General features: G+C 70.3%; 57 protein-coding genes (2 of these 57 only partly in view). 20 read left to right on the forward strand and 37 right to left on the reverse strand.

Annotation, left to right across the window (positions count from 1 at the left end; translation table 11 throughout):
- The 3 genes in view from JMJ55_RS11095 to JMJ55_RS11105 are tightly spaced (each overlapping or abutting the next) and all read left to right on the forward strand, a layout consistent with a single transcriptional unit that may run on beyond the window.
- Positions 1 to 708 carry the 3' portion of an ABC transporter ATP-binding protein gene (locus JMJ55_RS11095; RefSeq protein ID WP_202825618.1) on the forward strand. 372 nt of this gene lie to the left of the window's left edge, so the window shows 708 of its 1,080 coding nt (coding positions 373–1,080); its start codon lies off the left edge, out of view; its stop codon occupies positions 706 to 708.
- Positions 701 to 1,585: an ABC transporter permease gene (locus JMJ55_RS11100; RefSeq protein ID WP_202825619.1), complete on the forward strand. Its 885-nt coding sequence runs from the start codon at positions 701 to 703 to the stop codon at positions 1,583 to 1,585. Before JMJ55_RS11095 ends, JMJ55_RS11100 begins: the two co-directional genes overlap by 8 nt.
- Positions 1,582 to 2,364, forward strand: coding sequence for an ABC transporter permease (locus tag JMJ55_RS11105; protein ID WP_202825620.1), 783 nt, complete (start codon positions 1,582 to 1,584; stop codon positions 2,362 to 2,364). The genes JMJ55_RS11100 and JMJ55_RS11105 overlap by 4 nt, the downstream gene beginning before the upstream one ends.
- Here JMJ55_RS11105 and coaA read toward each other — a convergent pair.
- On the reverse strand, positions 2,350 to 3,303 hold the full coding sequence (gene coaA, locus JMJ55_RS11110) for a type I pantothenate kinase (protein WP_236033637.1): 954 nt from the start codon (positions 3,301 to 3,303) through the stop codon (positions 2,350 to 2,352). The two genes, JMJ55_RS11105 and coaA, sit on opposite strands and share 15 nt — an antisense overlap.
- A 13-nt stretch (positions 3,304 to 3,316) precedes the next feature.
- Positions 3,317 to 4,174, reverse strand: a complete 858-nt coding sequence (gluQRS, locus tag JMJ55_RS11115; protein ID WP_202825622.1) for a tRNA glutamyl-Q(34) synthetase GluQRS — start codon at positions 4,172 to 4,174, stop codon at positions 3,317 to 3,319.
- A 101-nt stretch (positions 4,175 to 4,275) separates the two neighbouring features.
- On the opposite strand from gluQRS, the gene JMJ55_RS11120 reads away from it, so the two are divergent.
- Together JMJ55_RS11120 and JMJ55_RS11125 are read left to right on the forward strand one after the other, a co-directional pair.
- The gene (locus JMJ55_RS11120; RefSeq protein WP_202825623.1) at positions 4,276 to 4,938 is read left to right on the forward strand and encodes an alpha/beta hydrolase; all 663 of its coding nucleotides are present in this window, start codon (positions 4,276 to 4,278) and stop codon (positions 4,936 to 4,938) included.
- 218 nt (positions 4,939 to 5,156) lie between these two features.
- On the forward strand, positions 5,157 to 5,714 hold the full coding sequence (locus tag JMJ55_RS11125) for an HNH endonuclease (RefSeq protein WP_202825624.1): 558 nt from the start codon (positions 5,157 to 5,159) through the stop codon (positions 5,712 to 5,714).
- A 3-nt stretch (positions 5,715 to 5,717) separates the two neighbouring features.
- Here JMJ55_RS11125 and JMJ55_RS11130 read toward each other — a convergent pair whose 3' ends face one another.
- The 4 genes from JMJ55_RS11130 to JMJ55_RS11145 all read right to left on the reverse strand — a co-directional run bounded on the left by JMJ55_RS11130 (position 5,718) and on the right by JMJ55_RS11145 (position 9,740).
- On the reverse strand, positions 5,718 to 8,177 hold the full coding sequence (locus JMJ55_RS11130; RefSeq protein ID WP_202825625.1) for a putative bifunctional diguanylate cyclase/phosphodiesterase: 2,460 nt from the start codon (positions 8,175 to 8,177) through the stop codon (positions 5,718 to 5,720).
- 107 nt (positions 8,178 to 8,284) lie between these two features.
- Complete coding sequence (locus tag JMJ55_RS11135; protein WP_202825626.1) at positions 8,285 to 8,755, reverse strand: YybH family protein; 471 nt, start codon at positions 8,753 to 8,755, stop codon at positions 8,285 to 8,287.
- The gene (locus tag JMJ55_RS11140) at positions 8,755 to 9,276 is read right to left on the reverse strand and encodes a demethoxyubiquinone hydroxylase family protein (protein ID WP_202825627.1); all 522 of its coding nucleotides are present in this window, start codon (positions 9,274 to 9,276) and stop codon (positions 8,755 to 8,757) included. Before JMJ55_RS11140 ends, JMJ55_RS11135 begins: the two co-directional genes overlap by 1 nt.
- Positions 9,273 to 9,740, reverse strand: coding sequence for a disulfide bond formation protein B (locus tag JMJ55_RS11145; protein ID WP_236033638.1), 468 nt, complete (start codon positions 9,738 to 9,740; stop codon positions 9,273 to 9,275). The genes JMJ55_RS11140 and JMJ55_RS11145 overlap by 4 nt, the downstream gene beginning before the upstream one ends.
- A 97-nt stretch (positions 9,741 to 9,837) precedes the next feature.
- Here JMJ55_RS11145 and JMJ55_RS11150 point away from each other — a divergent pair, with 97 nt between their 5' ends.
- A complete protein-coding gene (locus tag JMJ55_RS11150; RefSeq protein ID WP_202825629.1) occupies positions 9,838 to 10,470 on the forward strand; it encodes a glutathione S-transferase family protein in 633 nt (210 codons plus the stop codon).
- 2 nt (positions 10,471 to 10,472) lie between these two features.
- Positions 10,473 to 11,108 carry a glutathione S-transferase family protein gene (locus JMJ55_RS11155; RefSeq protein ID WP_202825630.1) on the forward strand — a complete coding sequence of 212 codons (636 nt, stop codon included), beginning with the start codon at positions 10,473 to 10,475 and terminating at the stop codon, positions 11,106 to 11,108.
- Positions 11,109 to 11,117: 9 nt separating this feature from the next.
- On the opposite strand, the gene JMJ55_RS11160 is transcribed toward JMJ55_RS11155, so the two are convergent.
- The 6 genes from JMJ55_RS11160 to pobA form a co-directional block, all read right to left on the reverse strand.
- Positions 11,118 to 12,452, reverse strand: coding sequence for an alpha,alpha-trehalose-phosphate synthase (UDP-forming) (locus tag JMJ55_RS11160; RefSeq protein WP_202825631.1), 1,335 nt, complete (start codon positions 12,450 to 12,452; stop codon positions 11,118 to 11,120).
- Positions 12,449 to 13,192: a trehalose-phosphatase gene (gene otsB / locus JMJ55_RS11165; protein ID WP_202825632.1), complete on the reverse strand. Its 744-nt coding sequence runs from the start codon at positions 13,190 to 13,192 to the stop codon at positions 12,449 to 12,451. Before otsB ends, JMJ55_RS11160 begins: the two co-directional genes overlap by 4 nt.
- Positions 13,193 to 13,250: 58 nt before the next feature.
- Entirely contained in the window at positions 13,251 to 13,457 is a 207-nt protein-coding gene (locus tag JMJ55_RS11170; RefSeq protein ID WP_202825633.1) for a hypothetical protein, read from the reverse strand.
- Positions 13,458 to 13,525: 68 nt separating this feature from the next.
- A complete protein-coding gene (locus JMJ55_RS11175) occupies positions 13,526 to 14,320 on the reverse strand; it encodes an enoyl-CoA hydratase/isomerase family protein (RefSeq protein ID WP_202825634.1) in 795 nt (264 codons plus the stop codon).
- Between the two features lie 6 nt (positions 14,321 to 14,326).
- Positions 14,327 to 15,241, reverse strand: a complete 915-nt coding sequence (gene cysK, locus JMJ55_RS11180; RefSeq protein WP_202825635.1) for a cysteine synthase A — start codon at positions 15,239 to 15,241, stop codon at positions 14,327 to 14,329.
- A 23-nt stretch (positions 15,242 to 15,264) separates the two neighbouring features.
- Positions 15,265 to 16,440 (reverse strand): 4-hydroxybenzoate 3-monooxygenase, encoded by a 1,176-nt coding sequence (gene pobA, locus JMJ55_RS11185; RefSeq protein ID WP_202825636.1) that lies wholly within the window; start codon positions 16,438 to 16,440, stop codon positions 15,265 to 15,267.
- A gap of 87 nt (positions 16,441 to 16,527) precedes the next feature.
- Here pobA and JMJ55_RS11190 point away from each other — a divergent pair, with 87 nt between their 5' ends.
- Positions 16,528 to 17,238, forward strand: a complete 711-nt coding sequence (locus JMJ55_RS11190; RefSeq protein ID WP_202825637.1) for a DsbA family oxidoreductase — start codon at positions 16,528 to 16,530, stop codon at positions 17,236 to 17,238.
- Positions 17,239 to 17,244: 6 nt separating this feature from the next.
- Here JMJ55_RS11190 and JMJ55_RS11195 read toward each other — a convergent pair whose 3' ends face one another.
- Both JMJ55_RS11195 and JMJ55_RS11200 read right to left on the reverse strand, forming a co-directional pair.
- Positions 17,245 to 17,595, reverse strand: coding sequence for a helix-turn-helix domain-containing protein (locus JMJ55_RS11195; protein ID WP_202825638.1), 351 nt, complete (start codon positions 17,593 to 17,595; stop codon positions 17,245 to 17,247).
- Positions 17,596 to 17,718: 123 nt separating this feature from the next.
- Positions 17,719 to 18,459, reverse strand: a complete 741-nt coding sequence (locus tag JMJ55_RS11200; protein ID WP_202825639.1) for an SDR family oxidoreductase — start codon at positions 18,457 to 18,459, stop codon at positions 17,719 to 17,721.
- Positions 18,460 to 18,565: 106 nt separating this feature from the next.
- On the opposite strand from JMJ55_RS11200, the gene parA reads away from it, so the two are divergent.
- The 10 genes from parA to metC all read left to right on the forward strand — a co-directional run bounded on the left by parA (position 18,566) and on the right by metC (position 25,503).
- A complete protein-coding gene (parA, locus tag JMJ55_RS11205) occupies positions 18,566 to 19,201 on the forward strand; it encodes a ParA family partition ATPase (protein ID WP_202825640.1) in 636 nt (211 codons plus the stop codon).
- 3 nt (positions 19,202 to 19,204) lie between these two features.
- Positions 19,205 to 19,666 carry a CopD family protein gene (locus JMJ55_RS11210; RefSeq protein WP_202825641.1) on the forward strand — a complete coding sequence of 154 codons (462 nt, stop codon included), beginning with the start codon at positions 19,205 to 19,207 and terminating at the stop codon, positions 19,664 to 19,666.
- The gene (locus JMJ55_RS11215) at positions 19,663 to 20,109 is read left to right on the forward strand and encodes a GNAT family N-acetyltransferase (RefSeq protein WP_202825642.1); all 447 of its coding nucleotides are present in this window, start codon (positions 19,663 to 19,665) and stop codon (positions 20,107 to 20,109) included. Before JMJ55_RS11210 ends, JMJ55_RS11215 begins: the two co-directional genes overlap by 4 nt.
- Positions 20,106 to 20,537, forward strand: a complete 432-nt coding sequence (locus JMJ55_RS11220; protein ID WP_202825643.1) for a GNAT family N-acetyltransferase — start codon at positions 20,106 to 20,108, stop codon at positions 20,535 to 20,537. Before JMJ55_RS11215 ends, JMJ55_RS11220 begins: the two co-directional genes overlap by 4 nt.
- 113 nt (positions 20,538 to 20,650) lie before the next feature.
- Positions 20,651 to 21,037, forward strand: coding sequence for a hypothetical protein (locus JMJ55_RS11225; protein ID WP_202825644.1), 387 nt, complete (start codon positions 20,651 to 20,653; stop codon positions 21,035 to 21,037).
- A gap of 5 nt (positions 21,038 to 21,042) precedes the next feature.
- Complete coding sequence (locus tag JMJ55_RS11230) at positions 21,043 to 22,035, forward strand: coiled-coil domain-containing protein (RefSeq protein WP_202825645.1); 993 nt, start codon at positions 21,043 to 21,045, stop codon at positions 22,033 to 22,035.
- Between the two features lie 52 nt (positions 22,036 to 22,087).
- Positions 22,088 to 22,726 (forward strand): NUDIX domain-containing protein, encoded by a 639-nt coding sequence (locus tag JMJ55_RS11235; RefSeq protein ID WP_202825646.1) that lies wholly within the window; start codon positions 22,088 to 22,090, stop codon positions 22,724 to 22,726.
- Complete coding sequence (locus JMJ55_RS11240) at positions 22,726 to 23,448, forward strand: alanyl-tRNA editing protein (RefSeq protein WP_202825647.1); 723 nt, start codon at positions 22,726 to 22,728, stop codon at positions 23,446 to 23,448. Before JMJ55_RS11235 ends, JMJ55_RS11240 begins: the two co-directional genes overlap by 1 nt.
- Positions 23,449 to 23,455: 7 nt before the next feature.
- A complete protein-coding gene (locus JMJ55_RS11245) occupies positions 23,456 to 24,301 on the forward strand; it encodes a sulfurtransferase (RefSeq protein ID WP_202825648.1) in 846 nt (281 codons plus the stop codon).
- On the forward strand, positions 24,301 to 25,503 hold the full coding sequence (metC, locus tag JMJ55_RS11250; RefSeq protein ID WP_202825649.1) for a cystathionine beta-lyase: 1,203 nt from the start codon (positions 24,301 to 24,303) through the stop codon (positions 25,501 to 25,503). Before JMJ55_RS11245 ends, metC begins: the two co-directional genes overlap by 1 nt.
- Here metC and JMJ55_RS11255 read toward each other — a convergent pair.
- Positions 25,492 to 26,394 carry a LysR family transcriptional regulator gene (locus JMJ55_RS11255; RefSeq protein WP_202825650.1) on the reverse strand — a complete coding sequence of 301 codons (903 nt, stop codon included), beginning with the start codon at positions 26,392 to 26,394 and terminating at the stop codon, positions 25,492 to 25,494. The genes metC and JMJ55_RS11255 overlap by 12 nt on opposite strands.
- An 81-nt stretch (positions 26,395 to 26,475) precedes the next feature.
- Between JMJ55_RS11255 and JMJ55_RS11260 the strand changes: the two genes are divergently transcribed.
- Positions 26,476 to 27,699 (forward strand): MFS transporter, encoded by a 1,224-nt coding sequence (locus tag JMJ55_RS11260; protein WP_202825651.1) that lies wholly within the window; start codon positions 26,476 to 26,478, stop codon positions 27,697 to 27,699.
- A gap of 74 nt (positions 27,700 to 27,773) precedes the next feature.
- Here the strand turns inward: JMJ55_RS11260 and JMJ55_RS11265 are convergent, their stop codons facing one another.
- The 3 genes from JMJ55_RS11265 to JMJ55_RS11275 form a co-directional block, all read right to left on the reverse strand.
- Positions 27,774 to 28,487 carry a cold-shock protein gene (locus tag JMJ55_RS11265; RefSeq protein WP_202825652.1) on the reverse strand — a complete coding sequence of 238 codons (714 nt, stop codon included), beginning with the start codon at positions 28,485 to 28,487 and terminating at the stop codon, positions 27,774 to 27,776.
- Positions 28,488 to 28,584: 97 nt separating this feature from the next.
- Entirely contained in the window at positions 28,585 to 29,844 is a 1,260-nt protein-coding gene (locus tag JMJ55_RS11270) for an NAD(P)/FAD-dependent oxidoreductase (protein WP_202825653.1), read from the reverse strand.
- Positions 29,841 to 30,245, reverse strand: a complete 405-nt coding sequence (locus JMJ55_RS11275; RefSeq protein ID WP_202825654.1) for an AtzH-like domain-containing protein — start codon at positions 30,243 to 30,245, stop codon at positions 29,841 to 29,843. The genes JMJ55_RS11270 and JMJ55_RS11275 overlap by 4 nt, the downstream gene beginning before the upstream one ends.
- A 111-nt stretch (positions 30,246 to 30,356) precedes the next feature.
- On the opposite strand from JMJ55_RS11275, the gene JMJ55_RS11280 reads away from it, so the two are divergent.
- Positions 30,357 to 31,634 (forward strand): family 1 glycosylhydrolase, encoded by a 1,278-nt coding sequence (locus tag JMJ55_RS11280; RefSeq protein WP_202825655.1) that lies wholly within the window; start codon positions 30,357 to 30,359, stop codon positions 31,632 to 31,634.
- Between the two features lie 19 nt (positions 31,635 to 31,653).
- Here the strand turns inward: JMJ55_RS11280 and JMJ55_RS11285 are convergent, their stop codons facing one another.
- From JMJ55_RS11285 to JMJ55_RS11375, 19 genes are all read right to left on the reverse strand, one after another.
- Positions 31,654 to 32,622: a Bug family tripartite tricarboxylate transporter substrate binding protein gene (locus JMJ55_RS11285; protein WP_202825656.1), complete on the reverse strand. Its 969-nt coding sequence runs from the start codon at positions 32,620 to 32,622 to the stop codon at positions 31,654 to 31,656.
- A 5-nt stretch (positions 32,623 to 32,627) separates the two neighbouring features.
- Positions 32,628 to 33,422, reverse strand: coding sequence for an FAD binding domain-containing protein (locus JMJ55_RS11290; RefSeq protein WP_202825657.1), 795 nt, complete (start codon positions 33,420 to 33,422; stop codon positions 32,628 to 32,630).
- Between the two features lie 15 nt (positions 33,423 to 33,437).
- A complete protein-coding gene (locus JMJ55_RS11295; protein WP_202825658.1) occupies positions 33,438 to 35,825 on the reverse strand; it encodes a xanthine dehydrogenase family protein molybdopterin-binding subunit in 2,388 nt (795 codons plus the stop codon).
- A 91-nt stretch (positions 35,826 to 35,916) separates the two neighbouring features.
- A complete protein-coding gene (locus JMJ55_RS11300) occupies positions 35,917 to 36,423 on the reverse strand; it encodes a (2Fe-2S)-binding protein (protein ID WP_202825659.1) in 507 nt (168 codons plus the stop codon).
- 89 nt (positions 36,424 to 36,512) lie between these two features.
- Entirely contained in the window at positions 36,513 to 36,842 is a 330-nt protein-coding gene (locus JMJ55_RS11305; RefSeq protein WP_202825660.1) for a hypothetical protein, read from the reverse strand.
- Positions 36,843 to 36,860: 18 nt separating this feature from the next.
- A complete protein-coding gene (locus JMJ55_RS11310) occupies positions 36,861 to 37,901 on the reverse strand; it encodes an ABC transporter ATP-binding protein (RefSeq protein WP_202825661.1) in 1,041 nt (346 codons plus the stop codon).
- Entirely contained in the window at positions 37,898 to 38,896 is a 999-nt protein-coding gene (locus JMJ55_RS11315; RefSeq protein WP_202825662.1) for an ABC transporter ATP-binding protein, read from the reverse strand. The genes JMJ55_RS11310 and JMJ55_RS11315 overlap by 4 nt, the downstream gene beginning before the upstream one ends.
- A gap of 3 nt (positions 38,897 to 38,899) precedes the next feature.
- The gene (locus JMJ55_RS11320; RefSeq protein WP_202825663.1) at positions 38,900 to 39,820 is read right to left on the reverse strand and encodes an ABC transporter permease; all 921 of its coding nucleotides are present in this window, start codon (positions 39,818 to 39,820) and stop codon (positions 38,900 to 38,902) included.
- The gene (locus JMJ55_RS11325) at positions 39,820 to 40,761 is read right to left on the reverse strand and encodes an ABC transporter permease (RefSeq protein ID WP_202825664.1); all 942 of its coding nucleotides are present in this window, start codon (positions 40,759 to 40,761) and stop codon (positions 39,820 to 39,822) included. The genes JMJ55_RS11320 and JMJ55_RS11325 overlap by 1 nt, the downstream gene beginning before the upstream one ends.
- Before the next feature lie 77 nt (positions 40,762 to 40,838).
- Entirely contained in the window at positions 40,839 to 42,440 is a 1,602-nt protein-coding gene (locus tag JMJ55_RS11330) for an ABC transporter substrate-binding protein (protein WP_202825665.1), read from the reverse strand.
- 177 nt (positions 42,441 to 42,617) lie between these two features.
- Positions 42,618 to 44,198 (reverse strand): ABC transporter substrate-binding protein, encoded by a 1,581-nt coding sequence (locus JMJ55_RS11335; protein ID WP_202825666.1) that lies wholly within the window; start codon positions 44,196 to 44,198, stop codon positions 42,618 to 42,620.
- Between the two features lie 63 nt (positions 44,199 to 44,261).
- The gene (locus tag JMJ55_RS11340; RefSeq protein WP_202825667.1) at positions 44,262 to 45,830 is read right to left on the reverse strand and encodes an ABC transporter substrate-binding protein; all 1,569 of its coding nucleotides are present in this window, start codon (positions 45,828 to 45,830) and stop codon (positions 44,262 to 44,264) included.
- Positions 45,831 to 45,834: 4 nt separating this feature from the next.
- Complete coding sequence (locus JMJ55_RS11345; protein WP_202825668.1) at positions 45,835 to 47,412, reverse strand: ABC transporter substrate-binding protein; 1,578 nt, start codon at positions 47,410 to 47,412, stop codon at positions 45,835 to 45,837.
- A complete protein-coding gene (locus JMJ55_RS11350; protein WP_202825669.1) occupies positions 47,409 to 48,998 on the reverse strand; it encodes an ABC transporter substrate-binding protein in 1,590 nt (529 codons plus the stop codon). Before JMJ55_RS11350 ends, JMJ55_RS11345 begins: the two co-directional genes overlap by 4 nt.
- 4 nt (positions 48,999 to 49,002) lie before the next feature.
- Positions 49,003 to 50,580 carry an ABC transporter substrate-binding protein gene (locus JMJ55_RS11355; RefSeq protein WP_202825670.1) on the reverse strand — a complete coding sequence of 526 codons (1,578 nt, stop codon included), beginning with the start codon at positions 50,578 to 50,580 and terminating at the stop codon, positions 49,003 to 49,005.
- Between the two features lie 100 nt (positions 50,581 to 50,680).
- Complete coding sequence (locus JMJ55_RS11360; protein WP_202825671.1) at positions 50,681 to 52,288, reverse strand: ABC transporter substrate-binding protein; 1,608 nt, start codon at positions 52,286 to 52,288, stop codon at positions 50,681 to 50,683.
- A 71-nt stretch (positions 52,289 to 52,359) separates the two neighbouring features.
- Positions 52,360 to 53,646, reverse strand: a complete 1,287-nt coding sequence (locus tag JMJ55_RS11365) for a TRAP transporter large permease (protein WP_202825672.1) — start codon at positions 53,644 to 53,646, stop codon at positions 52,360 to 52,362.
- Positions 53,643 to 54,113, reverse strand: coding sequence for a TRAP transporter small permease (locus JMJ55_RS11370; protein ID WP_202825673.1), 471 nt, complete (start codon positions 54,111 to 54,113; stop codon positions 53,643 to 53,645). Before JMJ55_RS11370 ends, JMJ55_RS11365 begins: the two co-directional genes overlap by 4 nt.
- A protein-coding gene (locus JMJ55_RS11375; RefSeq protein ID WP_202825674.1) for a DctP family TRAP transporter solute-binding subunit crosses the window boundary here: on the reverse strand, positions 54,110 to 54,216 show its final stretch. 868 nt of this gene lie beyond the right edge of the window; the window shows 107 of its 975 coding nt (coding positions 869–975); its start codon lies beyond the right edge, outside the window; its stop codon occupies positions 54,110 to 54,112. Before JMJ55_RS11375 ends, JMJ55_RS11370 begins: the two co-directional genes overlap by 4 nt.

Consider the following 54,216-nt stretch of genomic DNA (forward strand, 5'->3'; position numbering starts at 1 on the left):
CTGCCCGGCTATGGCGCGCGGCAGCCGCGGCAGCTCTCGGGCGGCCAGCAGCAGCGCGTGGCGCTGGCCCGCGCCATCGTCTTCAAGCCCCGCCTGCTGCTGATGGATGAACCGCTCGGCGCCCTCGACAAGCAGCTGCGCGAAAGCCTGCAATTGGAGATGCGCCGCCTGCATGCCGATCTCGGCATCACCTTCATCTACGTCACCCATGACCAGGAGGAGGCGCTGACCATGTCGGACCGGATCGCGGTCATGAACGAGGGTCGCGTCGCCCAGATCGGCGCGCCGGAGGAGCTCTACGACCGGCCGGAGAACCGCTTCGTCGCCTCCTTCATCGGCGAGAGCAATTTCCTCCCCGCCACCGTGCGTGGGCGGGAGGATGGCGTGCTGGTCGCGGAATGCGCCGGCACCCTGGTCCGCGCCACCTGCGCCGGCACGCCGGCCACGGGCGAGGCCGTGACGCTGGCGACGCGGCCGGAGCGGCTGCGCTTCGTCGATGGCGCCTGGCCCGCCCCGCCGCCTGCCAACCGCATGCCGGTCACGGTGACCGAGGCGGTCTTCGTCGGCGAGCGCTGCCGCTACCTGCTGCGCGCCGAGGACGGGACGGCGCTGGTGCTGAAGGAACCCTCCAGCGCCGCGACCCGCCGGCGCGAGGCGGGGGAGCGGGCGGAGGTCGCCTGGTCCGTCGCGGATACGATCCTTGTCTGAGGCCGTCGCCCCTGCCCTGCTCGCCGCTCCACGCGCGCCGGGGCTGAACTGGCGTCGCGCAGTGCCGCTGCTGCTGGTGGCGCCGCTGCTGGCCTTCATGCTGGCGCTCTATGCCGCACCGGTGCTGGCGATGCTCTCGCGCAGCCTGCTGGAGCCGGCGCCGACGCTCGCGCATTACATCGAGCTGGCAGGCGACGAGGTTTTCCTCAAGGTTTTCACCAACACGCTCTCGACGACGGTCACGGTGACGCTCGGGACGCTGCTGCTGGGCTATCCGATCGCCCTCGGCATGGCACGGGCGCGGCGGTTGTTGCCGCTGATCCTGGTCATCGTGCTGCTGCCCTTCTGGACCAGCGTGCTGGTGCGATCCTATGCCTGGATGGTGCTGCTCGGCCGGCATGGGCTGGTGAATGAGGTGCTGCTGGCGCTCGGCCTGCTCGACCGGCCCATGCGCCTGCTGAACACGCCGCTGGCGACGCAGATCGCCATGGTCCATATCCTGCTGCCCTACATGATCCTGCCGATCGCCAATGCGCTGCGGCAGATCGATCCCTCGCTGGCGCGGGCGGCGGCGGGGCTCGGCGCCGGGCCCTTCGGCGTGTTCCGGCAGGTGACCTTGCCGCTGTCCATGCCGGGGGTGATGGCAGGCGTGCTGCTCGTCTTCGTGCTCTCGCTCGGCTTCTACATCACCCCGGCCCTGGTCGGTGGGCCGCGCGACATGACGCTCTCGATGCTGATCGCGCAGCGGGTGGAACAGCTCGACTGGGCCTATGCGGCGACGCTTTCGGCGGTGCTGCTGGCCACGGCCTTGGCCATCATCGCCCTGTTCCAGCGGGTCTTCGGCGTCGGCACCGCCTTCCGGATGAGCGCGCGATGAGGCTGCTCGGCGGCGGCCTGCTCACGCTGTTGCTGGCCTTCCTCGGCCTGCCGATCCTGCTGGTCGGCATCGTCTCCTTCTCCTCGGCGACCTATCTCACCTTCCCGCCGCCGGAATTCGGGCTGCGCTGGTATCGCGCCTATCTCGGGGCGCGGGACTGGCTGGATGCGACCTGGCTCAGCCTCGCGGTCGCCGCCGCGGTGGTGGTGGTCTCGACCCTGCTCGGGACGCTGGCGGCGATCGGGCTGGCGCGGCTGCCGCGGGGGCTGCGCGTCGCGGCCACGGGGCTGATCCTCTCGCCGCTGATCGTGCCGGGGATCGTCGTCGCCATCGGCGTCTACTATGCCTATTCGCGCTACGGGCTGGTCGGCTCGCCGCTGGGCCTGGTCCTGGCGCATAGCTGCCTCGCCGTGCCCTTCGTCGTGACCAGCGTCAGCGCCAGCTTCGCCGGGCTCGACCCGCGCCTGGAACAGGCGGCGCTCAGCCTCGGCGCCACGCCCTTCGGCACCTTCCGGCAGGTGACGCTGCCGCTGATCCGCCCCGGGGTGCTGGTCGGCGCGTTGTTTGCCTTCATCACCTCCTTCGATGAGCTGATCGTCTCGCTCTTTCTCTCCGGCCAGGGTGCGGTGACGCTGCCGCGGCGGATGTGGGACGACCTGCGCTATGCCATCGACCCGACCATCGCTGCCGTTTCGACCCTCACCGTGGTGCTGACCGCCCTGCTGATGGGGGCGGCGCATTGGCTGAAGCGGCGCGGCGAGCGGCTACATACGCCTTAGCCAGACCTGCTCGATCGCGTGGTCATGCCCCTTGCGCAGCACCAGCCGGGCGCGGTGGCGGGTCGGGCGGATATTCTCCAGCAGGTTGGGCAGGTTGATGCTGCGCCAGATGCCGCGCGCCACCTCCTTTGCCTCCGCCAGGGGCAGGTCGCGGTAGTGGTGGAAGTAGCTGTCCGGATTGGGGAAGGCGATCTTCTGCAGCAGCAGGAAGCGCTCGATATACCAGGCCTCGATCTCGCTCACCGCGGCATCGAGATAGACCGAGAAGTCGAAGAAGTCGGAAGCCACGACCGGCACGCCCGGCGCGTGCTGGAGGACGTTCAGCCCCTCGAAGATCACGATGTCGGGGCGGCGCAGCACCTGCTGCTCGCCCGGGATGATGTCGTATTTCAGGTGCGAATAGACCGGCGCCGCCACCTCCGCTTCGCCCGCCTTCAGCGCGTTGAGGAAGGCCAGCATGCGCTTCAGGTCGTAGCTCTCGGGGAAGCCCTTGCGCTTCATCAGCCCGCGTTCCTCCAGCACCCGGGTCGGGTGGAGGAAGCCGTCGGTGGTGATGAGCTCGACCCGCGGATGGTCCGGCCAGCGGGCCAGGATGGCGCGCAGCACGCGGGCGAGCGTGCTTTTCCCGACCGCCACACTGCCGGCGACGCCGATGATATAGGGCGGCGGTGCCGCCTGATGGCCGAGGAAGGCGTCCTGCGCCATGGCCAGCCGCCGCGCCGCCCGGATCTGCAGGTTCAGCAGGCGCGACAGGGGCAGGTAGATCTCCTGCACCTCCGAGAGCGAGACGGTCTCGTTCAGCCCGCGCAGCGCGGCGATATCGGCCCGCGTCAGCGAGAGCGGCGTGTTGGCGCGCAGCGCCGCCCAGGCGGCGCGGTCGAAGACCCGATAGGCGGGCTCGGCAAGGGGCGGGTCTTCGGGCGGCGGCCTGGCATCCATGGCGTCCATCGTCTCATGCACCTGCGAAACCGCCAAAACCGGCCATCGCCCGCACAGCTTCCGGCCGCAACCCCGCCTCGCGCAGCGAGCGGAGGCTGGGGGCCCCGTCCCGCTTGGCCAAACGCCGGCCGGCGGCATCCGTCAGCAGCGGGTGATGGGCATAGCGCGGCTCCGGCCAATCCAACAGGGCCTGTAACAACCGGTGCAGATGGGTGGCGGGCTTCAGGTCCAGGCCGCGGGTGACGAGGGTGACGCCCTGGAGCGCATCGTCATGGGTGACGCAGAGATGATAGCTTGCCGGCACCTCCTTCCGCGCCAGCACCGCATCGCCGAATTGCGCCGGATCGCAGCGGAGCCGCCCCTCCCCCACCTCCTCAAACGAGAGGTCGCGGGGCGCCACGGCCAGCGCCGCCGCCATGTCGAGCCGGAGGGCATAGGGCGTCCCGGCGGCGATTCGGGCCGCGCGCTCGGCGGGCGGGAGGCGGCGGCAGGTGCCGGGATAGAGCGGTCCGTCCGGCCCGTGCGGCGCCTGGCCGGCGGCCGCGACCTCGCGGGCGATCTCGGCCCGGGTGCAGAAGCAGGGATAGAGCAGGCCGCGCGCCGCCAGCCGGTCCAGCGCCGCGCGATACTCCGGCAGATGCGCCGATTGCGACCGGACCGGGCCATCCCATGTCAATCCGAGCCAGGCGAGATCGTCGGGGATGGCAGCGGCGAATTCCGGGCGGCAGCGGGTGGTGTCGATGTCCTCGATCCGCAACAGGAACTGCCCGCCGGCCCGGCGCGCTGCGATCCAGGCGGTCAGCGCCGCATGGGCATGGCCGAGATGCAGCAGCCCGGTCGGGCTCGGCGCGAAGCGGGTGACAACGGGCATGGCCCCGCCGGGGTTAGAGCAAACGCCGGTGAGGCGGAACCGCCCGATCGGCGTAATTTGGTCGCCCCGATGAATGGGGCGGCGAGAGGGGAGCAAGCCGCATGGCAGGATTGGACGGACCCCGATTCGGCGCCGCACCCGGCGCCGCTCGGCAGCTGGTGGTGGTGCTGCACGGCCTTGGCGCCGACGGGGAGGATCTGATCGGCCTCGCCCCGGACTGGGCGGCGGCGCTGCCGGAGGCCGCCTTCGTCGCGCCCCATGCGCCGCAGCCCTGCGACATGGCCCCTTATGGCCGGCAATGGTTCAGCCTGCAGGATCGCAGCCCGGATGTGATGGCGGGCGGGGTGCGCCGCGCCGCCGCCGCGCTCGGCCCGCTGATCGATGCCGAGCTGGCCCGCTTCGGCCTGCCCGCGGAAGCGCTGGCCCTGGCCGGCTTCAGCCAGGGGGCGATGATGGCGCTCTTCCTTGGCCTGCGGCGGCAGCCGGCACCGGCCGCGATCCTGGCCTATTCCGGGGCGCTGCTGGGGGCCGAGGCCCTGGCTACGGAGGCCTTGGGCCGGCCACCGGTGCTGCTGGTGCATGGCGAGGCGGATGACGTCGTGCCGGTCGCGGCCAGCCGAGCGGCGGAGCGGGCGCTGCGCGCCGCCGGCATCCCGGTCGAGGCGCTGTATCGCCCCGGCCTCACCCACGGGATCGATGGGCCGGGGCTGGCGGCGGGCGCCCGGACCCTGGCACGGGCCTTCGCCGCCCCGGCCGGGGCATGACAACGTCATGAAAGCCTCGGTCCTGGCTGTTGCGCCGCATCAACGGGACTGGCATGAATGCGTTGGTTCATCGGCGGCGCCACTGCATCTGGGGCCTTTCCGCCATGACAGGCCCCAAGGCTAGGTGGCACCGCCCCGAACAGGGAGCGGCGCTTGCCCGACGGCAGTAGCACCACCACTCGTTCGCCCAGACCGGCCCACCGCATCGGGGGTCGGCCATGACCCATATCGCCAATCTGCAGACCCTGGTCCTCAACGCGGATATGCAGCCGCTGAGCTGGGGCCCGCTCTCGGTCTGGTCCTGGCAGGATGCACTGGTCGCGGTATTGCAGGACCGGGTCACCCGTATCGTCGACTACGAGATCGAGGCGCATTCGGCGAGCCAGGCCTTCACCATCCCCTCGGTGGTGGCGCTGAAGCGCTTCCACAAGCGGCGCAAGGTGGCCTTCACCCGCTACCACGTCTTCCTGCGGGACCGGTTCAGCTGCCAGTATTGCGGCGAGACGCTGCCGGCGAAGGACCTGACCTTCGACCACGTCGTGCCACGCAGCAAGGGCGGCGTCTCCTCCTGGACCAATGTCGTCACCTGCTGCCAGCGCGACAACCTGTTCAAGGGCAGCCGGTCGCTGCGGGAGAGCGGGCTGCGCCTGCTCTGCGCCCCGGTGGAGCCGACGCCGCACCAGATCGACGAGGCGGCCAAGCGCCAGGCCCCGCGCGAGAAGCTGCACCGGAGCTGGCACGACTTTCTCTACTGGGATGCCAAGCTGGAGGAATAGGACTCAGGCAGGCGCCAGGCGCAGCGTCTCGGCGAATTGCTCGGCCGGCATGGGGCGGCCATAGCGGTAGCCCTGGCCCTCGCGGCAGGCGAGCGAGGCGAGGATGCCGGCCTGGCGGTCGGTTTCGACGCCCTCGGCGATGACGCCGAGGCCGAGCTTCTCGGCCAGCACCAGCACGGCGGTGACGATCGCCTCGTCATGCGCATCCTCGCCGAGATCCTGGACGAAGCCGCGATCGATCTTCAGCCGGGTCAGCGGGCAGTGCTTCAGCGTGGCGAGCGAGGCGAAGCCGGTGCCGAAATCGTCGAAGGCGATACCGACGCCGCTGCGGTGCAGCCGGTGCAGCGGCGCCAGCAGCGCCGCATCGGAACCGAGGGCGATGGTCTCGGTCAGCTCCAGCTCCAGCGCCTCGGGCGGCAGCCCGGCCCGGGCCAGCGCCGCCTCGACGCTGCCGGCGAGGTCGCCAACCGATAGCTGGGCGCCGAACAGGTTCACACCGATTCGCAGCGGCGGCAGCCCTGCCTGGCGCCAGGCGCCGGCCTGGGCGCAGGCCTCGGCCAGCACCCAGTCCCCGACCGCGGCGATGGTGGCGGCCGGCCCGGCCTCCAGCGCAGGCAGGAAGGCACCCGGCGCCAGCAACCCGCGGCTGCGATGGCGCCAGCGCAGCAGCGCCTCCGCCCCGGTCACCTGGCCGGAGGCGAGATCGACCTGCGGCTGGTAGTGGAGGACGAACTCGCCCCGCCCGGCGGCGCCGGTCACCTCCTCCTCCAGCGCCCGCCGCGCGTCATAGGCGGTGCGGAGCGCCGGGGCGAAGCAGCGATGGATGCGCCCACCGGCCTGCTTCGCCTCGTAAAGGGCGAGATCGGCATTGCCGACCAGCGCATCCGCCTCCGGCCCGTGCTCGGGCGCCAGGGCGATGCCGATGCTGGCGCCGAGCCGGAAGGCGCGGGCGCCGATCTCGAAGGGGGCGTCGAGCCGGGCCAGCAACCCATCCGCCGCCGCCGCGGCCTGGGCGGCATCGGCGACGCCCGGCAGGATCAGGGCGAATTCATCGCCACCGAGCCGGCTGGCGAAGGGCGTCACACCCTCGACCGGCGCCGGCAGTGTGGTCACCCGGCCCGCGACATCGACCAGCACCTGGTCGCCGGCGGCATGGCCGAGCTCGTCATTCACATGCTTGAAGCCATCGAGGTCGAGCAGCAGCAGCGCCGCCGGCCCGGCCGCGGCCAGCGCCCCGAGGCGTTCGCGGAACAGGGTGCGGTTGGCCAGCCCGGTCAGAGGGTCGTAATGGGCGAGATGGGCGACTCGCGCCGCCGCCTCGTGCTGCACCGTCACATCCTCGGAGAAGCCGAGCAGATAGCCGGGCCCGCCCTCCGCATCCGGCAGGGCCAAGCGGCGGGTGCGGAGGATGCGCGGCTCGCCGCGGCGCGGTTGCACCGGCGCCTCGGTCACCTGGGTGCCACCGGCGGCCAGCGCCGCGCGGTCGGCAGCGAGCATCGCCTCGGCCATGGCGGGCGGCAGGGCGGCATGATCGTCGCGGCCCAGCAGCGCCTCCCGCGGCAGGCCGAGCAACTCCTCGGTGCCGCGATTGACCAGGCGGTAGCGGAGATCGGCGGCATCCTTGACGAAGAGCGCGACCGGCAGGTTCTCCACCACCGTGTCGAGGAAGCTGCGGGTCTCGCGCAGCGCCCGCTCGGCGGCGCGGCGGGCGGTCACGTCCACCAGGGCGCCCAGCACCCGGACGCCGCCTTCCGGCGAGTGTTCCAGCCGGGCGGTGACGAGCATGTCGAGCGGGGTGCCGTCGCGGCGGCGGTAGCGCGCCTCCTGGTCGCGCATCCGGCCTGCCGCCAGCATCTGGCTCCAGCGTTCGGCGAAGTGCGCGGCCTCGCCCGGGGCATGGAATTCCTCGATCCGGCGGCCGGTCACCTCCTCCCGCCGGTAGCCGAGCAGGTCGAGCCAGCTATCGGAGACGCTGACGATGGTGCCATCGGCATCGAGGACATGGAGCGGCAGGGGGGAATGGATGAAGGCGTCGCGGTAGCGGGCCTCGCTGGCCTGGAGCGCCTGGTTGGCGGCACGCATCTGGGCCGGCGAGGGCAGCGCCAGCATGCGCGGCAGCAGCCGCAGCAGGACCAGCGCGGTGCCGAGCGAGACCAGGGCGGTCGCCGCCTTGACCACTGCCTGGAACTCGTAGGCCGGGACCCAGAGGGTGAGCAGGTCGAGCCCATGGCCGGTGCCGCAGAGCAGGATGAAGGCGGCGAACATCCAGAAGACCGGCCGGAACAGCAGGTCCCGGCGGCGCCGCGCCACCTGCATGAGCACCACCGGAATGGCGAAGTAGCTGAGCGCGGTGACCGTATCCGCGAGCCCATAGGTCCAGATCAGCCAGGGCTCCCAAAGCAGGCAGAAGCCATGCGGCGTCAGACCGCCGGGGTTGAACAACCAATTCGTAAACGCGGCCATGGTGCCTCTCGGCCCGGGAAGTAGCCCGGGCGCTGCATCGCAAATCCGTTGCGGCACCGCTTTTTTTACAATACCCGATCAACCATGGCGATACCCCCCGGCAGGCGTCAGCGGGCCTTGACCGGCCTTTGTCCGAAGCTTTCCTGCGGCACGCCGCGCTGGAGCGACATGTGGGAATGGACGCCCACCCAGCGCCCGTCCGGCTGCCGCGCCAGGACGATGGTGGCCCGCCCCGGCCGCGGATAGGGCGTGCCGTCGCGGTGGAAGCCGGTGCTGTCCCAGGGCGTGACCGCCACCGCCATCGCCCCGTCCGGCGAGGCGAGGATCATCGTATTGGCCAGGTCGAAGGTGAAGCCCTCGGTCCGCGGCCAGACATTGTCCCATTGGGTGTCGGTCCAGGCCTGCCGGCTCCGCACCAGCTCCTGATAGGTGCCGAAGATGACGATGTTGTCGTGCCAGAAAGGGTAGGCGCGGGCATAGTCCACGTCGCGCACGCAGGCGGCGAAGCGGTCCAGCCAATCCTTCACCGCGGCGGTGGTCGCCGGGTCGGCTTCCGGCAGAGGCAAGGTCTCGGGCATCAGATCCTCTCGCTCACTTCGATCGCCGCCTTGCAGCCGGCCTTGATGGCGGCGCTGAGCAACCGGTAGGCCGGCGCCTGCTCCGCCTCGTGCTCCAGGCCGATATCGCGGTGCTCCAGCTCCTCGGCGCGGAAGCGGGCGATATGCTCGCGCAGCGGCGCCTCGTCCTCGCCGAGCGCTGCCTCCTGCGCCTGGTAATGCTCGTCGATCGCCTCCTCCACCGCCACGGTGCAGGCCATGGCGGCGCGGTGGCCGAGCAGGGCCGTCGCGGCGCCGAGGGCGAAGCCGGCGACATGCCAGAGGGGCAGCAGCGCGGTCGGGCGCACCCGGCGCTCGGCGATCAGGCGGGAGAAAGTGTCGAGATGCACCTGCTCCTGGTCCTGCATGTGGCGGATCAGCCCTTCCCACTTCGTCCCGCGCAGGACGGCGAGCTGGCCCTGGTAGATGCGCTTGGCGCCATATTCGCCGGCATGGTCCACGCGGATGGTGCGTTCCACGGTGCGGCGCGCTGTCTTCGTCATCGGCCTTCTCCTCTGCGCATCCAGATGGCGGCGAGGCCGGAAAGGCCAAGCGCGTAGAGCAGGTTCATCGCCGCCATCGACAGCGGCAGTCCGGGGACCAGATAGGTCGGAGCGTCGCAGGGCTTGGAGGGGGCGGCGGCGAGCGACCGCAGCAGGTCGTCCACGCTGGCGCCGCCGCCGGCCTGCAGCGCCTGGCAGCCCGGCAGCGGCGAGGGCCACCAGCCCTGCTCCACCCCGATATGGAAGCCGGCGATGGCGCCGGAGGCGAGCACGGCCAGCACCGCCAGCCAGCCGAGCGGCCGCCGCGCCCGCGGCAGCAGCGCCGCGGCGAGGGCCAGCGCCGCCGCCACCCAATAGGGCGCCCGCTGCCAGAGGCAGAGCTCGCAGGGGGCGATGCCCCAGATCCCCTCGCTGGCGCGGGCGAAGAGCGGCGCCGCGGCGGCGGCGAGGGCCAGGAGGAGCATGCCGATCATGCGGTACTGTGTCGCGCCGCAGGCGCGCGGGCGCAACTGGACCAGGGGTGCGCCGGCCCATAGGCTGCCCCGACGGGGACGCGGGGGAATGCCGATGCTGAAGCTCTGGGGCCGGACCAGTTCGAGCAATGTGATGAAGGTGCTCTGGCTCTGCGAGGAGCTCCGCATTCCCTATGAGCGGATCGATGCCGGCGGCGAGTATGGCCGCACCACCGAGCCCTTCTACCTGGCCATGAATCCCAATTCCCGTGTCCCGACCATCGAGGAGCCGGATGGCTATTCCCTCTGGGAGAGCAATTCGATCCTCCGCTACCTGATGGCGACGCATGCGCCCGGCAGCCCGCTGCACCCTGCCGAGCCGCGCGCGCGGGCCGATGTAGAGCGCTGGATGGACTGGCAGCTCGCCAGCCTGAACGGGCCGATGTCCACGATCTTCTTCACCTATGTCCGCACGCCGGAGGCGGAGCGCGACTATCCGGCGACCGAGCGGGCGCGCGCGGCGGCGGAGGCGCTGTGGCGGATGGTGGACCGGCAGGTCTCGGGCAAGGACTACGTGGCCGGGGCCTTCAGCCTCGCGGACATCGCGCTCGGCCCCTATCTGCATCGCTGGTTCGCCCTGCCGATCGAGCGGGCGCCGATGCCCCATCTCGAAGCCCTGCATGCGCGGCTGCGCGAGCGGCATCCCGGCTTCGCCACCCATATCGCCGTGCCGATGAGGTAGTCATGTCGCATCCCCCCATCACGGTCTGGGGCCGGGCCAGTTCGGTCAATGTCATGAAGGTGGTGTGGCTGCTCGACGAGCTGGCCATCCCCTTCCAGCGCATCGATGCCGGCGGCGCCTTCGGCCGCACGCGGGATCCCGAATACGCGGCGATGAACCCGAACGCCACGGTGCCGACCCTGGTGATGCCGCATGGCTACACCCTGTGGGAGAGCCACGCGATCCTGCGCTATCTCTGCCGCACCCAACCGGGTGGCAATGCCTTCTATCCGGAAGCGCCCGAGGCCCGGGCGGATGCCGAGCGCTGGATGGACTGGACCCTCGCCTCGATGAACGAGCCGATGCGGGTGGTCTTCTGGACCCTGGTGCGGACGCCGGAGCCCCAGCGCGACATGGCCGCCTGCGCCGCGGCGCAGGTGGCGGCCGAACGCCTCTGGCGCATCGCCGATGCGCAGCTCGAGGGCCGGGACTTCATCGCCGGCGCCTTCGGCCTGGGCGATATCGCCCTCGGTGGCTTCCTGCATCGCTGGTTCGCCCTGCCGATCGAGCGGCCGGAGCTGCCGCGGCTGCGCGGCTGGTATGACCGGCTGCTGGAGCGGACGCCTTACCAGACGCATGTGGCGGTGCCGCTGAGCTGAGAGGCTTCCCTACCCCTCCATTGCTGCCAGGAAGGCGCGGCTCCAGGAGCGGGCGCTTTCCTCCCAGACGGCCGGGCGGTTCGCTTCCCAGCGCGCCGCCCGCTCCTCCTGTGGCATGCTGAGAGCGGCGTCCAGGCTCTCAGCAATCTCGTCCGGGTCGAGCGGGTTGACCAGCAGCGCCCCGGGTAGGGACGGCGCGGCTCCGGCGAAGCGGGAGAGCACCAGCACGCCGGGATCAGCCGGGTCCTGCGCCGCGACATATTCCTTGGCGACGAGGTTCATCCCGTCCCGCAGCGGCGTCACCAGCCCGACGCGCGCCAGGCGCATGAAGCCGGCCAGGACCGGGCGCTGCACCGGCCGGGTCATGTAGCGCAGCGGCACCCAGTCCGGCTCGGCATACTGGCCGTTGATGCGGCCGACCCATTCATCCAGCTCCCGCCGCAGGCTGCGATACTGCGCGACATCGCCGCGGGAGACCGGTGTGACCTGGAGGTAGGTCGCCCGGCCGCGATGCGCGGCGAAGCGCGCCAGCAACTGCGCATAGCCGGCGAAGCGCTGCGGCAGGCCCTTGGTGTAGTCCAGCCGATCCACGCCCATCACCAGGGCGCGGCCGACCAGGCTCTGCTCGAAGCGGCGGGAATCGGCCCGGACCAGCGCCCGCTCCGCCAGGCCGCGGAAGGCCTCGGCATCGATCCCGACCGGGAAGGCGGCGACGCGGCGGGCCGCCTCCCCCTCCCCCACCGTCTCCAGTGCGGCGCGGAGATTGGCGGCGTCGTCCTCGGTCTGCACCCCGATCACGTCATAGGCGGCGAGGTCGGCGAGCAGCTCCTCGGCCCGCGGCAGGGCGCAGAACAGGCCGAAGGGCGGAAAGGGCACATGCAGGAAGAAGCCCTGGCGCTGCTCGCAGCCCAGCCGCCGCAGCTCCCGCCCGAAGGGGAAGAGGTGGAAGTCATGCGTCCAGACAAGGTCGTCCGGCCGCAGCATCGGGGCCAGGGCGGCGGCGAAGGCGGCATTCACCCCGCGATAGCCGGTATAATCCTCACGCCGGAACTGGGCGAGGCCGAGGCGGTAATGCAGCGTCGGCCAGAGCACGCCATTGGCGAAGCCGGTGTAATAGCGGCGGTAATCCGTCTGGCCGAGATGCAGCGTCGCATAGGTCAGGCGGCCCTTCACCACCTCCTCGGGCGTCGCGGCGGTGGCCTCGGCGGTCTGGCCGGACCAGCCGAACCACATCGCTTCCCGCCGTTGCAGCGCATCCTGCAGCGCGACGGCGAGGCCGCCGGCCGTGGCGCCGCGGGCCTTGGGATCGGGGACGCGGTTGGCAACGATGACGAGGCGGCTCATCGCCCTGCCGCGGCGTCGGCCAGCCAGTCCCGCAGCACCTCCGGCGTCCCGAACATGTCGTCCAGCCGCCAGCCCTGGCCGCCGAAGCCGCGCGCTGCCTCCATCCCTTCCTCATCGGTAACGTCGTCGCCGATGAAGACCGGGACCCGGCCGGCGAAGGGCGCACGTTCCATCAGGGCCCGGACCGCGGTGGCCTTGGAGGCGCCGCGCGGCCGCACCTCCCAGGCCATGCGGGCCTCGAGCAGGGTGAAGGCGGCGGGATCGGTGGCGACGAAGCCCGCCAGCAGGGCATGCGCCTCCGGCCCCAGCGCCGGCGCCTGACGGTAATGGACGACGAATCCGTGGGTCTTGTCCTCGACCAGGCCGCCGGGATGGTGGGCAACCAGCGCCAGGGCCGCATCCCGCCAGGCCGGCGGCACGGTCGGCAGGGAGGGCAGGATGGGCGGCGCCAGCGGGTCGGGGCGGAGCGAGGCGCCATGATCGCCGGCCTTGGCGATCGGCACCGGCAGGAAATGATCGAGATCGGTGAGCGGCCGGCCGCTGACCACCGAGAGCGCGCCGCCCAGCCCATCGGCCAAACGGTGCAGCAGGCCCGGCAGGTAGGGCGGCACCACCACTGCATCCGGGCGGGGCGCGATCTCCACCAGCGTGCCATCGAAGTCGAGGAACAGGGCCGCAGCGGCAATCGGGCCAAGGCCGGGCACGAGCGGCGGCGGTGGCAGGGTCAATAGGTCTGGCATGCAACCGCAACAAGCAGCGAGAGCCGGCGCAGTTGCGTCACGGACGCGCGAGTATCGCCTAGCTGGTGGAAACGTCCGGATCCATCCGCCAGAGGGCCATCGCCGGCGGCAGCACGCCGACCACCAGCCAATGCAGCAGCGAGGCCTGCCGGGTAAGCCAGCCGGTCTCCCAGAGCCATACGCAGGCCAGCTGCGCCAGCAGCATCCAGGCGATGGCGAGGAGGAGGGCGCGGGTTTCCACGCGCCAGCGGGTGCGGTCCGGCATCCGGTGCGGCCTTCCAGGGATGGCGCACAGAATACACGATATCGTGATCCTCGCCCATGGAAACCGACCTATCCCGCCCAGGCCGGCTTCCGCTTGGCCCGGAAGGCGGCGATCCCCTCCGCCGCCTCGGGGCTGGTGAAGGTGCGGGCGAAGGCGGCGGCGCCGGCCTCGGCATAGCCCTCGGGCGAGATCGGGCCGAGCGCGGCGAGCAGCCCCTTGGTCTCGGCCAGCGCTCCCGGCGCACCCTCCAGCACCGCGGCAATGGTGGCGGCGAGCTGGGCCTCGAGCGCCGCCGCATCGGGCAGCACCTGATGCAGCAAGCCGATCCGCCCTGCCTCGGCGGCATCGATCACCCCCGCCTCCAGCACCAGCCGGGTCGCGGCGGTGCGGCCGGCGCGGCGGGCGAGCCAGGGCAGGATCTGCGCCGGGACCAGGCCACGCCGCACCTCGGGCGCGGCAAAGCGGGCATCGGCGGCGGCGAAGGCGATATCCGCCGCGCAGGCGAAGCCGAGACCGCCGGCATGGCAGGCCCCCTCGATGGCGGCGATCACTACCTGGGGCAGCGCCGCGATATCCCCGAAGCGGGCGCCGACGCGGCGGTTGCGGGTGGTCTGCTGCGCCAGCCGCTCCTCCGGCGAGCCGCCGGTGGCGGCCTCGGTCAGGTCGAGCCCGGCGCAGAAATGCCCGGCAGCGCCCCTGATCACCAGCACCCGCGCCGTGCGGTCCTCGGCCAGCTCGGCCAGCAGCCGGTCCCAGGCCTCGCCCATGGCGGTGCTGAGCGCGTTGCGCCGGGCCGGCCGGTTCATGGTCGCGCGGACCACCGGGCCCTCGCGGGTCACCAGCAAGGGGGTCTCATCGGCCATGGGGGCTTACTCCGGCAGGAAGTCGGCGACCGAGAAGTAGCGCTCGCCCGTATCGTAGTTGAAGCCGAGCACCCGGGCGCCGGCGGGCAGTTCGGGCAGCTTCTGCGCGATGGCTGCGAGCGTCGCGCCGGAGGAGATACCGACCAGCAGCCCCTCCTCCCGCGCCGAGCGCCGGGCGTACTCCTTCGCCGCCTCTCCCTCGACCTTGATGACCCCGTCCAGCAGCCCCGTCTCCAGATTGGCGGGGATGAAGCCGGCGCCGATGCCCTGGATCGGATGCGGCGAGGGCTCGCCGCCCGAGATCACCGGCGAGGCCGCGGGCTCCACCGCAAAGACCTTCAGCCCCGGCCAGGCCTGCTTCAGCACGCGGGCGCAGCCGGTGATGTGCCCGCCGGTGCCGACGCCGGTGATGAGCACGTCGAGACCCTCCGGGAAATCCTCCAGGATCTCCCGCGCCGTGGTGTGCATATGCACCTCCGGATTGGCCGGGTTCTCGAATTGCTGCGCCAGCCAGGCGCCGGGCGTGGCGGCGACGATCTCCTGCGCCCGGGCGATCGCCGCCTTCATGCCGCCGGCCCGCGGCGTCAGGTCGAAGCTGGCGCCATAGGCCAGCATCAGCCGGCGCCGCTCGACCGACATGCTGTCCGGCATGACGAGGATCAGCTTGTAGCCCCTCACCGCCGCGACCATGGCGAGGCCGATGCCGGTATTGCCTGAGGTCGGCTCGACGATGGTGCCGCCCGGCTTCAACGCGCCGGAGGCCTCCGCTGCCTCGACCATCGAGAGCGCGATGCGGTCCTTGATGGAGCCGCCGGGATTGCTCCGCTCCGACTTGATCCAGACCTCGGCCGTGCCGAAGAGCCGGTTGATGCGGATATGCGGCGTGCCGCCGATGGTGGCGAGGACGTTCTGGACCTTCATGGCAATGCCTCCGGTTGCGCGGCTCAGTCGAGCGGCAGGCCGACGTAATTCTCTGCCAGCGTCATCGCGCCGGCGCGGGAGCTGCAGACATAGTCGAGTTCGGCGACCTGCACCTTGTGCTCGAAGGGATCGCCGCCGTCGAATCGGTGCAGCATGGAGGTCATCCACCAGGAGAAGCGCTGCGCCTTCCAGATGCGGGCCAGCGCCCGGTCGGAATAGGCATCGAGCCCCTCGCTGCCGCGGCCGGTGAAGAAGGCTTCCAGGGCGCGGGCGAGAACGCGGATATCGGCGATGGCGAGGTTCATGCCCTTGGCGCCGGTCGGGGGCACAATATGCGCGGCATCGCCGGCCAGGAACAGCCGGCCATGGCGCATCGGCTCCACCACATAGCTGCGCATGGCGGTGATCCCCTTCTGCAGGATCGGGCCTTCCTGCACCTGGTCGATGCCGTCGCGCCGGGCAAGGCGCGCATGCAGCTCGGACCAGATCCGATCATCCGACCAGTGGGCGATCTCCTCATCCGGCGCGCATTGGAGATAGAGCCGCGCGAGGCTGGTGCTGCGCATGGTGGCGAGCGCGAAGCCGCGCTCGTGCCGCGCATAGATCAGCTCATGAGAGGCGGGCGGCGCGGCGGCGAGGATGCCGAGCCAGGCGAAGGGGTAGTGCCGGTCATAGGCGCGCAGCAGGCCGGCCGGGATGGAGGGCCGGCATATGCCGTGGAAGCCGTCGCAGCCGGCGATGATGTCGCAGCGCAGCTCCCACGCGGTGCCGCCCTCGGTCCAGGTGATTCGCGGCGCCTCGCTCTCGAGGTCATGGACGGCGACCTCCTCCACCTCGAAATGCAGCGGCTGGCCGGTGGCGAGGCGGGCGGCGATCAGGTCCTTCACCACCTCCTGCTGGCCATAGATCGTGACCTGCTTGCCGGTCAGGCCCTTGAGGTCGATGCGGTGGCCCTCGCCGTTGAAGCGAAGCTCCAACCCTTCATGCACCAGCCCCTCGCGGTGCAGGCGGTCGGCGACCCCGGCCTCGGTCAGGATATCGACCGTGCCCTGTTCCAGCAGGCCAGCGCGGATGCGCTCCTCGACATAGGCGCGGGAGCGGGTTTCCAGCACCACGCTCTCGATCCCGGCCAGGTGCAGCAGATGCGCCAGCAGCAGCCCGGCCGGCCCGGCCCCCACGATCCCCACCTGTGTCCGCATGCGGCCTCCGTCCCTCACCGGCACAATCTGTGGCCTTGCACCGCGACCGCCAAGGCACGAGTTTCAGCCCAACCGAAGGAGGCCGCCATGGACCAGCAGGACCCTGCCCCGCCGGCGCAGATTGATGTCGCCGCTCCGCCGGCGCGGATCGATGTCGTCTCGGATGTGATCTGCCCCTGGTGCTGGATCGGCAAGCGCAACCTGGAAGGCGCGCTGGCGCTGCTGGCCGAGGAAGGCCAGCGCTTCGCGGTGTATTGGCGCCCCTTCCAGCTGAACCCCGACATGCCCGACGAGGGGGTGGAGCGCGATGCCTACCGCGCCGCCAAATTCGGCAGTGCCGAGCGGGGGCGGGAACTGGACGCCCAGGTGGCCGCGGCCGGCCGCGCCGCCGGTCTCGAATTCCGCCATGACCTGATGCGGCGCACGCCGAACACCATCGATGCGCACCGGCTGATCCGCTGGGCGGGCGAGCAGGGGCTGGACCAGCAGGCGGCGCTGGAGGAGGCGATCTTCCAGGCCTATTTCCAGCGCGGCCTCGATACCGGCAGCCGCGCCGTGCTGGCCGCACTGGCTGGCGAGGCCGGCCTGTCCGAGGCGGAGGCGACGGCCTTCCTCGCCAGCGGCGAGGGCGAAGCGGAGGTTCGGGCGGAGGATGCCGGCTTCCGCCGGTCAGGGCTTTCGGGCGTGCCGACCTTCGCGCTGGAGGGGCATGTGCTGTTCAGCGGCGCCATGCCGCCCGAGCGGATCGCCGAGGCACTGCGCCGCGGCCTGGCGATCCTCCGGCAGCAGGCGGCCTGAACAGCCTCAGGCGGCGAGCAGCGGCCGGCGGCGCTGGCGCCGCTCGGCCGCCGCGAGGGCAACCGCCGTCTCGACCAGGCTGTTCTGCACCGTCGGGTCGGAGATCCGGCGGAAGGCGCTCACCAGGCGGCGGATGATATCCTCGCCATCGGCCGTCGCCACGGGCTCATGCCCCAGCAGCGCTGCGACGCTGACGCCGCAGGCCTCGGCCCAGACCGGCAGTCGGTCGGCGGCGAGCCGGTTGGTGCCGCGTTCGTATTTCAGGATCTGCTGCGGGCTCACCTGCAGCTGCCGGCCCATGGCCGCCAGGGTGACGCCCGCATCCACCCGTGCCTGACGTAACCGTTGGTGCATCATCCTGCGCATCTTTCTTGCTTGCCTGGGCGCCAGCCGAGCCCTGACGCCAACGGAATGATGCCGTCACAATCACGGGTTGTAAAGTAATTATCCGGATAACTGCATGTCGAGCAAAGACGCAACCTAATAGGTTGCGCGTCCGCCTGAGACATCGAAGACCGCTCCGGTCGAGAAGCTGCAATCCTCGCTGGCCAGCCAGCAGGCGAGCGCCGCGATCTCCTCGACCCCGGCGAAGCGGTTCGCCGGAATCTTGCTCAGCATGTAGGTGATCTGCGCCTCGGTCATCTGCTTGAAGATGTCGGTCTGCGCCGCCGCCGGCGTCACGCAATTCACCCGCACATTGGTCGTTGCCAATTCCTTCCCGAGCGACTTGGTCAGGCCGATTACCCCCGCCTTCGCCGCCGAATAGGCCGCGGCATTCGGGTTGCCCTCCTTCCCCGCGACCGAGGCGATATTGACGATGCGGCCGTAGTTCCGCGCCCGCATCCCCGGCACCACCGCGCGGCAGCAGAGGAAGACGCCGGTCAGGTCGATCTCGATCACCTGCCGCCAGGCATCGACCGGGTAGCTCTCGACCGGCGCGTTCGGCCCGGTGATGCCGGCATTGGCGACGAGGATATCGAGCGAGCCGAGCGCCGATTCCGTCGCCGCCAGGGCCGCCTCGATCGCCGCCTGGTCGGTCACGTCCACCCGGGCGGCGAAGCCGCCGAGCCGGGCGGCGACGCGCTCCGCTTCGGCGAGATCAACATCCCAGAGGGCGACGCGCGCCCCGCTGGCCGCGGCGCGTTCGGCAATGGCGAGGCCGATGCCGCGCGCCCCGCCGGTGATGGCCGCGACGCGACCCTTGAGATCGAGCTGGTTCATGAAGGGACCTCCCGGTGCCGAGGGTAGGGCCAGGCGGGCCGCTTGGCGATGCTGGCCTCGGCCGGATTCCGGGTTAGGGTCGGCCCTTGGACAGGGAGTCGCGGGCATGGCCTTCGTGGTGGCGGTGGCGCAGCAGAAGGGGGGCGCCGGCAAGTCGACGGTCGCGGCCAACCTCGCCGCCGCGCTGGCGGCCGAGGGCCATCGCGTCGCCCTGCTGGACACCGATCCGCAGCAATCCCTGGTCCGCTGGCATCAGGAGCGGCAGAAGCAGGGCGCCCGCGCCCGGCCGCTGAGCTTCGACAGCCCCTCCGGCTGGCGGGTTCCCGGCGCGCTCGACCGGCTGCGGCGGGACCAGGACTTCGTCATCGTCGATACCCCGCCCCATGCCGAGACCGAGGCGAAGCAGGTGATCCGCGCCGCCGATCTGGTGCTGATGCCGATGCAGCCCTCGCCGGCGGATTTCTGGGCGAGCGAGGCGACGGTGAAGCTGGCGATCGAGGCCCGGCGCCGGGTCGCCGCCGTGCTGAACCGCGTGCCCGCCCAGGGGCGGCTGCGCGAGAGCATCATCGCCGCGCTCGGCGAACGCGGGGTGCCGGTGCTGGAGCCTACTCTCGGCAACCGGGTGCAATTCGCCACCGCCTTCCTCGACGGGCTGGCGGTGAACGAGGCGGCGCCGCGCAGCCCGGCCGCCGCCGAATTGCGCGCGCTGGCCAGCGTCATCACCGCCATGGCCAAGGAATAGAGAATGCTGGGTAGCCTGTTCTACGCGTTGCATGTGCTGGGCGCGGTGCTCTGGGTGGGTGGGATGGTCTTTGCCATCCTGGTGCTGCGCCCGGCGCTTTCGGTGCTGGAGGCGCCGCAGCGCGCGGCCCTGCACGAGGCGGTGCTGAAGCGCTTCTTCCTCCTCATCTGGCACGCCATGCCGGTGCTGCTGCTGACCGGCTACCTGCTGCTGTTCGGCTGGTATGGCGGCTTCCGTGGCGCCGGCTGGCATATCCATGTGATGCATTTCACCGCCCTGCTGATGGCCGGCGTCTTCCTCACCCTCGTCACCGGGCCCTGGCGCGAATTCCGCGCCGCCCGGGCGCGCGGGGATGCGGCCGGCGCCGCGGTGCCGCTGGAGCGCATCCGCCAGCTCGTCACCATGAATCTCGGCCTCGGACTGGTGACGGTCGCGATCGCCGCCTGGGGCCGGTTCGGCGGATGAGCGACCCGTCGCCGGGCGACCGCCCCGCCATCGAGATCAGCGAGGACGACTATCCGGAGATGGAGGCGGTGGCCGCGATCCAGCGCGGCCTGCATGCCTTCAACCAGGAAATGGGTGGCCCCTATGACCGGGAACCGGTGACGGTCCTCGCCCGCGATGCCGGGGGCGAGGTCCGCGGCGGGCTGCTCGGCCTCACCTACTGGAACTGGCTCTTCATCGACTGGCTGTGGATGGCCACCGAGCTGCGCGGGGGCGGCTTCGGCGGCGAATTGCTGGAACGGGCGGAGGCGATCGCGCGCTCCCGCGGCTGCACCCATGCCTATACTGATACCTTCAGCTTCCAGGCGCCCGGCTTCTGGTCGCGGCATGGCTATGCCGAATTCGGCCGGCTGGAGGGGATGCCGCCGGGCCATTCCCGCATCTGGTTCCAGAAGACGCTATGACCGCGCCGCGGATCGAGGTCACCGCCCGCCCCTCCGCCGCCGATCGCCGGACGGTGGGCAGCGGCCTCGGCGCCTATAACCGCGCCGCCTATGGCCGGCTGCGCGGCCGGGCGCGCTGGATCCTGGCGCGGGACGAGGCGGGGGCGGTCGAGGCCGGGGCGAAATGCGAGATCGCCTGGGGCTGGCTCTATGTCGACTGGCTCTGGGTCGCCGAGGCGCGGCGCGGCCAGGATCTCGGCACGGCGATGCTGGCGGCGGCCGAGGCCTTGGCGCGAGAGGCGGAGTGCCTTGGCGTGCATCTGAACACCTGGTCCTTCCAGGCGCCTGGCTTCTATCGCAAGCAAGGCTTCACCGAGGTCGGCCGGGTGGAGGACATGCCGCCGGGCACGACGCGCTACTGGTTTGCCAAGCGCTTCGCGCCGGGCTGAGGGGCGCGGATTCCCCGCTGACAAGCCACCGCGCCGCGGTAGAACAGGGCCGCGGTCAGCATTTCGGCAAGGGTGTGCTGGCAGGCTGTGCTGCGCGATGGGGGTTTGCGGCTGTGTCTGAGCAGGTAGAAGCGACGGAGGCGGCCTCCCCGGCGGAGGTCGCGCTGCTGCGTTCCCTCGCCCTGGCGGCGGGTGAGGCGGCGGCGGCCGGGGCAGCCCTGCCGGAGCCGCTCCAGGCTGCGGTCGAGACCTGGCTGCGGGCCGATTGGCTGGCCGGGGCCCCGGCGGATGCGGACCGCAGCTTCGCCCAGGGCTATCTGGCCGCCCTGGAAGTCGCGGCCCGGCATTGCGAACAGGCCACCGGCCAGCGGGCGGCGATGCGGCGGCGGAGCTGGAACCCGCTGCGGCGGCACCGGCTGCGGCTGGGCGAGCGGGCGCTGCTCGCCATGGCCGAGACGTTGCGGCGGATGGCGGCCGGCGTCCGGCCCTTCGGGGGTTGAGAGAGATGGCGATGATGCCGGTTCCGGCGGGGAAGCCGCCGGGCCAAACCGAATCATGGGAAGAACGGGCGGAACAGGCCCGGATCTTCGCCCAGCTCGGCCAGATCGAATATGAGCGGGTGCTGCTGCAACGCCGGCTGGATGCGGCCCTGGCCGAGGCCGCCGCGCGGCCGGCGATGGAAGCGGCGCTCGCCGAAGCCCATGCCCGCATCGCCGAGCTGACCGACACCGCGTCCAAGCTGCGCAGCCAGCGCGACACGCAATTCGCCGCCCGCCGCGGCGCCGAGGAAGCGCGGGACATCGCCCAGGCCCGGATCGCGGCGCTGGAGGAGGAGCTGGCCGGCGCCGCGACGCAGGAAGCGGTCGCCGCCGCCACCACCGGCCTCGCCGCCGAGCGGGATGCCGCCCTGGCGCGGATTGCCGGGCTGGAAGCGGAACTCGCCGCGGCGGCCGCAGGCCGCGAGGCCGCCGGCCTCGCCCAGGCCGCGGCCGAGGAGGCGCGCGACGCCGCGCTCCGCAGCCTGGAGGAGGCGACGGCGCGTATCGCCGAGCTGATGGCCGAGCGCGAAGCGGGCAACCAGGCGGCGGCCCGGCTCCGCCGCGCCCGGCAGGCCGCGCAGAATGAGGCTACGGCGGCCCGCGCCGAGGCCGAGCGCCTGCAACAGGACGCCACCATGCTCATCACCGCCCGGGCCGAGGCGGAGAATGCCCGCAACCGCGCGATCGAGGAGACGATGGCGCTGCGGGTCGAGTTGATGCGGCTGCGCGCCGGGGCCGAGCCGCGCCGCAAGCCGGACCTGTCGGCGACTCCCGCGCCCGCCCCGGCAGCACCCGGCGAGCCGGTTGCCTTCGACGAGGCCTGGTATCTCAAGACCTATCCGGATGTCCGCGCGGCGGTGGCGGCGGAGATCTTCAGCTCCGGCCTCGACCACTTCCTGCAGCATGGCCGGGCCGAGGGCCGCCAACCGCTGCCGGAGGCGATGCCGGCGGCGGGCTGACGCGCCGCCCCGCATGGACGGGCTTCCATGCGGGGGCTAGGCTCCCGGGCGCATGACAGCCCGACACCCCAAGGCGCCGCCCATCCCGGCGCATCCCGGATTAGACGTGCTGGCGGATGAGGTGGTCTGGAATGGCCGCTTCCCGCTGCAGCGCGTGCGCTTCACCTATGAACGCTCCGACGGCGCCCGCTCGGCCGAGCTGACCTGGGAGCTGTGGCGGCGCGGCCGCGGCGTCGCCATCCTGCCCTATGATCCGGTCGCGGATGCCGTCGCGCTGATCGAGCAATTCCGCCTGCCCGCGCTGGCCGGCGGCTTTCCCGGGCTGATGACCGAATGCGCCGCCGGGCTGCTGGAGACCGGCGAGGATCCCGAGGAAGCCGCCCGGCGCGAGCTGCAGGAGGAGACCGGCCTCCGCCCCGACCGGGTGGAGCGGATCGGCCGCTTCATGCTCATGCAGGGCGGCTGCGACGAGACGATGTTCCTCTACGCCGCCAGCGTCACCCTGCCCGAAACCGCGGCGGCCGGCACGCATGGCCTGGTCCATGAGGGCGAGGATATCCGTGTGCTGATCCTGCCGGCGGAGGAGGCTTTTTCCCTGTTGGACGCCAACCGCATCGAGAATGCGACGGCCGGGCTCTGCCTCTGGTGGCTCCGCCACCACCGCGCCCGGCTGCGCCAGGACTGGACCTGATGCCGACCGAACTCCTCTACCGCGACGATGCCTATTGCACCGAAGCCGCCGCCACCGTGCTGGCAGCGGGGCCCGAGGGCGTGGTGCTCGACTGCACGCCCTTCTATGCCCAGGCGGGCGGCCAGCCCGGCGATGCCGGCTGGCTCCGCTGGGAGGGCGGCGAGATGGCCGTCGCCAAGGCCGTGAAGGGGCCGGAGGATTCGGTCCTCCACCTCCCCGCCGAGGGCGCGACGCTGCCGCCGGTCGGTGCCAGCGTCACCGCGGCGCTCGACTGGACGCCGCGCCATCGCCACATGCGGATGCACACGGCGCTGCACCTGCTCTGCAGCCTGATCCCCGGCGCCGGCGTCACCGGCGGGCAGATCGGCGCCGACCGCTCCCGCCTCGATTTCGACCTCGCCGCGCCGCCGACCAAGGAGTCGCTGACGGAGGCGCTGAACGCCCTGGTCGCCGCCGATCATCCGGTGGGCGAGCGCTGGATCACCGAGGCGGAGCTGGATGCCAACCCCTCCCTCGTCCGCACCCTCTCGGTGCAGCCGCCGCGCGGGGCGGGGCGCATCCGCCTGGTGCGGATCGGGCCGGAGGAGGCGCCGGTCGATCTCCAGCCCTGCGGCGGCACGCATGTGCGCCGCACCGGGGAGATCGGCCGGGTCGAGGTCACCAAGCTCGAGAACAAGGGCAAGCAGAACAGGCGGGTCTATCTCGTACTCGCCGGGGAGTAGGCGCTCGATGGACAACCTGGTTTCCACCGCATGGCTGGCGGCCGAGCTCGGCAAGCCGGACCTGATGGTCTTCGACACCACCAAATACCTGCCGAACGAGCCGCATGACGGCCGCGCGAAATACGCCGAGGCGCATGTGCCGGGCGCCGACTACTTCGACATCGACCTCATCGCCGACCCGGATGCGACGCTGCCGCATATGATCCCGAGCGCGGCGCGGTTCGAGAAGCTGATGGGGCTGCTCGGCGTATCCAACGCCGCGCGCATCGTCTTCTACGACCAGAAAGGCCTCGCCTCCGCGGCGCGCGGCTGGTGGCTGATGCGGCTGTTCGGCCACACCCAGGCGGCCGTGCTGGATGGCGGCCTGCCGAAATGGGTGAAGGAGGGAAGGCCGACCGAGGCCGGCCCGCCGCCGCCCCGGGACTCCGCGGAGTTCGTCGCCGATTTCCAGGCGGAGCTGGTGCGCGGCATCGGCGATGTGAAGCGTATCGTCCGCCAGGGCGGCGGCGGTGCGCTGATCCTCGATGCCCGCGCCAAGGGCCGGTTCGACGGCACGGCGCCGGAGCCGCGGCCGGGCCTGCCCTCCGGCCATATGCCGGGCGCGGCCAATGTCCCCTTCAACGAGCTGCTGAAGCCCGACCAGACCATGCTGGAGCCGGAGGCGCTGCGCGCCCGCTTCACCGCCGCCGGCGTCACCATGGAGCGGCCGGTCGTCACCTCCTGCGGCACGGGCGTCACCGCCTGCATCCTTTCGCTCGGCCTGGTGCAGGCCGGCTTCCCCGAACCCGCCGTCTATGACGGCTCCTGGACCGAATGGGCCGGCCGGCCCGAAACCCCGAAGGTGCACGCCTGATGCCGGATGATTCCATCCCCACGACGAAGAAGCAGGGCTTCGCCACCCGCCTGAGCCATGCCGGCCGCGCGGGCACGCATGTGCATGGCTTCGTCAATCCGCCGGTGCATCGCGGCTCCACCGTGCTGTTCCCGAATTGCGAGGCGCGGCGCGAAGGCGCGAAGCACCGCTTCGAGCAGTTCATGACCTACGGGACGCAGGGCGGCCCGACCCACTATGCCTTCGAGGATGTCATCGCCGAGATCGAGGGCGGCACGCGCTGCCTCGTCGTCGGCACGGGCCTTGCGGCCGTCGCGGTGCCGCTGCTCGCCTATCTCAAGGCCGGCGACCACTGCCTGATGCCGGACAGCGCCTACGGCCCGGCGCGCAACATCTGCGAGGGGCTGCTGAAGGATTGGGGCATCGAGACCACCTATTACGATCCGACCGTGGACGAGGCCGCCGCCGCCGCCCTCATCCGCCCCAATACCAAAGTCTTCTATACCGAGAGCCCCGGCAGCCACACCTTCGAGGTGCAGGACATCTCCGCCATCGCCCGCGCCGCCCATGCGCGCGGGGTGAAGGTGCTGATGGACAATACCTGGGGCATCCACCACTTCATGCCCTTCCAGCACGGCGTCGATGTCTCGATCCAGGCGCTGACCAAGTATGTCGGCGGCCATTCCGACGTGCTGCTCGGCAGCGTCACGGTGAATGATGAGGCGGACTGGCAGCGGGTGCGCGCTACCGGCTCGCTACTCGGGCAATATGCCTCGCCGGATGATGTCTGGCTGGCGTTGCGCGGCGTTCGCACCATGGCGGTGCGGCTCAAGCGCCAGGAGGCGAGCGGCCTGGAGGTCGCCCGCTGGCTGGAGGCGCGGCCGGAGGTGAAGCAGGTGATGCACCCGGCCCTGCCGAGCCATCCGCAGCATGCCCTCTGGAAGCGCGACTTCACCGGCGCCTGCTCGCTCTTCGGCGTCGTCTTCCAGCCGCGCTACAGCATGGAGTATGTGATGCGCGTCATCGACAGCCTCTCCCTTTTCGGGATCGGCGCGAGCTGGGGCGGGTTCGAGAGCCTGGCCATCCCGACCACCGGCTTCATCACCCGCAGCGCCGGCACGGGCGATTTCGGCGGGCCGATGGCGCGGCTGCATATCGGGCTGGAGGAGCCGGCGGATCTGATCGCCGATCTCGATCAGGCGCTGGCGACGCTACCCGGCTGAGGCCAGGGCCTCCTGGAGCCAGTCCCGCAGCCGGCGAATGGCCGGCTGCGCCACCGCTTCCGGCCGGGTGACGAACCAGTAGTATTGCCCGTTGCCGCCGAAGCGGCGCGGATGGGCCAGGCAGAGCGTGCCGACGGCGATGCGGTCCTGCACCGCCACCTCCGGCGCGAAGCCGATGCCGAAGCCGCCCTCCGCCATCCGCAGCGCCGCCTCCATGGAATCCGAGAGGATCTCTCGCCGTGGCGCCGCCGGTATGCCGAGCCGCGCCAGGGTCCGAGGCCAGAATTCGCCGATCAGCTTGATGCCGAGCAGCGGCCCCTCGGCGATTTCCTCCGGCGTCAGCGCCGCGCGCCCGGCCATCCGGGACGGCGCGGCCAGCAGCACCGCGGTGGTTGAGGCCAGCCGTTCCGCCACGAGCGGCGCGGGTGGCCGCCGCCCCATGCGGATGGCGACGTCGCAGGCGCCGCTGTCGAGGTCGGCGGCCCGGCTGGACAGCTCGACCCGCAGCTCGATCCCCTCCCGCCGCAGCGCCTCCATGGCCGGCAGCAGCCAGCGCCCGGCGAACACGGGCGCGGCGGAGACGGAGAGGACGCCCCTTGGTGCCCGGGCGGCGGCATAGGCGGCGGCGATGGCGCCGAAGCCCTCGGCCAGTGCGGCGGCGAGGCTGGCTCCGGTCGGCGTCAGCGCCACCCCGCGATGCAGCCGGCGGAACAGCGGCAGGCCGAGGGTCGCTTCCAGCCCGCGCACATGGTGACTGACGGCCGAGGGCGTCAGCCCGATCTCCGCCGCCCCGGCCTGGAAGCTGCCGCGCCGCGCCGCCGCCTCGAAGGCGCGGAGCGCCGCGAGCGGCAGACCGCCGAAGCCTGCATGGCTCGCATGATTCCAGCTCATCCCACGGGGCAGAGTATTCGTTGGACGAACGCCCCGCCAGCGGGTCTGCTGACATTCCAGAGTAGTAGGAATGGAATGAGAATGGCTGACCTACGCGGCCTCAGGCCCGTCGCGCCGATCCTGATCGGCGCTTCGGTGATGCTGAGCCTCGCCATGGGGCTGCGGCAGAGCCTCGGCCTCTTCATGCAGCCAGCGGTGCAGGATCTCGGCATCGCCGTGTCGCAATTCACCCTGGCGGTGGCGATCCAGAACCTGGCCTGGGGCTTCCTCCAGCCCTTCGCCGGCGCCATCGCCGGGCGCTATGGCTTCCGGCCGGTGCTGGTGGTCGGCGTGCTGTCCTATCTCGTCGGCCTGGCCCTGCTGGCGGTGGCGCAGTCGGCCCTGGCGGTGACACTGGGCGCGGGCGTGCTGATCGGCCTGGCGCTGGCCTGTACCGCCTCCGGCATGGCGCTCTCGGTCGCCTCGCGGCCGGTCCCGCCGGCGCTGCGCAGCACCGTGCTCGGCATCGTCTCCGCTGCCGGCTCGCTCGGGGCGCTGATCGCGGCGCCCATTGGGCAGTATCTCTCGGCCGGCTATGGCTGGCGGATCGGCGTGGCGGGGTTCTTCCTGCTCGGCCTTGCGATGCTGCCCGCCGCCTGGTCTGCGGGGCGCGTCGACAAGGTGAAGCTGCCGCCGGCACGGGACGATGCGACGACGGCCGGCGCCGCCTTCGGCCTCGCCATGCGGCACGGACCCTTCCTGGTGATGTCCGGGGCCTATTTTATCTGCGGCTTGCAGCTGGTCTTCCTGACCACCCACCTGCCCTCCTACCTCCAGCTCTGCGGGATGGACCCGATGCTGGCGGCCGAGGCGCTGGCGGCGATCGGCGGGTTCAACGTGCTGGGCAGCCTGTTCTTCGGCTGGGCCGGCGGGCGCTGGTCGAAGCCGGCGCTGCTGGGCGGGATCTATCTGATGCGCTCGCTGGTGCTCGCCTGGTATTTCGCCGTGCCGCCGACGCCCCTCAGCACCCTCGTCTTCGCCTCCATCATGGGCTTCCTCTGGCTTGGCGTGGCGCCGCTGGTGGGCGGTATGACGGCGGAGATGTTCGGGCTGCGCTGGCAGGCGATGGTGCAGGGCCTGGCTTTCACCAGCCATCAGGTCGGCAGCTTCCTCGGCGCCTTCGGCGGCGGGCTGATCTTCGACCGGCTCGGCTCCTACGACCTCGCCTGGCAGCTCGGCGTTGGGATGGGGCTGGTGGCGGGCACGATCCAGATGCTGGCCGCCCTGCCCCGCCGGCCGAGCGCGCCGCGGCCGGCAACCGCCTAGGCTAGAAACGAGAAAGGGGCCCCGGCCTGCCGGCCGGGACCCCTTTCAACCCGCGGCGCCAGGGCGCCTGGGCCTTATTCCTTCAGGCTGACCGCCTGCCGGCCACGCTGGCCGTCGCGCACATCCAGCGCGACCTTCTCGCCCTGCTGCACATCGGCGCGCCCGGCGCGCTGCAGCACGGAGGAATGCAGGAACACATCCTGTCCACCATCATCCGGGGTGACGAAGCCGAAGCCGCGCACCTGGTCGAACCACTTGACGGTGCCGTTCACCGCATAGGTCGGGCCACCCGCATCGCGGTCGCCGAAATCGCGCCGGGGCGGGCGGTCACCGAAGCCGCTGCTGCGCGGGGCACCGAAGCCGCCGCCGGCGCCACCGAAGTCGCGCCGCGGCGGGCGATCGCCGAAGCCGCCACCGCCGAAGTCGCGCCGCGGCGGACGATCGCCAAAGCCGCCACCGCCGAAATCACGCCGCGGCGGACGGTCGCCGAAACCGCCACCGCCGAAATCGCGGCGCGGCGGACGGGGGGCGCCACCACCTTCGCCCAAGCGACGCTCCGTGATACGGGTGACAAGCCTACGGCCCTGCCGGTCCGTGCCGATCTCGCAGACCAGGGTATCACCGGTCTCGGGCGGTTCGATCCCAGCCTCGGTCAGCGCCGAAGCGTGGAAGAACACATCCTGGCCGTCCGGCCCAAGAACGAAGCCAAACCCCTTGCGGGCATTGTACCATTTGACCTGGGCCTCGACCGGCCCGGCGCCGCCCTGGATGTCGCTGTCGGAAGGCACTTGCTATTGATCCGTATCTAGATGCGACGGTCCGACGGGGGTGCTGGACCGCTATACGGAACAATGGCACCGGCGCCAGGACAAAGCGAGCAAGAAATCATCCGAAACGGCGCGGATCATAGGGGGCCGGATCGATCTCCGGCGCCTGTCCCAGCAGCATCTGTACCGCCAGTCGGGCGCTGCGCGGCGCCGAAACAAGTCCGACATGGCCGTGGCCGAAAGCATGCACAATATCCGGCGTCGCCCGCGCCGGACCGAGGCAGGGAAGCCCATCCGGCATGCTCGGCCGATGCCCCATCCAGAGCTTCACCCGCTCGGCCGGCAGGTCGCGCGGCAGGCCCGGAAAGCTGCGCAACAAATGATCGCGCAGGATCTCGGCGCGCTTCCAGTTCGGCGCGGCGTCGAGGCCGGCGATCTCCACCTGCCCGGCGCAGCGCAGCCCGCGCGCCGTCATGGTGACGGACATCTTCCCGTCCGAGGGCATCAGGGGCGTGCGCGGCCCGGTCTCGGCGCCCTCGATCATGGCGTGGTAGCCGCGCTCGGTCTCGAGCGGCACCGGATCGCCGGCGGCGGCGGCGAGCGGGCGGGAATGCGCTCCGGCGGCAATCACGGCGCGGTCCGCCGCGACCTCGCCCGCATCGGTCAGCACGGCGCGCAGCCGCCCGCCCTCGATGCGGAAGCCGGTGGCGCGGGCCTGGATGCGCCGGGCGCCCTCGGCCTCGGCCAGGGCGACCAGGGCGGCGACATAGGCGCCGGGATCGCGGCAATGCCCGCCCTCCTCGACCAGGGCGGCGAAGCCGTAGCGGCGGTCGAGCTCCGGCTCGCGCTGGCGCAGCTCATCGGCCGAGAGCTCGATCCAGTCGATGCCGACCTGGCGGCGGATGCCCCAGGCCATCGCCTCGGCCTCGAAGTCAGCCCGGCTGGGATAGATATACATGAGGCCGCGGCGCTCGATCAGATGGCCGACACCGGCGGCCTCGGCGAGGTCGGCATGCAGGGCCGGAGCGCCGTCGAGCAGGGCACGCAGCGCCCGGGCGGTGCGCAGCACCCGCGCCTCGGTCCAGCCGGAGGCGAGGTAGCGCGTCAGCCAGGGCAGCACCCGCGGCAGGTAGCTCCAGCGGATGGCGAGCGGGCCGAGCGGATCGGCGAGGAAGCCCGGCACCTTCTTCCAGAGGCCCGGCACGGCGGGCGGGATCACCGACATCGGGCTGAGCCAGCAGCCATTGCCATAGCTGGCGGCCTGTTCCCCGCCCGGCGGGCCAGGCTCCAGGATCGTCACCGCCTGGCCGGCCCGCAGCAATTCCAGCGCGGTACAGGCGCCGAGGATGCCGCCGCCGATGACGACCGCGCCGCTCATGCCCGCTGCACCCGCCCCGGATCATCGGGCGCGAGCAGGGAGACATGGGCGGAGACGACCCGCCAGCCCACCTCCGGCAGCCGCGCCATGATCTTGGTCTCCCGCCCGATCAGGCCCGAATCGGTGCGCTGGTATTCCAGATGGGTGCAGGCGACATCCTGGCCGAAGCTGGTGATATGGACCCGGCGGATGGCGCGCGGGGCATAGCGGGCGACGCTGGCGCGGAAGGCCCGGATCGCCTCGATCCCATAGAGGATCTCGGTGATGCCGAAGCGCACCGTGCGCGGGTCGGCCCAGAAGCAGGCATCCAGCGTGGCGCCATCGTTGCTGGCGATGGCCTGTTCGTAACGGTCGAACAGGGCGCGGGCTTCGGCGATCACCGCCGGGTCATCAATCTGCATGTGGCAAACATGGCGCGCTGTCGCCTCCCACGCAAAAATGACACGCAGTTAATGTGCGCTCGCTCACGGAATACTGAATACTCTCCCCATCACGCTTTCGTGGGACCAGTCATGTTGGACGCGCTGACCGACCGCCCTGCCCCGCCCGTTTCGCTCGGCCTGCACAGCCTGGCCGATCAGGGCTTCCTCTTCGCCACCGGGATCGAGAACAGTGCCCCGACCATCCAGGGTGGCCGGATCCGTCGCGACCAGATGGCCGAATGCGGCCATTACGACCGCTGGCGCGAGGACCTGGCGCTGGTGAAGCAGATCGGCTGCGGCGTCCTGCGCTATGGCCCGCAGATCCACACCACCCTGCGCGGCCCAGGCCTGCATGACTGGTCCTTCGCCGACGAGACCTTCGCCGAGATCCGTCGCCTCGGCATCCTGCCGGTGGTCGATCTCTGCCACTTCGGCCTGCCCGACTGGATCGGCGACTTCCAGAACACGGAATTCCCCGAGCTCTTCGCCGCCTATGCCGAGGCCTTCGCCCGCCGCTTCCCCTGGGTGCAGCTCTACACTCCGGTGAACGAGATGTTCATCACCGCCGTCTTCTCCGCGAAGTATGGCTGGTGGAACGAGCAGCGGACGGATGACCGCAGCTATGTCACCGCCATCAAGAACGTCGTCCGCGCCAATGTCATGGCGATGCAGGCGATCCTGCGGGTGCGGCCGGATGCGATCTTCATCCAGTCCGAATCGACCGAGCAGTTCCACGCCGAATGCCCCGATTCGCTGCTGCATGCCGAGCACCGCAATGCCGAGCGCTTCCTCACGCTCGACCTGAACTATGGCAAGCGCGTCTGCTCCTCGATGTATGAGTACCTGATGGACAACGGCATGACGCGGGAGGAGTACCACTTCTTCCAGCGCTCGGCCCCCGCCCTGAAGCGCCACTGCATCATGGGCAATGACTGGTACGCGACCAACGAGCACATCATCGGCGCCAATGGCGAGAGCCGCTGGGCCGGCGAGGTCTTCGGCTACGACACCGTGACGCGCGACTACTACACCCGCTACGGCCTGCCGATCATGCACACCGAGACCAACATGGATGAGGGGCCGAAGGGCGACGAGTCCGAGCGTTGGCTGTGGAAGCAGTGGTCCGGCCTGATGCGGCTGCGCCGCGACGGCGTGCCGATCCTGGGCTTCACCTGGTATTCGCTGACCGACCAGATCGACTGGAACACCGCGCTGCGCGAGAAGAACGGCACGGTGAACCCGCGTGGCCTGTTCGACCTCGACCGCAACATCCGCACGGTCGGCCGCGCCTATCAGCGGCTGATCGAGGGCTGGAAGCCGGTGCTGGCGCAGCAGGGCCACTGCCTGCGGCTGCCGGTCGCGGCCTGATCAAGGCCTGGGGCGGCGGCTATTCCGGCCGCAGCCCCATGCGCTGGACCACTTCGGTCCATTTGCGGACCTCGGCGGCGACATAGGCGCCGAAGGCCTCGGGCGGGCCGCTCTGCGGCTGGATGCCCTGGCGGGCGAGCGCCCCGCCGACATCGGGCCGCGCCATCGCCTCCCGCATGGCCGCGTTCAGCCGGGCGATGATCGGGGCCGGGGTGCCGGCGGGGGCGAGGACCCCGCCCCAGCTCACCGTCTCGAAGCCCGGCACCGTCTCGGCGATGGTCTGGAGATCCGGCGCCTCCGGCACGCGCTGGAGGGAGGTGACGGCGATGCCACGCACCCGCCCGGCCTGCACATGCGGCAGCAGCACCGGCACCGTGTCGAAATTCACCGGGATCACGCCGGCGAGGAGGTCGGCCGTCGAGGGCGCGCTGCCGCGATAGGGCAGATGCGTGAGCTGGATGCCGGTGAGGCTCTTCAGCAGCTCCATCGCCATATGCCCCGCCGAGCCGATGCCGGCCGAACCGTAGCTCAGCTTGCCCTGCTGTTCCCGCGCATAGGCGATGAATTCTGGGAAGCTCCGCACCGGCACGGCGGGGTTCACCGCCATGATCTGCGGCACGACCGAGACCGCCATGACGGGTGTGAAATCGGCGATCGGGTCGAAAGGGGTGCGGCTGCCATAGAGGGCCGGCCCCATACCGTTCGGCCCGGCATTGCCCATCAGCAGCGTATAGCCATCCGGGGCGCTGCGGGCGACCAGCTCGGCGGCGATGAAGCCATTGGCGCCGGGCCGGTTCTCCACCACCAGTGTCTGGCCGAGCGAGGCGGTGAGATGCGGCGCCATCAGCCGGGCGATGATGTCGCTCGCCCCACCCGGCGGATAGGGGATGACCATGCGGACCGGCCGCTGCGGCCATTCCCCCTGGGCGAGCGCCGGGCCGGCGAGCGCCAACCCGCCGAGGACCAGGCCGCGGCGGGTCGTGCGCATCGGCCTTAGCCCGCCGCAGCGATGGCGCGCTTCGCCATCACGGTGACGAGGTGGGCGCGGTACTCGGCGCTGCCATGGATGTCGCTGTTCAGCCCATCGGCGTCCTGCTTGATGTTCGCCACCGCATCCGGCGACCAGTTGGCGGCCAGCGCCGTCTCCATCTCCGTCTGGCGGAAGACGCCGGGGCCGGCACCGTTGATGGCGACCCGCACCGCGCCGCCGGTCTTGGCGATGAAGGCGCCGGCCATGACATAGCGGCTGGCCGGGTTGCGCATCTTGGCGTAGCCGGCCTTCTCCGGGATCGGGAATTCGATCGCCACCAGCAGCTCGCCCGGCTCCAGCGCCGTGGTGAACATGCCCTGGAAGAAGTCGTCGGCCGCGATGCGGCGCTTGTCGGTGACGATGGTGGCGTTCAGCCCGAGCACCGCCGAGGGGTAGTCCGCCGCCGGGTCGTTATTGGCCACGCTGCCGCCGATGGTGCCGCGGTTGCGCACCTGGGTATCGCCGATGGTACCGGCCATCTGGGCCAGCGCCGGGATCGCCGCCTTCACCTCGGGGCTAGTCGCCACCTCGAAATGCTTGGCCAGCGCGCCGATGACGAGCTTGTTGCCCTCCTTTTTGATCCCCTTCAGCTCGGCGATGCCGGAGAGGTCGACGACGGAGGTCGGCTTGTTCAGCCGGTGCTTCAACGCCGGCAGCAGGGTCTGGCCGCCCGAGATCGGCCGCGCATCGGGGTCGGCCGAGAGCAGCTTGACCGCATCCGCGAGCGAGCCGGGCTTGTGGTATTCGAAGTCATACATCGGCTGATCCCCTGATCATTCCGCGGCCATGGCCGGCCGGCTTGCGTTGATGATGCCCCAGATCTTCGCGGCCGTCGCCGGCATCTCGATATGCCGGACGCCGTACTCCTTCAACGCATCGACGACGGCGTTGATGACCGCCGGCGGCGAGCCGATTGCCCCCACCTCCCCGCAGCCCTTCACCCCGAGCGGGTTGTGAGTGCAGAGGGTGGTATGCGTCGCCACGCTAACCGGCGGCAGGTCGTTCGCCCGCGGCATCTGGTAGTCCATGAAGCTCGCCGAGACGAGCTGGCCCTCCCCGTCATAGACACAGGATTCGAGCAAGGCCTGGCCGATGCCCTGGGCGACGCCGCCCTGCACCTGGCCCTCGACGATCATCGGGTTGATGACCCGGCCGACATCGTCGACGGCGGTGAAGTTGATCACCGTGGTGATGCCCGTCTCCGGCTCGATCTCGACCTCGCAGATATGGCAGCCGCCCGGATAGGTGAAGTTCTTCGGATCGTAGAAGGCGGTCTCGTCGAGGCCGGGCTCCAGCTCCTCGATCGGGTAGTTGTGCGGGACATAGGCGGTCAGCGCGATCTCGCCCCAGGACTTGGTCTTGTCCGTCCCCGCCACGCGGAAGGTGCCGCGGTCGAATTCGACATCCTCCACCGAGGCTTCCATGAGGTGCGCCGCGATCCGCCTGGCCTTGGCGACGATCTTGTCCATCGCCTTCACCATGGCCGAGCCGCCGACCGCGAGGCTACGGCTGCCATAGGTGCCCATGCCGAAGGGAATCTTCGCGGTATCGCCGTGGACAATATCGACCTGCGCCAGCGGCACGCCCAGCCGATCCGTCACCAGCTGCGCCAGCGTCGTCTCATGCCCCTGGCCGTGGCTATGCGTCCCCGTCAGCACGGTGACGCTGCCGGTCGGGTGGACGCGGATGGTGCCGACCTCATAGAGGCCGGCGCGGGCGCCGAGCGAGCCGACCACCGCCGAAGGGGCGATGCCGCAGGCCTCGATATAGGTGGAGATGCCGATGCCGCGCAGCCTGCCGCGCGCCTTGGCCTCGGCCCGCCGGGCCTCGAAGCCCGCCCAGTCGGCGGTCTTCAGCGCCTGTTCCAGTGTCGCGGTATAGTCGCCGCTGTCATATTGCAGGGCGACCGGCGTCTGGTAGGGGAAGGCGTCGTTCGGGATGAAATTGCGCCGGCGAATCTCGAGCCGGTCAATTCCCGTCTCGGCTGCCGCGACATCCACCAGCCGTTCCAGAAGGAAGGTCGCCTCCGGCCGGCCGGCACCGCGGTAGGCATCGACCGGGACGGTGTTGGTGAAGACCGCCTTCACCTCCGCATAGACGGTCGGCGTGGTGTACACGCCGGCGAGCAGGGTGGCGTAGAGATAGGTCGGGACGCTCGTCGCGAAGGTCGAGAGATAGGCGCCCATATTCGCCAGGGTATGGACGTGCAGCGCGAGGAACTTGCCATCGGCATCGAGGGCGAGCCGCGCCTTGGTCACATGGTCACGGCCATGCGCGTCGGTGATGAAGCTCTCGGTGCGCTCGGCGGTCCATTTCACCGGCCGGCCGATCTTGCCGGCGGCCCAGGTGACGATCGCCTCCTCGGCATAGTGGAAGATCTTGGACCCGAAACCACCGCCGACATCCGGCGCCACCACCCGCAGCTTGTGTTCCGGGATGTGCAGCACGAAGGCGCCCATCAGCAGCCGGATCACATGCGGGTTCTGGCTGGTGGTGTAGAGCGTATACTCGTCCGTGGTGCGGTCGAAATCGCCGATGGCGGCGCGCGGCTCCATCGCGTTCGGCACCAGCCGGTTGTTCACCAGCTCCAGCTCGACCACCTTCGCAGCCTTGGTGAAGGCGGCCTCGTTCACCGCCCGGTCGCCGATATGCCAGTCATAGCACAGATTGCCGGCGACGCCGTCATGCACCAGCGGGGCGCCCGGGGCGAGCGCCGCCTCGGTGGTGGCGACGGCCGGCAGGGGCTCGTATTCCACCGCGATCGCCTCGGCCGCGTCGCGGGCCTGGGCGCGGGTCTCGCCGATCACCACCGCCACCGCATCGCCGACGAAGCGGGCCTTGCCGACCGCCAGCACCGGATGCATCGGCTCCGCCATCGGCGAGCCGTCCTTGTTGTGGATCTGCCAGCCGCAGGGGATGCCGCCGAGGTCCGGCATGTCGGCGCCGGTGAAGACCGCGACGACGCCCGGCATGGCCGAGGCCGCCGCGGTGTCGATGGAGGCGATCCGGGCATGCGCATGCGGGCTGCGGAGGATCGCCGCATAGGTCTGGCCGGGCCGGTTGATATCGTCGGTATACTGGCCACGGCCGGACAGGAAGCGCAGGTCCTCCTTGCGCTTCACGCTGGCGCCGATTCCTTCGAACGGGGTCACGACATTCATCTGCAACGCCTCCCTGGGTGCTGCCTGCCCTGCCTTTGCGGCGGGTGCGGGTTGGGGCGCGCGGGGGGTGCCGCGCGCCCGGTGGCCAGGCCTATTCGGCCGCGGCCGGCGCCAGGCTCTGGGCCCGGCCGTGCATGACCTCCTGCGCTGCGGCGATCGCCTTGACGATGTTGTGGTAGCCGGTGCAGCGGCAGAGATTGCCCTCCAGCCCCTCGCGGATCTCCTTCTCGGAGAGGCCGTCTGGGTGCTTCTGCACCAGGTCGATGGCCGACATGACCATGCCCGGGGTGCAGAAGCCGCATTGCAGGGCGTGGTACTCGCGGAAGGCTTCCTGCATCGGGTGCAGCGTGCCGTCCGGCTTGGCCAGCCCCTCGATGGTGGTGATCTGGCTGCCATTGGCCTGCAGGGCGAGCATGGTGCAGGCCTTCACGCTCTCGCCGTCCACATGCACCACGCAGGCGCCGCACTGGCTGGTGTCGCAGCCCACATGGGTGCCGGTCAGCCGCAATTTCTCCCGCAGCAGCTCCACTAGGAGCGTACGGCCCTCGACCTCGACCGTGCTGGTCTTCCCGTTCACGGTCAGTGTTACCTGCGGCATGCCGCGCCTCCCCCAGATCGCATGGAACCCGGCGCCCGCGATCCCGCGCGGCGCCCATGGGGGAAAGGTCGCCTCGCCCCCGGTTTCCGTCAAGGACCCGTGCGGGGCAGGCCGGTCGCGGGCGGGTCGGGCGGGGCTGGAATCAGCCGTTTCCGCCCCCGTGTCGCCAGCACCAGCAGGCCGAGCAGCAGGGTGCCGACCGGCCAGAGGGTCCAGAGCGTGCCGATCGCCATCACGCCGAACAGCCCCGCCCCCATCGCCACCTCCGGGTCCGGCCCTGCCAGATAGGGGGTAACGGCCGCGCAGGTGCCGAGACAGCCCAGCATCATGACGAGCTGGAAAACCCAGAAGCCCCATTTCACCGCCCGGCCGAAGGGGCCACGGCGTTCCCGCACCTCGAGCAGCACGGGCTCGGCCATGGCGACGCCCCCGGGGGTCTAGATATCCAGCAGCGCCTGCCCCTTGGCGACAGCGAGCGGATTCTTCTCCGCCGGCAGGTCGTGCAGGTGGCAGGCCGCGGTATGCCCCGCCTCCAGCGCGGTCGGGACGGCGCTGAGCGGCGGCTCCTCCACCCGGCAGCGGTCGAAGACATAGGGGCAGCGGGTGTGGAAGCGGCATCCCGTGGGCGGGTTGATCGGGCTCGGCACATCGCCCTTGAGGATGATCCTCTCCCGCGCCTTGCCGGGCATCGGCACCGGCACGGCGGAGAGCAGCGCCTCGGTATAGGGGTGCTTCGGCGCGGCGAAGAGGCTGCGCTTCGGTGCCACCTCGACGATCTTGCCGAGATACATGACCGCCACCCGATGCGTCATATGCTCGACGATCGCCAGGTCGTGGCTGATGAAGAGCAGGGCGAGGCCGAGCTGCTCCTGCAGCTCCTGCAGCAGGTTGACGATCTGGGCCTTCACCGAGACGTCGAGGGCGGAAACCGCCTCGTCGCAGATGATCAGGTCCGGCTCGGCGGCCAGGGCGCGGGCGATGCCGATGCGCTGGCGCTGGCCGCCGCTGAACTCATGCGGCCAGCGGTTCACCGCGTCGCGCGGCAGCCGCACCGTATCCATCAGCTTGCCGACCTTCTCGGTCAGCTCGGCGCCGTTGCGGGCCAGGCCGAAATTGCGGATCGGCTCGGCCAGGATGTCCCGCACCCGCATGCGCGGGTTGAGCGAGGAAAAGGGGTCCTGGAACACCACCTGCATGCGCCGGCGCATCGGCCGCAGCGAACCCGCCGGCATGTCGTCGATCCGCTTGCCGTCCAGCACCACCTGCCCGGCGGTGATGCCGAAGAGCTGGAGCACCGCCTTGCCGACCGTCGACTTGCCGCAGCCGCTCTCGCCGACCAGGGAGAGCGTCTCGCCCTTGTTGATATGGAAGGAGACACCGTCCACCGCATAGACATGACCGGTGGTGCCGCCGAAGAAGCCGCCCTTGATCGGGAAGTGCTTCTTCAGGTCCTGGACATCGAGCAGCGGGGTGCTCATGCGGCGATCGCCCCTTCCTTGAGTGCGTAATGGCAGGCGGCGACATGGCCCGGCGCCTTCTCCTCGAGCGCCGGCGCGACCTTCACGCAGAGATCGGTCGCATGCGGACAGCGCGAGGCGAAGACGCAGCCAGGGATCTTCTGCTTCAGGCTCGGCACCAGGCCGGGGATCTCGGCCAGCCGCGTCTCCGTCCCCGTCAGCGAGGAACCGAGCTTCGGCATGGAGCCGAGCAGGCCCTGGGTATAGGGGTGGCGCGGCGTGTTGAAGAGCTCGACGACCGGCGCCTCCTCGACCTTCTTGCCGGCATACATCACCACCACCCGCTCCGCGACCTCGGCCACCACGCCGAGGTCATGGGTGATGAGGACGATGGCGGCGCCGACCGTGCGCTTCAGGTCGCGCATCAGCGCCAGGATCTGCGCCTGGATGGTCACGTCGAGGGCGGTGGTCGGCTCGTCGGCGATCAGCAGCTTCGGGTTGCAGGCGAGCGCGATGGCAATCATCACCCGCTGCCGCATGCCGCCCGAGAGCTGGTGCGGATATTCGCGCACCCGCCGCCGCGGCTCCGGGATGCCGACCAGGGTCAGCATCTCGACCGCCTTGTCCTCGGCCTGCTTCGCCGAGAGGCCCTGGTGCAGCCGCAGCGTCTCGCCGATCTGCCGGCCGATGGTCAGCACCGGATTCAGCGAGGTCATCGGCTCCTGGAAGATCATGCTGATCTCGTTGCCGCGGATGCTGCGCATCTCGGGCTCGGAGAGCTTCAGCAGGTCACGCCCCTGGAAGCGGATGGACCCGGCGATCTTGCCCGGCGGCTCGGGGATCAGGCGGAGGATCGACATCGAGGTGACGGATTTGCCGCACCCCGATTCGCCGACGATCGCCACCGTCTCCCCGGCATTGACATGGAAGCTGACACCATCCACCGCGCGGTTGATGCCGTCCGGCGTGCGGAAATGCGTCTGCAGGTTCTCGACGACGAGGAGCGGTTCCGCCATGGCTCAGACCCTCTTTGCCATGCGCGGATCGAGCGCGTCGCGCAGGCCGTCGCCGAGCAGGTTGATCGCGAGGACGGTGATCGAGAGGAACACCGCCGGGAAGAAGACGATATAGGGCTTCACCTGCCAGAGGGCCCGGCCCTCCGCCATGATGTTCCCCCAGGAGGGGATGATCGGTGGCGTGCCCGCGCCGATGAAGGACAGGATCGCCTCGGTGATCATCGCCGCGCCGCAGACATAGGTCGCCTGCACGGTGATGGGGGCCATGGTATTGGGCAGGATGTGCCGCAGGATGATGCGCGGCGTCCGCGTGCCGGCGGCAACCGCGGCATCCACATAGGGCTGCTCGCGCAGCGAGAGCACCACGCCGCGCACCAGGCGTGAGACGCGGGGAATCTCGGCAATGGTGATGGCGAGGATCACGTTCTGCACGCTGCCGCGGGTCAGCGCCATCAGCGCGATGGCGAGCAGGATCGAGGGGATGGACATCATCCCGTCCATGATCCGCATGATGATGCTGTCGGCCCAGCGGATATAGCCCGAGACCATGCCGATGGTCAGGCCGATGATCGAGGAAAAGAAGGCCACCGAGAAGCCGACGATCAGCGAGATGCGGGCGCCGTAGAGGACGCGGGAATAGACGTCCCGGCCCAGCATGTCGGTGCCGAACCAGTACATCGCCGAAGGCTCCCGCGTGCGCCGGGCCGGGGCGAGTGCGGTCGGATCGACCGTCCAGAGCAGCGGCGCGAAGACCGCGATCCCGAGGATCAGCAGCAGCAGGAAGCCGCCGATGGCGATGGAGGGATTGCGCCGGAGGAAGCCGATGAAGCCCTTCTTCGGCTTCACCGGCGGCAGGACATCGCCCATGGGCGGCGCCGCCGCGACGTCGTGCGGCGGGGCGGAGGAGAGGACGGCGGAGGACATCAGTAGCGGATCCTCGGGTCGAACAGGGTGTAGAGCAGGTCGATCAGCAGGTTCACCAGCACGTAGACGAAGCTGAACAGCAGCACGACGCCCTGGATCACCGGATAGTCGCGGCGAAGGATTGCATCCACCGTCAGCCGGCCAAGGCCGGGGATGGCGAAGACGCTCTCGGTCACCACCGCGCCGCCGATCAGCAGCGCGACGCCGATGCCGATGACGGTGACGATCGGCACGGCCGCATTCTTCAGCGCATGCAGGAAGAGGATGCTGCGCTGCCCGGCGCCCTTGGCCCGCGCGGTGCGGATATAATCCTGCTGCAACACCTCGAGCATGGTGGCGCGGGTGATGCGGGCGATCAGCGCGATATAGACGCCGCCCAGCGCGATGGCCGGCAGGATCAGGTTCTCCAGCCAGGGGAAGAAACCCTCGCGGAAGGCGGTATAGCCCTGCACTGGCAGCCAATCGAGCTCCAGCGCGAAGATATAGGCCAGGACATAGCCCACCACGAAGACCGGCACCGAGAAGCCGAGCACGGCGAAGCCCATCACCGCGCGGTCGATCCAGCTGCCCTGCTTCCAGGCGGCGATCACGCCCATCGGCACCGCGATCGAGACCGCGAGGCAGAGGGTGAGCACCATCAGCGAGAGCGTGGGCTCGATCCGCTGCTGGATCATCGTCGTGACCGGCAGGTTGGTGAAGATGGATACACCCATATTGCCGTTCAGGATGTTCCAGACCCATTCCCCGAACCGGACCAGGAAGGGCCGGTCGAGGCCGAGCGAGGCGCGGATGCGCTCCACATCCTGCGGCGTCGCCTGGTCGCCGGCGATGACGGCAGCCGGGTCGCCCGGGGCGATGTAGAGCAGGCTGAAGACGAAGAGCGCCACGATGGCCATCACCGGAATGGTGGCCAGGACGCGCCGGACGGCATAGGCGAACATGGCGCCTCCTTACGCTTGAAGGGACCGCGCGCAACCACCTTGCGGCTGCGCGGGGCTCCCGATCTTACCCATCATTATCAAGACTTCGAGACACCCCAGAAGAAGGGCAGTGGCCCCTTCACGATGCCCGAAACATTCGCGCGCCAGGCTTGGTAGCCCAGGAAGAAGCCAGTCGGCGCATAGACGACATTGTCGAGCGCCGCCTTGTTCAGCCGCGCGATCACCGTCTTCTCGGCGGCGAGGTCGGGGGCGTCGAACCAGTTCGCCACCTCGGTCTCGACCGCCGGGATGTTCGGCCAGCCGAACCAGGCACCGTCGCCATTGGCGCGGATCGCATTGTAGACGGCCGGGTTGGTGCAGTCGGCGCCGGCATGCCAGCTATGGAACATGCTCCAGCCGCCCTGCCCCACCGGGTTCTTCATGGCGCGGCGCTGGCCGGTCGTGCCCCAATCGGTCGCCACGAAATCGACGTTGAAGCCGATGCGCTTCAGCAGGTCCGCGGTGACGTCGCCGAAGGACTTGGTGATCGGCTGGTCCTGCGCCACGACACAGGTCACGGGCGAGCCATTGTAGCCGCTCTCGGCCAGCAGCTTCTTGGCGGCGTCGAGGTTGCGCGGCCCCTTCAGGATCTCCCCGCCCTCCTCGGTATAAAGGGGCGTGCCGGGGGTGAAGTAGCCGGGCAGCGACTTCCAGAGGTTGTTGTCGTCGCCGACCAGCGCCCGCATGTAGTCTTCCTGGCTCATCGCCATCAGCACCGCGCGCCGCGCCTTCACGTCGTTGAAGGGCGTGGTCGTGTGGTTCATGCGGAAGGTGCCGATATTGCCGAGCGGATCGGCGATATCGACGCGGATGTTGCGGTTGCGGCGAAGCTGCGGCACCAGGTCGGTGATCGGGTTCTCCCACCAATCGACCTCGCCGTTCTGCAAGGCGGCGGCCGCCGTCGCCGGGTCAGGCATGACCAGCCATTCGATCCGGTCGACGGCCATGCGCTTGGCGCCGGCGAGCCAGGAGCTCGGCTCCTCCCGCGGCACGTAATCGGTGAATTTCTCGAAGACGGCGCGCGCGCCGGGATTCCACTCGTCGCGCTTGAAGCGCATCGGCCCGCTGCCGATGAACTCGCTCACCTGCTGGAAGGGGTCGGTCTTCGCCAACCGCTCCGGCATCATGAAGCACATTGGCGTGCTGTTCTTGCCGAGCGCCATCAGCAGCTTGGGATAGGGCTTCTTCAGCACCCAGCGGAAATTGCGGTCATCGACCGCGACCAGCTCGTTCTGGATGGCCTTCAGCATCAGCCCCATCGGGTCGCGGGACGACCAGCGGGTGAGGCTGGCCACCACATCCTTCGCCAGGACCGGCGTGCCGTCATGGAATTTCAGCCCGGGGCGCAGGCGGAACTCCCAGGTCAGCCCATCGGCCGAGACCTGCTCGGCCTCCACCATCTGCCGCTTCGGGGTCAGGCTCTCGTCGAAGCCGTAGAGCGTATCCCAGACCAGGGCCGCGGCGTTGCGGACGACATACTGGGTGCCCCAGATCGGGTCGAAATTGGCCAGATTCGCCTGTGGCACGAAGCGCAGGGTCCGTGCCGCGGCACCCTGGGCCAGGGCCGGGCCGGCCAACCCGGCGGAGGCGCCCAGCAGGCCGAAGCCGGCCGTCCCCTTCAGGAAATTCCTGCGATCCATTGTCTTCCCCCAACTCCCTGTCCGGACGCGCTCCGCCGCCCGGTTTCCCATCAGCCTGCCTCAGCCTTGAGCATTGCGCCAGCGGAGTCGTGGCGCTTCCGTGACTGCGGCGACGGTCCGGCCCGAACCGTCCCGCTCCGGCTTGCACGGGCCATGCCAAAGGAGGCGGCCCCAGCGCTAGCCCCGCCGGACATTCCAGAACAGCGGCGGCCCGCCGGTGACGATATTGGTCAGGCTGCGGCGATAGGCCTGAGGCGGCCGCAACAGGCCAAGCGGAATGAAGGGTGCCTCGTCCCAGACCAGCATCTGGATATCGGCGGCGATCTTCCGCTCGGCGGCCAGGTCGGGGGCGTCGAACCAGGCATCCCGCAGCGCCTCCCGCCGCGGGCTGGTGGCCCAGCCGGTCCAGCCCTGCGCGCCATTGCCGCGGATCGGCTGATGGCTGCCGGGGACGGAGACGTCCAGCCCTTCCCAGGTGGTGCAGAAGATGTTCCAGCCGCCCTCGGCCGGGCTCTCGCGCTTGGTGCGGCGCTGCACCAGCGTGCCCCAGTCCATCGCCTGGAGGTCGACATTCATCCCGATCCGCCGGAGCGTATCGGCCGCGACCTCCGACAGGGCATTGATCGTCGGGAAATCGGTCGGCGAGAGGATCACCACCCGCTCATTCTTGTAGCCGGCCGCGGCCAGGGCGCGCTTCGCCGCCTCCGGGTCGCGTGGGCTGGACAGAACTTCGAGCCCGGCATCGGTCGCCAGCGGCGTCCCGGGGGTGAAGGTGCCGGCCGGCACCTGCCAGAGCGCCGGATCCTCGCCGAGCGCCGCCTGCATGAAGCTCCGCTGTTCGATCGCCGGCAGGATGGCGCGGCGGATCTCCGGCCGATCGAAGGGCGGATGCAGGTGGTTGAAGCGGATCATGCCGAGCGCGCCGGCGGTGTTCACCACCTCCACCGCGATGTCGCGGTTGCGCCGCAGCACCGGCAGCAGGTCGGCCAGGGGCGTTTCCCACCAGTCGATCTCGTTGTTCTGCAGCGCCGCGGCGGCGGTGGCGGGGTCGGGCATCACATGCCACTCGACCCGGTCGAAATGCACCACCTTGCCGCCGGCCAGGAAATCCGGCGGCTCGTCGCGCGGGACATAGCCGGGGAAGCGCTCATAGGCGGCGATGCTGCCCGGCACCCATTGCGAGCGGCGGAAGCGGAAGGGGCCGCTGCCCACATATTCGGTGATCTGGGTGAAGGGATCGGTCTGCGCCACCCTCTCCGGCATGATGGCGCAGAGATTGGCCGAGGGCTTGCCAAGCGCCCAGATCAGCCCGTGCCAGGGCCGCTTGAGGACGATCTGGAAGCGATCATCCGCGAGCGGCTTCATCTCCTCGAGCAGCGCGGCCAGGCGCTGGCCGAGCACATCCCGCTTCGACCAGCGGGCGATGGAGGCGATGCAGTCCCGCGCCAGCACCGGCTGGCCGTCATGGAAGCGGAGATCGGCCCGGAGCGTGATGGTGGTGGTCAGCCCATCGGCCGAGACCTCATGCCCCGCCGCCATCTGCGGCTTCGGCTGGAAATCCTTCCCCAGGCCGAAGAGCGTGTCATAGACCATCAGCGCGTGGTTGCGGGCCAGCGTGGTGGTAGTCCAGATCGGGTCGATATTGGCGAGATTGCCTTGCGGGACGAAACGCAGCGTGCGGGCGTTGCCCTGCCCCAGCGCCAAGCGCGGCGCGGCCAGGGCAAGGCCCGATCCCCATAGCAGGCTGCGACGCTTCATCCGGCATTCCTCCCCGACAGCCCGGGTTCCATGCCGCAGCAGGGAGGCGCGTGCAACCTCGGATTACGTCTTCGACATGTTCCAGAAGACGGTCGCCGGCGCGCGGAAGGCCCCGGTCACGTTGCGCCGCCAGGCCGAGGGCTGCCAGTAGAAGCCGAGCGGGATATAGGCCATCACCTCCATCGCCCGATGGTTCAGCGCCTCGGCGACGCGGCGGCCCTCGGCGGGGTCGGTGGCCTCCACCCAGGCGCCGCGCAGCCGCTCGATCTCTGGATCGTCCGGCCAGCCGAACCAGGCCTGCGGCCCGTTGGCGCGGAGGAAGAGGTGATAGACCGGCAGGGTCAGCGACTGGCCGGAGGAGGTGGTGTGGATGATGCTCCAGCCGCCCCGCTCCACCGGTTCCTTGCTGGCGCGGCGCTGCACCAGCGTGCCCCAGTCGGTCGAGACCAGTTCGAGATTCATCCCCAGCCGCCGCAGGATATCGGCGGTGACGAGGGAGAGGGCGTTGATCTGCGGATAGTCGCCCGGCGCGATCAGCACCACCTTCTCGCCCTTGTAGCCGGCCTCGGCCAGCGCGGCCTTGGCGCGGTCGAGGCTGTGGGTTTTCAGCACCTCGCTGCCCGCCTCATTCGCCAGCGGCGTGCCGCAGGTGAAGACGCCCTCGCAGGCCTCCCAGCCGCCCGGCTCATTGCCGGCGACGGCGCGGAGGTAGTCGCGCTGATCCACCGCCATGGCGACGGCGCGGCGGATGGCGGGGTTGTCGAAGGGCGGATGCAGCGTGTTGAAGCGGCAGATGCCATAGGTGCCGTCCAGCAATCGCTGCTCCACCACCACCTGGCGGTTCCGCTTGAGCAGCGGCAGCAGGTCGTGCAGCGGGTATTCCCAGTAATCCTGCTCGCCGGTCGTCATCGCATTGGCGGCCGTGGCGGGGTCGGAGATGACTGTCCATTCCACCTGGTCGAGCCGCGGGGCGCGGCCGCCGGCGAGGCCATCCACCGGCTCCTGCCGCGGGACATAGCCGTCGAATTTCGCCCAGGCTGCGCGCTGGCCGGGATTCCACTCGCCGGGCAGGAAGCGGAAGGGGCCGCTGCCGATCGGGTCGCGGATCTGCTGGAAGGCATCGGTCTGGGCGATGCGTTCCGGCATGATGAAGCAGGGGAATTGCGTCTGGCCGAGCGCCATGGTCAGCAGCGGGGTCGGCTTGCGCAGGCGGAAACGGAAGCGCCGGTCGTCCAGCACCTGGATCTCCGCCACATTCGGCTGCAGCACCTGCATGAAGGGGTCGCGCCGGGCCCAGCGATTGATGCTGGCGACGCAGTCGCGGGCCGTCACCCTCTCCCCGTCATGGAAACGCAGCCCCTCCCGCAAGGTGAAGGTCACCGCGAGCCCGTCCGGCTCCGTCACCCAGCCCTCGGCCATCTGCGGCCGGATCTCGCCCTTGGCGTCCTGGGCGCAGAGCTGGTCATAGACCATGAAGGCGTGGTTGCGGGTGACGACGGCCGTGGTCCAGACCGGATCCAGGCTGGTCAGATTCGACTGCGGCACCACGCGCAGCACGCGGGCGGCGCCCTGCGCGAGCGCCGGGGCGGCGAATCCAGCCGCCGCGGCGGCGAGGAGATGGCGACGCTGCATGGCCCTAGGTCCTCCGGATGCCCCAGAATATGGCGAAGCCCTTGACCCGGTCGACGAGGTTCCGCCGCAGGGCGGTGAGCGAGTAGTAGGCCCCGGTCGGGATATAGGGCAGGCCCTCCATCGCCGCCGCCTGGATGCGGCGCGCCAGGGCCTGTTGCGCGGCGAGGTCGGGCGCATCCAGCCATTCGGCGCGCAGCCGCTCCACCTCCGGCAGGTTGGGCCAGCCCGGCGCCGCCGCCGCGCCATCCGAGCGGAGCTGCGAATGGGTCACCGGGTTGATGAAATCCATCCCCGAGCTGGCGAAGCAGGCGATGGACCAGCCACCCTGGTCGAGCGGCCCCCGGTTCATCCGCCGCTGCGCGACCGTGCCCCAGTCGGTCAGCACCACATCCAGGTTGAGGTCGAGCCGCCGCAGCAGATCGGCCGCCACCTGCGCCTGAGCGGTCGTGGAATTGATGTCGGTGGTGCCGAGCAGCCGCACCTTCTCGCCCTTGTAGCCGGCCTCCTTCAGCGCCTGCTTGGCACGTTCGATGCTGCGCGGCCCGCGCAGCGGCGCCAGTGCCTCGTCATTCGCCATCGGTCCGCCCGGGGTGAAGAAGCCGCAATCGACCTCGTATTTCGTCGGATCGGGCCCGACGATCGCGGTCATGAAATCCTCCTGGCTGATGGCGTGGAGGAAGGCGCGGCGGATCGCCGGATTGTCGAAGGGCGGCTGCAGGTGGTTGAAGCGGAACTGCCCCGGCAGCGGCAGCGGGTCGATCTTCTCCAGCACCAGGTTGCGGTTGCGGGCCAGCATCTGCTGGATTTCCGGCCCCATCTGCTCGAACCAGTCGATCTCGCCATTGGTCAGGGCGGCGGCGGCCGTCGCGGCATCCGGGATGATGTTCCATTCGACCCGGTCGAAATGCACCACCTTCGGCCCGGCGGTGAGGCCCCTGCCCCCGCCGCTGCTCGGCACGTAGCGCTCGTTCCGCGCATAGACGGCGCGGCTGCCCTGGCGGAACTCATCGGCGAGAAAGCGGAAGGGCCCGCTGCCGATCGCTTCCCGCACCTGCTGGAAGGCATCCGTCCGCGCCAGCCGCTCCGGCATGATGTAGAGTGAGGGGTTGGAGGGCACCGCCAGCGCTTCCAGCAGCAGCGGGAAGCGGTGCTTCAGGCGGAAGCGGAAGCGCCTGTCATCCACCACCTCCACCGCATCGGTCCTGGCCGCCAGCGCCTGGCCCATCGCGCTGCGCCGCATCCAGCGTTCGATGCTGGCGACGCAATCCGTGGCGCGGACCGGCTCGCCGTCATGGAACATCAGCCCTGGCCGCAGGGTGATGGTGCAGCGGAGCCCGTCCTCCTCCAGCAGATGGCCCTCGGCCATCTGCGGATGGGGGCGGAATTCGCTGTCGGTGCCATAGAGCGTGTCCCAGACCATATAGCCATGGTTGCGGATCACGTTGGAGAAGATGGCGACCGGGTCGAGCCCGCCGAGATCGGCCTGCGGGACGAAGCGCAGCACCCGCGCCGCGCCCTGGGCAAAGGCTGGCGCCGCCAGCGTCAACCCGCCCGCAGCCAGGAGAGTACGACGACCGATCATGTGCGGCGGATGCCCCAATAGATGGCGAAGCCCGGCACCCGGCCGGTGAGGTTCCGCCGCAGCGCCGTGTTCGACATATAGGCGCCGACCGGGATGTAGGGCAGTTCGTCCATAGCCACCTCCTGCATTTGCCGGCAGAGCGTGGCCTGGGCCGCGGTGTCCGGTGCATCGAACCAGGCATCCCGCAGCGCCTCGAGCCTCGGGATTGTCGGCCAGCCGGGCCAGGCCCCGGCGCCGTTGCCGCGCAGCGGCGTATGCGCCGCCGGGTCGAGGAATTCGAAGGAGGAGAAGGCGGTGTAGAGCACGCTCCAGCCACCGCGCTCCAGCGGCTCCCGGCTGGCGCGGCGCTGGACCACTGTACCCCAATCGGTGAGGACGAAGTCGAGATTGACGCCCAGGCGGCGGAACATGTCGCCGCCGACCTGGGTCATCGCCGCCGGCGCCAGGATATCGGTCGGTCCGATCAGCCGGATCGGCTGGTTGGTATAGCCCGCCTCCCGCAGCAGCGCCTTGGCGCGGTCGATGCTGCGCGGGCCGGTCAGCGGACCGAGCCCGGCATCGCTCGCCATCGGCGTGCCGGGCGTGAAGAAGCCGACGCCGGTCTTGTAGAGCGCGGGATCGGCGCCCACCACGGCGGCCATATAGTCGGACTGATCGACCGCGGGCAGGATCGCCTGGCGCATCCGCTTGTCGTTGAAGGGCGGGTGCAGGTGGTTGAAGCGGAGGATGCCGGTGAGCGGCAACGGGTCGATCGGCTCGATCACGACCTGCCGGTTGCGGCGAAGCAGCTGCTGGATCTCCGGCGGCGGCTGCTCGAACCAGTCGATCTCGCCCTGCTGCAACGCGGCGGCGGAGGTCGCGGCATCGGTGATGATCGCCCATTCCACCCGGTCGAAATAGGCAACCTTCGGCCCCGCGGTCAGGCTCGGCTGGCCGTTCGGCACCGGCACGTAATCCGGGTTGCGCTCATAGACCACGCGGCTGCCCGAGTTGAACTCATCCGCCTTGAAGCGGAAGGGGCCGCTGCCGGTGGTGTCGCGCGCCTGCTGGAAGGGATCGGTGCGCGCCACCCGTTCCGGCATGATGAAGCAGACCGGGTTGGTGGGGGAGGCAAGGCCGCCGATCAGCATCGGGAAAGGCCGCTTCAGGCGGAATTGCAGCCGCCGGTCATCCAGCGCCGAGAGCTCGTCGAGCGCACCCTCCAGCTTCTGTCCGGTCGGGTTGCGCTTCATCCAGCGGGCGATGCTGGTCACGCAGTCAATGGCGCGCACCGGCTCGCCATCGTGGAATTTCAGCCCGGAGCGGAGGGTGATGACGACCCGCCTGCCCTCATCCTCCACTTGGTGGCCCTCGGCCATCTGCGGCTGCGGGCGAAATTCGGCGTCCAGCCCGTAGAGGGTATCGTAGACCATGAAGCCGTGGTTCCGCGTGATGTTCGCGGTGGTCCAGATCGGGTCCAGGCTGGTGAGGTTGGCCTGCGGCACCATGCGCAGCACCCGCGCATTGGCGGGCTGGGCAATGGCGGCGGCGGAGAGGCCGGCGGCCGGCAGCGCGGCGGCGCCGGCGAGGAGGCTGCGACGATGCATGGGATCAGGCCTTCCTTGCGTTCCAGAACAGCGCCGGGCCTTTCGGCACATCGGTCAGCGTCCGCCGATAGGCGGTGGTGGTGAAGCTTTGGCCGAGCGGCAGGGTCGGCACGTCCTCGAAGGCGATGGCCTGCTGTTCCCGCGCGACGCGCTGCTGGGCGGCGAGGTCGGGCGCGTCGAACCATTCGGCACGCTTGGCCTCCAGCCGTTCGGAATTGGCCCAGCCGAACCAGCCATTGGTGCCGTTGCCGCGCAGCGTCTGGTTGACGCCCGGGTTCAGCGTGTCGGAGCCGGCCCAGTAGGTGAAGAAGATGCTCCAGCCGCCTTTCTCGGGCGGCTCCCGGTTGTTGCGGCGCTGGACCACGGTGCCCCAGTCGGAGGAGACGTAATCGACATTCAGCCCGACCTGCTTGAACACATCCGCCGCCACCAGGCAGAGCGCGTTGATGATGGGGAAGTCGGTGGCGCCGAGGAGCACCACCGGCTCGCCCTTGTAGCCGCTTGCCGCCACCTCCCGCTTCACCCGCTCCAGGTCGCGCGGGCTGGTGAGGGCCGAGAGGCCGGCATCGCTGGCGAAGGGCGTGCCCGAGGGGAAGAAGCCGACCTTGTCGACCCAGGCTCCCTGCTCGCTGCCCCAGGCCGCGGTCATGAAATCCGCCTGGTTGATGGCGCCAAGCAGCGCCTGGCGGAGCTTCTGGTTGTTGAAAGGCGGGTGCAGGTGGTTGAAGCGGCCGAAGCCGAGCAGCCCGGTCGGATCCGGCTTGTCCACCACGATGTCGCGGTTGCGCCGCAGCGGCGGCAGCAGGTCGTTCGGCGGATTCTCCCACCAGTCCACCTCGCCCGATTGCAGGGCGGCGGCGGCCGTCGCGCTGTCCGGCGTGACCCGCCATTCGACGCGGTCGACGAAGACGCGCTTCGGGCCCGAGGTCCAGGCGGGCGTGCCTTCGCGCGGCACATAGCCATCGAAGCGCTCATAGACGAAGCGGCTGCCCTGCACGCGCTCATCGGTCTTGAAGCGGAAGGGGCCGCTGCCGATAAATTCCGTGATGGCGCGATAGGGATCGGTATTGGCCAGCCGCTCCGGCATCATGAAGGGCACCGGGGAGCCGATCTTGCCGAGCGCATCCGGCAGCAGGGCGAAAGGCTTCTTCAGCCGGAAGACGATGGTCCGGTCATCGGTCGCCACCAGCTCATCGGTCCGGGCGGCGAGTTCCTGGCCGAGTGGATCGCGCCGCTGCCAGCGCTTGATCGAGGCAACGCAATCCTGCGCCCGCACTGGCTCGCCATCATGGAATTTGAGGCCGGGGCGGAGGGTGAGCGTCCAGCGCTTGCCGTCATCCTCGACCCGGTGGCCTTCGACCATCTGCGGCTGCGGCTTGAGATCCGCATCCATGCCGTAGAGCGTGTCCCAGATCAGGAAGGCATGGTTGCGGGTGACATAGGCGGTGGAGATGATCGGATCGAGAATCCCGAGATCCGATTGCGGGATGAACCGCAGCACCCGGCTATTGGCAGGCTGGGCGATCGCGAAACGGGCCAGGGGCGCCGCAGCGGCGGCGCCCAACAGGGTGCGTCGATACATCGTGGTCTCCCCGGAGGCCGATCATGCCGGCCGTTCCGGGGAGTGAAGCCCGGATCATGGGCCGCCCGCAAGCGGCCCGATCCAGGCTTTTTGCAGCTTATCAGCCCCGCTGCACGTTCCAGAACAGCGGCATGCCTCCCAGCACCCCGGTCAGCCCGCGGCGGTAGGACCAGGGCTGGAAATACTGGCCGAGCGGCAGGTAGGGCGCCTCGCGCAGACCCTCCGCCTGGATCTCGGCCGCCAGCTTCTGCTGGGCGGCGAGGTCCGGCGCCTCGAGCCAGGCATTCCGTAGCTCCTCCAGCTTCGGCAGGGTCGGCCAGCCGAACCAGGCATTCTGCCCATTGCCGCGGAGCCCGAGATGCGTCGCCGGGGAGAAGAAGTCGAGCCCGGTGAAGAAGGTGAAGAAAACGCTCCAGCCGCCCTTCTCCGCCGGCTCGCGGCTGGCGCGGCGCTGCACGACACTGCCCCAATCGGTCGAGACGTAATCGACATTCATCCCCGACTTCACCAGCATGTCGCGCCCCACCTGGGCGAGCGCATTCAGCGAGGGGAAGTCGGAGGCGGCGAGCACCACGATCTTCTCGCCCTTGTAGCCGGCGGCGGCGAGGTCGCGCTTCACCTTCTCATAGTCGCGCGGCCCCTTCAGCGCATCGAGGCCGACCGTGCTCGCCATCGGCGTGCCCGGCGGGAAGCAGCCGACGCCGTCCCGCCAGTTGGACGGGTCGGTACCGATGACGGCGCTCATGTAGTCGGACTGCTCGACCCCGCCGAGCAGGGCGGCGCGGATCGCCGGGTTGTTGAAGGGCGGATGCAGAGAATTGAAGCGCAGCAGCGCCATCAGCCCGGTCGGGTCGTAATTCTCGACGATCAGGTTGCGGTTCCGGCGCAGCAGCGGCAGCAGGTCCGCGGTCGGCTGCTCCCACCAATCCACCTCGTTGTTGCCGAGCGCGGCGGCGGCGGTCGAGGCATCGGGGACGACGCGCCATTCGACGCGGTCGAAATTCACCCGCTTCGGGCCGGAGGTCCAGGCGGGGGTACCGCCATCGCGCGGGACGTAATTCGGGTTGCGCTCATAGACCAGCAGACTGCCCGGCACCCGCTCATTGGCGACGAAGCGGAAGGGGCCGGAGCCGATATTCTCCTTGATCGGCGTGTTCGCATCCTGCGAGGCGATGCGCTCCGGCATCATGAAGGGCACCGGCGTCGAGGGCTTGGCCAGCGCGTCGAACAGCAGGGCGAAGGGCCGCTTCAGCCGGAAGGTAAGGTTGCGGTCGTCATTGGCGACCAGCTCCTCGGTCGCCGCCATCAGCGCCTGGCCGAGCGCGTCGCGCTGCGCCCAGCGCTTGATCGAGGCGACGCAATCGCGGGCCCGCACCGGCTCTCCGTCATGGAAGGAAAGGCCCTGGCGCAGGGTGATGGTCACCCGCCGGCCGCCATCCTCCACCTTGTGGCCCTCGGCCATCTGCGGCTGCGGCTTGTATTCGGCATCCACGCCGTAGAGCGTGTCATAGATCAGGAAGCCGTGGTGGCGGGTGACATAGGCGGTGGTCACGATCGGGTCCACGACCGCCACATCCGCCTGAGGGATGAATTTCAGCACCCGGCTGCCGGAGGGCTGGGCCAGGGCGGGCGTGGCCAGGAAGGATGAGGGCAGGAAGGGCATGGCGCCGGCGGCGGCGGCGCCGGCCAGCAGGTTGCGGCGATGCATCGGGCTTTTGTCCCCCAGGGATCGTGAAGCGGCCGGACAGTAGCGGTTTCGTGGCCGGGGTGAAGCACCCTTCAACCGATCCAGCGCGGCAGCCCCATCACCGAATCCTCCCAATAGGTCATCACCAGCAGCCCGGCGGTCAGCACCCCAAGCAAGGGGAGCAGCCAGCGATAGGTCTCCGCCTCCCGGATGCCGGCCACCCGGCAGGCCGCCATCAGGTTGACGCCGAGCGGCGGCGTCGCCCCGCCGATCGAGACATTGACGATCAGCAGCAGGCCGAAATGCACCGGGTCGATCCGGTAGGCCGCCAGCAGCGGCATCAGCACCGGCGCCAGGATGATGACGGTCGCCAGCGCCTCCATGAAGGTGCCGAGCAGCAGCAGCACCAGGGTCAGCAGCAGCAGCACCAGGGCGCGGCTGTCGGTCCAGCCGGTGATGGCCTCGGTGATCGCCTGCGGCATCCGCTCGGCGGCCAGAATCCAGCCGAACAGGCTGGCGGTCGCGATCACCAGCAGGATCGCCGCCGTCCCCTCGGCGGCATCGCGCAGCGCCGCCCAGATGTCGCGCGCCGTCATGCTGCGCTCGACCAGCAGCCCGACCAGCAGGGCATAGAGCACCGCGAGCCCCGCCGCCTCGGTCGGCGTGGCGAGGCCGAGACGGATGCCGCCGACGATGATGACCGGGACGACCAGCGCCAGCAGGCTTTCCCGCAGCGCCTGCAAGGCCCGGGCGGCGCTGAAGGGCACCGCCTCCGCCCCCCAGCCATGCCGGCGGGCGAGCACGACCGAGGCCGCCATCAACAGCCCCGCCAGCACCGCGCCGGGGATGAAGCCCGCCAGGAAGAGCTGCCCGACCGAGACATTGGTGAGCGTCGCATAGACCACCATGACGATGGAGGGCGGGATCACCTGGCCAAGCGTCCCGGCCGAGCCCAGCAGCGCGCAGGAGAAGCCGGCCGGATAGCCCTGCCGGGCCATGGCCGGCAGCAGGATGCCGCCGATCGCCACCACATCGGCGATGGAGGAGCCGGAAAGCGCGCTGAATAGCCCGCAGCCCAGCACCGCCGCGGCCCCCAAGCCCCCGCGCCAATGCCCGACGAAGGCGGTGCAGAGATCGGCGATGCGGCGCGTCAGCCCCGCCCCGGTCATCAGGTTGCCGGCCAGCAGGAAAAGCGGGATCGCCAGCAGCGGAAAACTGTCCAGCCCGCCCACCATGCGCTGCGCCACCACCACCACCGGCGCCGCGTCGAAGACCAGCAGATAGACGAGTGCCGAGAGACCGAGGCCGAAGGCGACGGGAACGTCGATCGCCAGCGTCGCCGTGAGGGCCGCGAGCAGCACCCAGACGCCGAGTGTCATCGCGCGGCCCCGAGCGCGGCGGTGATGCGCGGCAATTGCAGCAGCGCCGCCAGCGCCCCGCCGATCGCGACCGGCAGGTAGAAGATGGCCGCCGTCAGCTCCAGCGCCGGGGTGGTGCCGTCCCAGGTGATCTCGGCCATCTCGGCGGCGGTCATCGCCAGGGTGGCGCAGAAGACGGCGACCAGCACCTCCGCCAGGGCCCGCATCGCCGCCCGCAGCCGCGGCCCGCGCGCCCAGAGGTCGAGCAGCCCGGCCTCCAGATTGGTCCCCCGCGCGGTGCACCAGACCATGCCGAGGAAGACTGCCCAGAGCATCAGGATGCGCGGCAATTCCTCAGTCCAGGCCGGAGTGCGGCCGAACAGGTAGCGGGCGAGGACGGTCCAGATCACCGCCGCCGCGATCGCCGCCGTCAGCGCCGCGGCCAGGCCGAGGCAGAGGGCGGCGAGCCCGTCCGCGATCCGCCTCATGCCGTGGCGCGGCGATAGAGCGCCATGATCTCCGGGCCGAAGGCCTGCTCGTACTGCGCCCAGATGGGCTGCACCGCGCGTTGGAAGGCGGGCTTGTCCACCT

Origin of the sequence: Belnapia mucosa, assembly GCF_016775475.1 — a bacterium.
Lineage (GTDB): Bacteria > Pseudomonadota > Alphaproteobacteria > Acetobacterales > Acetobacteraceae > Belnapia > Belnapia mucosa.

Bases quoted from the DNA above. Each gene is read 5' to 3' on its own strand.
- JMJ55_RS11200 (WP_202825639.1), bottom strand. From the start codon at position 18,459: ATGAACCAGCTCGATCTCAAGGGTCGCGTCGCGGCCATCACCGGCGGG.
- JMJ55_RS11120 (WP_202825623.1), top strand. From the start codon at position 4,276: ATGGCAGGATTGGACGGACCCCGATTCGGCGCCGCACCCGGCGCCGCT.
- JMJ55_RS11260 (WP_202825651.1), top strand. From the start codon at position 26,476: ATGGCTGACCTACGCGGCCTCAGGCCCGTCGCGCCGATCCTGATCGGC.
- pobA (WP_202825636.1), bottom strand. From the start codon at position 16,440: ATGCGGACACAGGTGGGGATCGTGGGGGCCGGGCCGGCCGGGCTGCTG.
- JMJ55_RS11330 (WP_202825665.1), bottom strand. From the start codon at position 42,440: ATGGATCGCAGGAATTTCCTGAAGGGGACGGCCGGCTTCGGCCTGCTG.
- JMJ55_RS11145 (WP_236033638.1), bottom strand. From the start codon at position 9,740: ATGCTCCTCCTGGCCCTCGCCGCCGCCGCGGCGCCGCTCTTCGCCCGC.
- JMJ55_RS11240 (WP_202825647.1), top strand. From the start codon at position 22,726: ATGCCGACCGAACTCCTCTACCGCGACGATGCCTATTGCACCGAAGCC.
- JMJ55_RS11195 (WP_202825638.1), bottom strand. From the start codon at position 17,595: ATGATGCACCAACGGTTACGTCAGGCACGGGTGGATGCGGGCGTCACC.
- JMJ55_RS11325 (WP_202825664.1), bottom strand. From the start codon at position 40,761: ATGTTCGCCTATGCCGTCCGGCGCGTCCTGGCCACCATTCCGGTGATG.
- JMJ55_RS11340 (WP_202825667.1), bottom strand. From the start codon at position 45,830: ATGCAGCGTCGCCATCTCCTCGCCGCCGCGGCGGCTGGATTCGCCGCC.
- JMJ55_RS11310 (WP_202825661.1), bottom strand. From the start codon at position 37,901: ATGAGCACCCCGCTGCTCGATGTCCAGGACCTGAAGAAGCACTTCCCG.
- JMJ55_RS11170 (WP_202825633.1), bottom strand. From the start codon at position 13,457: ATGCCGGACCGCACCCGCTGGCGCGTGGAAACCCGCGCCCTCCTCCTC.
- JMJ55_RS11270 (WP_202825653.1), bottom strand. From the start codon at position 29,844: ATGAGCGGCGCGGTCGTCATCGGCGGCGGCATCCTCGGCGCCTGTACC.
- JMJ55_RS11105 (WP_202825620.1), top strand. From the start codon at position 1,582: ATGAGGCTGCTCGGCGGCGGCCTGCTCACGCTGTTGCTGGCCTTCCTC.
- otsB (WP_202825632.1), bottom strand. From the start codon at position 13,192: ATGCCAGACCTATTGACCCTGCCACCGCCGCCGCTCGTGCCCGGCCTT.
- JMJ55_RS11275 (WP_202825654.1), bottom strand. From the start codon at position 30,245: ATGCAGATTGATGACCCGGCGGTGATCGCCGAAGCCCGCGCCCTGTTC.
- JMJ55_RS11355 (WP_202825670.1), bottom strand. From the start codon at position 50,580: ATGTATCGACGCACCCTGTTGGGCGCCGCCGCTGCGGCGCCCCTGGCC.
- JMJ55_RS11320 (WP_202825663.1), bottom strand. From the start codon at position 39,820: ATGTCCTCCGCCGTCCTCTCCTCCGCCCCGCCGCACGACGTCGCGGCG.
- JMJ55_RS11295 (WP_202825658.1), bottom strand. From the start codon at position 35,825: ATGAATGTCGTGACCCCGTTCGAAGGAATCGGCGCCAGCGTGAAGCGC.
- JMJ55_RS11285 (WP_202825656.1), bottom strand. From the start codon at position 32,622: ATGCGCACGACCCGCCGCGGCCTGGTCCTCGGCGGGTTGGCGCTCGCC.
- cysK (WP_202825635.1), bottom strand. From the start codon at position 15,241: ATGAAGGTCCAGAACGTCCTCGCCACCATCGGCGGCACGCCGCATATC.
- JMJ55_RS11305 (WP_202825660.1), bottom strand. From the start codon at position 36,842: ATGGCCGAGCCCGTGCTGCTCGAGGTGCGGGAACGCCGTGGCCCCTTC.
- JMJ55_RS11215 (WP_202825642.1), top strand. From the start codon at position 19,663: ATGAGCGACCCGTCGCCGGGCGACCGCCCCGCCATCGAGATCAGCGAG.
- JMJ55_RS11190 (WP_202825637.1), top strand. From the start codon at position 16,528: ATGGACCAGCAGGACCCTGCCCCGCCGGCGCAGATTGATGTCGCCGCT.
- JMJ55_RS11300 (WP_202825659.1), bottom strand. From the start codon at position 36,423: ATGCCGCAGGTAACACTGACCGTGAACGGGAAGACCAGCACGGTCGAG.
- JMJ55_RS11150 (WP_202825629.1), top strand. From the start codon at position 9,838: ATGCCGATGCTGAAGCTCTGGGGCCGGACCAGTTCGAGCAATGTGATG.
- JMJ55_RS11130 (WP_202825625.1), bottom strand. From the start codon at position 8,177: ATGGCCGCGTTTACGAATTGGTTGTTCAACCCCGGCGGTCTGACGCCG.
- JMJ55_RS11290 (WP_202825657.1), bottom strand. From the start codon at position 33,422: ATGTATGACTTCGAATACCACAAGCCCGGCTCGCTCGCGGATGCGGTC.
- JMJ55_RS11315 (WP_202825662.1), bottom strand. From the start codon at position 38,896: ATGGCGGAACCGCTCCTCGTCGTCGAGAACCTGCAGACGCATTTCCGC.
- JMJ55_RS11255 (WP_202825650.1), bottom strand. From the start codon at position 26,394: ATGAGCTGGAATCATGCGAGCCATGCAGGCTTCGGCGGTCTGCCGCTC.
- JMJ55_RS11360 (WP_202825671.1), bottom strand. From the start codon at position 52,288: ATGCATCGCCGCAACCTGCTGGCCGGCGCCGCCGCCGCCGGCGCCATG.
- JMJ55_RS11160 (WP_202825631.1), bottom strand. From the start codon at position 12,452: ATGAGCCGCCTCGTCATCGTTGCCAACCGCGTCCCCGATCCCAAGGCC.
- JMJ55_RS11245 (WP_202825648.1), top strand. From the start codon at position 23,456: ATGGACAACCTGGTTTCCACCGCATGGCTGGCGGCCGAGCTCGGCAAG.
- JMJ55_RS11210 (WP_202825641.1), top strand. From the start codon at position 19,205: ATGCTGGGTAGCCTGTTCTACGCGTTGCATGTGCTGGGCGCGGTGCTC.
- JMJ55_RS11280 (WP_202825655.1), top strand. From the start codon at position 30,357: ATGTTGGACGCGCTGACCGACCGCCCTGCCCCGCCCGTTTCGCTCGGC.
- gluQRS (WP_202825622.1), bottom strand. From the start codon at position 4,174: ATGCCCGTTGTCACCCGCTTCGCGCCGAGCCCGACCGGGCTGCTGCAT.
- JMJ55_RS11235 (WP_202825646.1), top strand. From the start codon at position 22,088: ATGACAGCCCGACACCCCAAGGCGCCGCCCATCCCGGCGCATCCCGGA.
- JMJ55_RS11345 (WP_202825668.1), bottom strand. From the start codon at position 47,412: ATGATCGGTCGTCGTACTCTCCTGGCTGCGGGCGGGTTGACGCTGGCG.
- JMJ55_RS11175 (WP_202825634.1), bottom strand. From the start codon at position 14,320: ATGGCCGATGAGACCCCCTTGCTGGTGACCCGCGAGGGCCCGGTGGTC.
- coaA (WP_236033637.1), bottom strand. From the start codon at position 3,303: ATGGATGCCAGGCCGCCGCCCGAAGACCCGCCCCTTGCCGAGCCCGCC.
- parA (WP_202825640.1), top strand. From the start codon at position 18,566: ATGGCCTTCGTGGTGGCGGTGGCGCAGCAGAAGGGGGGCGCCGGCAAG.
- JMJ55_RS11365 (WP_202825672.1), bottom strand. From the start codon at position 53,646: ATGACACTCGGCGTCTGGGTGCTGCTCGCGGCCCTCACGGCGACGCTG.
- JMJ55_RS11140 (WP_202825627.1), bottom strand. From the start codon at position 9,276: ATGACGAAGACAGCGCGCCGCACCGTGGAACGCACCATCCGCGTGGAC.
- JMJ55_RS11350 (WP_202825669.1), bottom strand. From the start codon at position 48,998: ATGCATCGTCGCAGCCTCCTCGCCGGCGCCGCCGCGCTGCCGGCCGCC.
- JMJ55_RS11135 (WP_202825626.1), bottom strand. From the start codon at position 8,755: ATGCCCGAGACCTTGCCTCTGCCGGAAGCCGACCCGGCGACCACCGCC.
- metC (WP_202825649.1), top strand. From the start codon at position 24,301: ATGCCGGATGATTCCATCCCCACGACGAAGAAGCAGGGCTTCGCCACC.
- JMJ55_RS11155 (WP_202825630.1), top strand. From the start codon at position 10,473: ATGTCGCATCCCCCCATCACGGTCTGGGGCCGGGCCAGTTCGGTCAAT.
- JMJ55_RS11335 (WP_202825666.1), bottom strand. From the start codon at position 44,198: ATGAAGCGTCGCAGCCTGCTATGGGGATCGGGCCTTGCCCTGGCCGCG.
- JMJ55_RS11220 (WP_202825643.1), top strand. From the start codon at position 20,106: ATGACCGCGCCGCGGATCGAGGTCACCGCCCGCCCCTCCGCCGCCGAT.
- JMJ55_RS11370 (WP_202825673.1), bottom strand. From the start codon at position 54,113: ATGAGGCGGATCGCGGACGGGCTCGCCGCCCTCTGCCTCGGCCTGGCC.
- JMJ55_RS11125 (WP_202825624.1), top strand. From the start codon at position 5,157: ATGACCCATATCGCCAATCTGCAGACCCTGGTCCTCAACGCGGATATG.
- JMJ55_RS11230 (WP_202825645.1), top strand. From the start codon at position 21,043: ATGGCGATGATGCCGGTTCCGGCGGGGAAGCCGCCGGGCCAAACCGAA.